We start from the raw sequence: 45046 nt of genomic DNA, 5'->3' as shown, positions 1-45046 counted from the left end.
CGCAGCGAAATGCCAATCACCCTGAAGCCTTTTTCTACCAGGTATTGATACTGGTACTCGTACATGGCATTATTCAAAGGCCATCCGTGAATCAATACAATCGGCTGTCCTTCGCCCAGATCGACAACATGTAGACGAACATTTTTCTCTACTTCAACATACTCTTGTCTTCCGGCTGAGGCTGGTTTTCTTTTCCCCTGGGAAAAAACCGTGTAACTCTGAAGCAGGATCATCAAAAATGCAGTTGTTAAAATTGCTGTTTTCATTTTCTTGTTAGTTAAAAAATAAGGAATGATGTGATATGTGCTCAGTTGAATGAGTGAAGATGAGCCTCCAGCGTGATCTCAAGATTATATACTTTGCTTACCGGACAATTCTCTTTAGACTGGTGAGCAATCCTGAAGAACTGATCCTGCGATATACCTGGTACTTTTGCCTGAAGCTTGAGCGTTGATTTGGAAATAACCCCATCTATGAGGGTGATAACTGCTTCCGTGCTGAGTTCATCAGGAATAAATCCAGCTCTGGTGAGGTCAGCACTGATTTGCATGGTAAAGCATCCAGCATGCGCCGCTGCCATTAGTTCTTCAGGGTTTGTTCCCGTTTGGTTCTCGAACCTCGTCACAAAAGAGTATGGAGCTTTGTTGAGGATTTGACTTTGGGTGGTAATGTTGCCGTTTCCTTTCTTTAAGGTGCCTGTCCATACGGCATTCGCTGAACGTTTCATGTAGTTTTAATTTTGTGTTTGTGATTAATTTGATATCACAAAGTTGCAGTGAATTACAGGGCAGGAAAATGGACAAATAGCGATGAGTCTTGTACATTTTACCCTGGTGCTAAGTCAAATGCTTTTACTTTGCTGGATTGTTATGGACGAGGCCCTGTTACTAATATATTGAGGTAGTTCAGCCCTTTTCAAAAGATTCAATTCGTTGGGTAGGTAGGAGTTTAGATGAGACTTTACCAGATGGGGCTTTATCAGGAAGACTGAAAGCTTTCAGTGTTCCTGAAGACCGAAAGCTTTCAGTAAAATTAAATCAGGCCTTAAACAAGGCGTTTTGGTCTGACAAATGAAACTCATTGTATTAATTCCAGAACTGGATAATCGGTATAACCTTTTTCTCCCCTTGTGTAAATTGTAGCAGCATCCAATTCGTTTAACGGAGCATTTAATTTGAAACGTTCTACAAGATCGGGGTTGCTAATAAAAGGTTTACCAAACGACACTAAATCTGCACTACCTGTTTCGATAGCCTCATTCGCAGAACGGGCTTCAAAACCCCCATTGATGATATAATTACCCTTGTAAAAATTCCTATAGTGTTTTGCGGTATTCAAAATATAGGTTTGCGGGTCAAGCGTATCATAGGAGAAGCCCGAAATGTGCAGATAGGCAAGATCGTATTCGTTTAACTTAGTGCAGATGTATTCATACAATGCCACCGTTTCGTCGTCAGTTGTTATTCCGAATGTGTTGGTAAGTGTTGGGGAAATCCTTACACCTACTTTATTTAAACTTATACTTTCGCCTACCTTTTCTAATATTTCAAACAGAAACCTACTTCTGTTTTCAATCGATCCACCATATTGATCGGTTCGGATATTGGCACATTTTGCAAAAAACTGGTTGATTAAATATCCATTTGCAGCGTGTACTTCAACACCATCAAACCCTGCATCCATTGCATTAACAGCTGCTTGCTGATAGTCTGTGATGGTTTGATGAATATCTTCCAGTGTCATTGCTTTAGGAGTTACGGTATCCTCTTTACCCTGATGTGTATAGGCATAAAATTGAGGATTGATAGCCGAAGGAGCCAAAGGTAGTTCCCCATTAATTAAATCGGGGTGAGAAATACGGCCTACGTGCCAAAGCTGGGCAAAAATCTTCCCTCCTTTTTCGTGTACAGCATCTGTTGTCAGTTTCCACCCATTTATTTGGGGCTTTGAATAAATGCCTGGCACATAGATATATCCTGTTGCCCGTGGGCTTATGGTTGTTCCTTCTGTGATAATTAATCCTGCCGAAGCTCTTTGGCTGTAATAGGTTGCATGAAGTTTAGTTGCTGCCAATGCATCATTATCTGCACGACTTCTGGTCATCGGTGCCATAACAATTCTGTTAGCTAGTTCTAACGTTTTTGACTGATAAGGTTCGAATAATTTCATTTTGCTTTTATTTTAATGATAAAAAATTGTAGGAATGGTTCCGCCGTCAATGGCAAATTCGGTTACTGTCAAATACTCGGCTCTCAACGACACTAAAAAGCCGACCAATTCAGCAATTTCTTCAGGTTGTGCAGGTCTTCTCCTCCCACAGGTATGCCTCCCAGTGCTTCCATGACGCTTTGTGTCGCTTCTTCAGCAGAAATGTTTGAGCTTTCAGATATTCGTTCCATCATGCTTGAGAATGAGTCTGTCATGATCCAGCCGGATGAGACAGATAAAACCGGAACACCTTGAGATGAATCTTCTTTTGATAACTCTTTGCTGTAATTGATGAGTCCGGCTTTTGCCACCGCATGAGGTTATAACGAGTTCATTTTTACGAAAAAGGGCTGATGGGCTTTGTTAGACACTTTCCAATTCTGCTTCGACAGTCACACTTCTGTAGCTTTCGAAATGATCAATAAAATCTTTCTTTGTCTCTCCCTTGATCCCTCTTTCGTCCATTGCTTTATTTATTATTGCCATAAAAGATTCCCATTGAGGAAGCGTAATATTCAATCCCTGGTGAATTTCCTTCAAAGGCTTTCCGAGATAAATGGTAGGGCCTTTCAATGAGCTGGATAATTTATCAATGATGAGTTGTCTTTGACGCATTTTGGTTGCCATGGAGTGCCCAAGAAATAAATGTTGTAAATCAGGATGCGCCGCCACTTGGGGAAATGCATGATCAATATAAGCGGCAATCCCATCATAACCACCCAGCCGCTTGTAGAGTGGTAACCTGAACATACCATTGTCATGAGTCATTGTATCGGGGACTTCCTGAACGATACCCCAATGCTCCATGATCCTGCCATTTTCCAATCGGAACAAATCAAAGAAGGCAGTTGGTTTAACTCCATCATTACCAAATTTTCCTTCGGAAAAGGCAAGCACAAAATTACCCTGGGCGAGTAGGCAATGAAGGTGCTCTATTTGAATCTTTATACCTTGTTCTTGCAACTGAGAAACCCTATCTATCAAGCCATCAACAGTATTGTCAATGAAGGGGTTGTGCTGGATAACTTCTGGATGATAAAACCCTAGAATAAGACTTTTGTCAAAATTTCCCTTCATGAAAACTTCATTCATTAAGGTTTTGATTATCTCCTTATTGGTATCGGTCTTATCCAGGTCCATAATCTCTGTTGCCCCATCAAACATCCTGTTGCCGCTGGCTGTATTTTCTGGATGGTCCATCATGGCGCTCCAATGTTCAGCAGCCAATCCATCTTCGAATCTGAAAATTTCGAACATTGCCTTTCGATTCGGCCAATGTGCTTCATGATGAAGGGCAACAAAATTCCCGTCTTCAATCACTCGCACAGTTTTTAATTTGGGAGCAGGTATCTCGTTGTTTTTGATCTTGGTCAGAAACATTTTAAATCCTTTTCTACCATCAGGTATAACAGGAGTGTGTTGAATGTAATTTTCGGCCACTAGTGCTGCCGCAGTTTCTACATCTGCTGTTTGGACTGCCTGATTAATTGTCAGTGCAATTTCTTTGTTCGTCATTTTTGTTGTCTTTTTGGTGTTAAAGAATTTTGTGCCTTTATCATAAGCTGGAAAATTTTCTATAGCGCCTTACGGTTCTCGAATTGGAGTTGTGGAGGATTTTTTACACAAATGTTCAGCCTTTACCTGTTGCTGGAATTATGAAAAAAAGTAGAATTTTAGTTTCAGCCCCCATAACGCCAAACCGATGTTATCAGCTGAGTAAGGAGTTTTGTTGCGATTTGACTTTGTGATGCAATGTTACCCTTGCCCCTCTTAAGAGTACCGGTTCAAAGGGCATTTGCTGAACGTTTCATGTAGTTTTACTTTTGTGTTTGTGATTAATTTCATATCACAAAGTTGCAGCGGATTACCTAGTAAGAAAATGGACAAATAGCGATGAGTCTTGTACATTTTACCCTTCTCTTCTGCATGGGGCCTGTACGTCTAAGATTTTTTCAATGATGTTAAAAAGGGAGTGCTGCCAATTATTTAAAGCTTCCAGCTACGCAGCAATTCTAAGATTACAGTAAAGTTCTTACTGTCTGGGAAAAAGTGGCAGGTAGTGCATTGACGAGCTACTTCTGCTTTTACCTGGACTGCGTTCTACTAGCGCAGAAATAAAGGAATCCTTTTCACAAGGGTCGTAGTACAGCCGGGCAATGCTGTACGGGCACTGCAGGGAAGAGCCCATGGGCAACTGCATGTCTAAGGTAAGGGGGCTAAGTTCTGGTAGCAGGCAGCTACCCGTTCATTACTAATAGCAAAGAGTTAGAGGATATTCCCATCGCCTGGGTAGGGATTCTTAACCTTTCCAGAGGAATGGTGGATGCCTCCTCCTACTAGAAATAACCTTTGAGTGCCCAACAGTTTGAGTCTCTATATTTTTGATCCTGTTTGATGGAACGTAAAGCAAAAAAAAGGTTGGCTTTTTTGTGAGGCACTTTCACAAAAAAGCCCTTAAAAAATTCCTCCGCTACAATACCCTATTTAACCTTCCCTCATTCCAGGTTATATGTAGTTATAAAATTAAAAATTTGAGCTTAGGTGTTTTCAGAAAGCTGGAAAACTCAAATTACTTAAATTTTCTCCGGTAAAAGAGTAGCATCTTCATAATTCCCGTATACCGTTTCCGAAGGTGCACCCTGAGTAACCGCTTCCACCAGGAGTTTACCTCCTACGAAAGCCCCCTTCCAGGATTCACCCAGGCCTCCGAATACTTCCTCCCGATCGCCGCGGGAGCGAAGATTATTGATACCCACTTTAAAGGCCCGCACTTCCCGTGCCGTACGTTGCGCCCACTTTACATCATCGGAGGCAATAGCTGCAACCAGTGCACCATTGGAAATATTCATTTCTCCTACCAGTTCTTCTACCCGGTCCACAAGCACAATAGAGTCAATAGGTCCGAAAGGCTCTTTAAAATACAATTCACTTTGCCGTGGCAGGTTTACCAGTGCCCGTGGTGCCCTGTAAGCCGAACGGTCCTGATCAGGCAAGAATAAGGAATCCTCCAGTTTGCCATCATACACAGGAGTAGCGCCCGTTTTCAGCGCATTACTATAGAGACGGTCAAGATCCTCTGCCTGGCGGCGGTTAATTACCGGGCCAAAGGCCAGATCCGGCAGTTTATCCTCCGGCCTGTCTACCAAAGTAGGATTCCCAATTTTCAGGCTGCGAATGGAGTTCCAGTAGGTTTCCAGGAACTGCGGAAATAAAGGGCGCTCCACCACAAAGCGCACATAGGCCGTACAGCGCTGTTTGCCGTAGTCATAGCCTTTCTTGAGTTGCTCACCAAGGCTGTTCCAGTCAGAGAAATTCCAGATGCCGTAGGTGTTTACGCCTTCCATTTCAAGCATATAGCGCTTGTGCACAGAGGCCAGGGCATCGGCAATATTACGCCCGTTATAGCGACCGCCTACAAAAGAAAGACAGGCGATTGCCTGATCCTTAACCAGTATGTCACTTAATTCTCCTCCAGAGCCGCTCACCAGGGTAACGGGCAATCCACTGCGGCGGGCAATTGCGAACGCAATGCTTAGCGAGATAAAACCACCATCCGAAGGGGTTTTAGCCACCGCCACATTCCCGCAAAGCACCTGCACTAAAACAGCGTGCATCAGAACCGACATAGGGTAGTTCCAGGAAGCAATGTTCGATACCACTCCAAGGGGTTCGCGGCTGCCAAGTAGTTCCTCAATATGGTCCACATACCACTGCACTCCGTCTATACAGCGGTCAATATCGGTAAAGCCCAGCTTATATGTCTTGCCGATTTCCCACATTAAAAGTTTTCCAATCAGGTCTACATGTGCCCGCAGTTGGTCAAGGCACTCCTGCACACGCCGCTTACGTTCATCCAGGTCTACGCGACTCCATTCCTTTGCTTCGCGATGGGCGCCCTGGATAGCTCGGAGTGCAGTAGCTCTATTCAGCATGGGCAGACTGCCTATGATAGATCCGTCGATCGGAGAAATAAACTCTTTGGGAGAACCAGTTTCCTGCCAACGGCCTTCCAGCAGGTTTAGATAATGACCATGCGGATCAAAAATTTCGGGAGTCACCTGCTTCACTTGTTGAAGTAATCCGGAAAACTCAAGCTGAGGCGAAATGATTTTTGGCATGAATATTCTTTGTTTAGGTGTCTGGATAAAAAAGAGGTAAATCAGGTTATTGAAGTGAAGTTTGAGGTTGATAGTCTAAATGGCAATACCAGGAGGTTGAATAATGAAGTTAGGTGGATAAGCAGCGGCATTTTCTGCTAAGGGTATACACAAGGATAAAAATAGTTGACGTTTCTGCGAGTAATGGTGATTGTACTTTATTGTGTTGAACAACCTGATTTCCCCCATAAAAACTACCGGTACTAAAGTACTAAAATTATCAAACTTCCTGTTAAGGGGGTATCACCACCTGCTTGTGGGCTTCTTTAAGGCATGGGAGAGGGACAGACAAGAGGGGTGTCTCTAAAAAAGGCAGACAGCATCCAGTGAAAATTTCCCCAACTTTAAAAAATCCTTTGGTCCGAAAACCACCTCCCATTCAAAGCTTTTTGCTGCAAAACCATCGTGGTTCCTGACAATTTTCAGCCCGTAATTTTTAGCGATTGAATCAAGCCGTCCCTCAAAACAAAATTATAATTTAGTACCAGGGGACTTCCCTCAAAAGTGCCTGAAATCTCTGCCAGCAACACACAGGTGGTGTCTGTTTGGGTAAATTCAATGGGGTCCATTACGGTTTTAAACCTCTTGTTTGCTTGGTCTATCCACTGTTGAATTTCAGCTTTTCCTTTGTGGGTTTTACCTTCGTCAAAAACCACGGCTGTTTCAGAAAAACAATTGGCAAAAGCAACACTATCGAAGCTGGCTTGTGCCTCCACTAAATCTGCTACCACTTCAGGCAAGTTCATTGTTTTCATGATTAAAATTATTTAGAGTTTATTAAATAGTTGGAATGGTTCCTCCGTCAATAATGTATTCTGTTCCTGTCAGATAATTGGCTCTCGGAGAAACCAAAAAGCCGACAAATTCGGCAATTTCTTCAGGCTTTGCAGGTCTGCCTATGGGTATTCCGCCCAAAGCATCCATCACGCTTTGCGTGGCTTGTTCTACAGTTGTTTTTGAACTTTCCGCAATACGCTCCATCATTCTTATGGATGATTGGGTCATGATCCATCCGGGTGAAACAGTAAGCACCCGAACGCCCTTTGGGGAAACTTCTTTGGATAAAGCTTTACTATAATTAATTAACCCGGCTTTCGCAGCCGCATAGGGTAAAGTGGAATCATGCAAGGGCAACCTGCCCTGAATGGAAGCGATGTGAATAATAACACCCCTATTCTGTTGGATCATTTTGGGCAAAAATTCTCTGTCCAAACGAACAGATGCCAGCAAATTAGTTTGAATAGTTGTTTCCCAGTCTTCATCCGTCAACACAGCAAAGCCACCGCCCCGGGTTTCGGAACCGCCCATATTATTGACCAGGATATCAAGGCTTCCGAATTTAGATAGCACTTCTTCAACTACTTTCTGAGTTCCTTCAGGTTTGCTCAGATCAGCCGAAACAAAATGCTGTCTTTCATGTAGCGATTCGGGTGGGTTTCTTGCCGTTACAACCACCGTTGCACCGGCATTGAGTAAGCGATCGGCAATGGCTTTTCCTGCTCCTTTTGTGCCACCTGTTACTAAGGCAGTTTTGCCCCATAACTCGTTATTGAAATCTACGTTCTCTTTCATGCTCCTCAAATTTGTTTTGTACAAATATGAGGTGTATGTGTAGTTGCTACAAGTACGGAAAAACGAATTGCATAGGGACAAATTTTTCCCATATTGTACCTTTCGGACCATTGGTGTAGTTTTATAGTATGTATGAAAGAAAAATACCACCGAGCCTGAATTGTGGCCTTGACCTGATTGGGGAAGTGCTTTACGGCAAATGGAAAATCCGCTTACTATGGTTTATCAACGAAGGCAACAAACGCCCCAGCGAGCTGCAGCGAAAAATCCCTGATGCTTCACGAAGGGTTTTGAACATACAGTTGAATGAGTTGCAGGAGCACGAATTGATCACAAAAGTCATTTATCCGGTTGTTCCACCCAGGGTGGAGTACAGCCTGACTGAATTTGGAAAATCCTTGATTCCTGTCATAGCTGCCCTTGGACAGTGGGGAGATGAACACCAGGAGCGATTGCGTTCAGTTATTTTAGAGCGTTTGGAACAGGTGACTGGTCAGTAGCAAGCTTTTGTTGGATATGTTGTATCGGAGCTCTCACTTACAGTCAGTATCCTATTTGGGTGCTTAGTAGCAGTACCGTTGCGTGCTCTTTAACAGCCTAAATAATTTATGCTTCGGGGCCACCCTGCAGTGATTTCAGCTTTTTCTTTCTGTTAAAGTAGTAATTTTTTAACATACAAAGGCCGAACTTCAGCTAAGCCTACACTACTACCTATCTTAGTTTTATACTACATCCCAAAGCTAAAGGCGGCTGCCGCTTTTAAAAGGCTGAACTTCGGGAAACGTATACTTCTCAATGGCCTCCCTGGACATTGAATCTCTCAGGGTAGATAAGTAAACATCTACTCTGGCTACTATTTCCTCTACCGAAGCTCCTTCTGATAAAAGCAGCAGCACGCTGGCCAGCTTTATCTTCCTGGAAGAATGCCTGCTTTTCTTTAGTACCCCCTGCAAGTACTGCTTATCTGCTGTTGATAAAGTAACTTACCTGCTCATGCTCCCACAAATTTATCACAAACAACAGCTTACACTATTTTTAGTCCTGTAGTTTAAGTTGTTGCAGTACCTATCCGAACATTATAATTAGTTTTCCCCTATTAATTATATGTTCGTTTGTATAATGGGGGTAGCCAAAGACTATATACTCTGTTGTTGAAATGCATTTACTCTTCAAAATTGATGAACTTTAGTATATCATCATTGATAACTTCAGCATTTATAGTAGGCATGCCATGGGATAGACCCGGATAAATGATAAGTTTTCCATTTTGCAAAAGAGTAACAGCTTTTTTCGCTGTAGTAGCATAAGGAACAATCTGATCATCGTCTCCATGTAGTATCAACACGGGCACTTCAACACTTTTAAGGTTATCCGTGAAATCGGTTTCTGAAAATACTTTAATACAGTCGTACTGGGCTTTTATTCCGCCCATCATTCCCTGCCTCCACCAATTATCCTGAATTCCTTTTTTTACAACGGCATTTTCTCTGTTATAGCCATAGAAAGGAATGGTAAGGTCATGATAAAACTGCTGCCTGTTATGGAGTGTATTGGTACGAATATCATCAAACACTTCCATCGGTACGCCATCAGGGTTGTTTTCGTCTTTTATCATGTAAGGTGTAACAGCACTTATCAATACTACCTTAGCCACACGGCCTTTACCGTATTGTGCTGCATATCGTATGGCTTCGCCTCCGCCAGTTGAGTGACCTACATGAATGACATTTTTAAGGTCTAAAAATTCGATAAGTTCAGCTACATCTGCCGCATAGGTGTCCATATCGTTACCCAGATAAGTTTGAGTTGACCTTCCATGCCCACGTCTGTCGTGCGCAATTACCCTAAAGCCTTTTTCCAGGAAAAACATTATTTGTGCATCCCAATCATCAGATGACAACGGCCATCCATGGTGAAAGAAAATTGGCTGCCCTTTTCCAAAATCTTTAAAGTATAGTTCTGTTCCGTCTTTTACTGTGAACTTGTTCATCTTCTTGTTGTTTATATTGTTATTGTTGATTTGATAATGCAAAATTGGGGAAATCCTAAATTTGCAACCATGGATGCTTTTCGCTTTGAATAGCACTTTTTTCCCTGGCCGTTACTTTGGATGTGACCTTAGGATCCAGGCGGACTTTTCATGTTCTTGCATAAGGCTTGTCATAAAATCAATCGTTCCTTATTCGCCACGGCTATTGGTAAGTAGATCTGTGCTTTTTTTAGCAAAAAAATAGTTATTGTGTCGTGTTCACTGAGTATCTCTTCTATCAATGTCGTACTGTCATACCTCGATACTGTGGTTTCTGACAGTTGTGTGACTTCAAGATCATGCTTCGGCACTGCCTGTAGTTTTTCATTATCTTGATCCAACATCATTCGACTGCCTGGAAAAGCAGCAGAGCTGTAAATGTGTGGTAACAGCCAGTGCTGAGTTTATTTTCCTGATGTGTCCTCTCGGCGATCCCTCTAAACCAGCACTGGTTGTTTTGTATTTCGCAGGATAGTAGATGTTTGGTGACTTTACATGAACAATCTTATAATATTACTATGCTGCACAGCTCTACTTCAGCCGTGAAAGCAGGCCCCTCAACTCATAGACCCTTTTAATTCCGGGCAACAGCACAATCATTAACTGAAAGCTTATTGCTAGCTGCCTCCGGAGATGCGATAATTTCGCTCTGGATGTTACTGCTTGATCTGGTACGTCTGTTGTTCCCATAAGCCATGCAGAATTGATTTTACAACTTGAGAATAATACAAAGCTCCTCTAAACGACTCACTTTAGAAATGGCAGTTTGCACGATTCTATTGTATATTTAACACAGGGGCAGAAAGGCTGCACCTGGCCAATATTCCTGGAAAATTGATATCTAAAACCATTGGAAAGCCTTCCGTTAGTAAGCCAGGCTGGCGCTATACTATCTTGTTGATTAGGTACATTTTACCGGTAGCCAGTCCAGTAGCCCCGCCCTTAGCGTAGCTCTGTAAAGAAGTTTAGCATTAAGCACCAGCCTAATTAGCTCATCCATCGCTATAAGAAATTGAAATCCAGCAACTGATCCATACGCTGGGGCAGAAACAGGAATAAAGATCAATTGATAGTTTCTGGAATATGCCGGAGAACAGGGGCCAATGATAAGACATCTATGAAGGGGGATGGAGGTCCGGTTATTTCGGAGTTTGATGGGGAAGCTCCAAATCTTTCGGAACTAATGAAAGGAACATAAACAATTAACACCTCCCCTGCTATGCAGAATAGGCTTCTTTTGCCCCAGACGCAGCGTTTTAATCTTTTTACATAAGGGGTTTTTCGTGGCATGCCAATTGTTTTACTACAAACAGCTTAAGCAGTTTAACAAAAGGGCTCTCCTAACAAACAGTTACTGAGGTGCTAGGCTTGCAATTAAGGTTTACCAGTCAATGCTTGTTGATCTAAACAGGAGAAATATGACTTTGACCTTCTGTCGATCAACAGCGATAGCCTTCAAAAAAATATCCACCTAAAACTATACGATCATGAAAACCCTAACTGACACTACAGTCCACGAGCACAAATCTACCAGTGATTTTCCTTTTCATATTTATACACTTCAATACTTCACACAAAAGCTGGGAAATCAGCACACAGCGCCCCGGAAAATGGGAGATTTTGAAATAGTCTGGTTTAGCAGCGGGGCCGGGCGCAAATACATAGACCTGAAAGAATACCCTATTGGTAACAATACCTTATTTTGTGTAGCACCTGGCCAGATTCGTCAATTGATTGCCTCGCCGAATTCACGTGGATTTGTTGTCTCGTTCAAAGAATCTTTTTTAACAGAAGGTGATGATGGTTTTGGTAATATAGAAAATAACAGTCTTTTCGAACAGTTTATCCATTGTCCGATCATCCAGCCTGAAAATGATATGTGCGTTGAAATAGAAGACCTATTAAAGAAGATCACCAAGGAGTATAATAATTATGATATGCTAAGGAGTGAAATGTTAAGGCGTTATCTAAAAATCCTACTCATACATATCAAAAGAATATCTTCGCCTACAGAGGCCGGTTCCATTCAAAACAGGCAGATATCCTTGGTTCAGAAATTCACTTCACTGCTGGAGAAGCATTACCGGGAGAAAAAAATGGTTGCCGATTATGCCGAGTTGCTATGCGTTTCACCTAACTATTTAAACGAGCTGGTCAAAAAAACCTATGGTCATTCGGCCGGCCACTACATCAGGCAGCGTATAGTACTTGAAGCCAAGAAACAAGCGAAATATTCAGGCGCTAACATGAAGGAAATTGCTTATGATTTAGGCTTTGAAGATCTGGGTCACTTCAGTAAATTTTTTAAGAATATTTCTGGTATGAACTTTACAGAATACAAAAAAAATATCATCCATCAATTTGCCCCTCATCATGTATAATATATGGTATAGTTTGAAATATTCAATGCACCCCTGGGAATAAAGCCTCCTCCTTATACCTATCAATACAGACTAGATACCTGGCGCTTCGGTATCATCTCCCGGAACTACGCGATACAACAGAATGGCACTAAAGCTGTCACATCCTTGAGCATCAGCGGGGGTATTCATCCAGCAATGAACCCCATGTAGTGAGCTTCTCTGCGTCATAGAGGTTAATTAATTGACTGCAGCAGGGCTTTCAGTCTATCATGCATAAAACTTTTATCACAGGCATTCACACATGTAGCTCTAGCAGATACTTTACGGGAGCTTCTCTTATTTCCTTATCCATGCCAGGAAAGTAAGGAATAAGTGAATAATCAAACCAAGCTGTAACAGCCCTTGCTCACATGCTGCTGTTCGTTAGTGGTGCTGCAGCTTTGGGCACATGAAAGAGGTAACTAGTTGTTAAGCATAAAAAAACTGCCTGCTATCAGATTATCAGATAACAGGCAGTAAAGACAAAAAATGAATTCCCTGAAAACTACGATGTGTACAGCAGTCCTTACAAGCTTATCAATGTTTGAGACAGTGATCCTGATGAGTGACTGCTAAATTTCAAGAAGAACTCCAGTCGCTGTTCAGACTGCCGGGGCGGTAAAGAAAGCAGATAACATCTGCCTGTCTGAAGAGCCTATTGGCGCTAAAATTTTCTAATGAGAATCACGCCTACAACAACGAGTCCAACACCACACAATCTCATGAAAGAAACAGGGTGCTGATGTACCGATTGTAAAAAGCAGTTTCAGCAGGAGTACCTCTACAAGGGTAGTTCTCCCGAGCTTAGAAAGCAGGTGATAAAGATGCTGATCAGGAACTGTTGCCTATGAGATATCCAGTTTATCACTGGTGCTTTACTGTTTGGATTTCCCGAAGTATTTTAATAACAGAGCTGTATCCCAGTAATAAAACCATATCTCTGTTATATGCTCCTCCGGCATCTTCCAGACATGCACAAAGGGCATATGAATCATTTCAGTAACAGAAGAAACTTTGCCGATAAGTTCACCGCTTGCCACTATGATATCACCTGAAGCTATTATACTCTCAGGGATCATCTGGAGGCTAGACCAAGTTTTGTACAGCGACGACATTAGATTTACAAAGCCTTCACGTCCCACATAAAGGTTACCATAGGGTAATGATTCCGGCTTATGGATAATTACTTCACAATCAATTAATGATAGAATTTTAGACAAATTTCCTTGATTGAAGTCTGTATATAAAGTTTGTATAGCCAATAGTGTGTTTGCCATAAGCCCTTAATTGTGTAAGTGTATGTTGCAAGAGGGTTAGAACGTTTGGATGCTATCACAATACAAATGCCACTTGTGAATGCGTTTTTTTTGGTTAGTCAGGTGAGCGGAACAACCTAAAAATCAAGTCATTACACCCTGATAGAGCGATTTGGCAAAACACTTATCATGAATCAGTCATTCCGAAGCCCCGAAAAAGCCCGTATTTATCAGAGATAAACCTAAAGCTATCGGATAGGATCAGTGCTTTTCTGAAGTCAGTTCACACCTGCACTGCAGGCCTGGGAGATACATTCATTCACCTTTTTCAACATACTGAAGGTAACTGAGAAGATGCCCTAAAAATAATCATAAACTTTCCTGTTTATCCGGATGCAACAAATCCGATAAACTCCGATTTTTTCGTATTTTACTACCACAACATCGGAGATATCCGTGAAATAGTAACATTTCATACGTCTGATGTTTAGGTTTAGGTCTGCTAGTTTCTGCAGTAACAGAGCATTATACGATAGTTGCTGAAAGTTATTATCGTGTTTGCTGTTGGCACCTTCCTTGTAATCTCAATTCTGGGTTTATCGTAACCAGGATTGCTAAGAAGCTGTTTTTTACTTAACCAAACCTTTATCAGCCCCTATGAACTTTTCTTTTTTCACTTGCTGGGTTCACAAGCTTGTCTGCCATTGGCATCTTAGGGAAGAACACCAAGAGGTGAAAAACAACATAAAGGCTGGTTTGATCCGGAAGAGAGACCATTGCCGGCAGCAGAGTAACAGCCTCGCTCCAGAAATAGCAGGCATTCTCAAATTCAATATCTATTATCGGGGTAACAACCTCACGACATCTTATGCTAGTCCCCCAAACCTTATTTAAAGCATCTCCCACGATGGCAGACATAGGCCGCAACATACTCCTGGTTGAAGATGAGTTTATTGTGGCTAACGATCTGCAGATCATGCTTGAAAAGGCCGGTTATAAAATCATCGGTATTGCCTCATCGGTAACCGAAGCATTACAGCTTATCCAAGTCCAGCAGCCTGATATGGTTTTGCTTGATATTTTCCTCCAGGGAAAAGAGACCGGGATTGATCTGTCACAAAAGCTCAGCACTGCAGGCATCCCATTTGTGTACCTGTCTGCTAACTCAAACCAGCGCATACTGGAGGAAGTAAAGGCCACACAACCCTATGGATATTTAGTTAAGCCTTTTCGGGAAAAAGATGTTCTGGTTACCCTACAAATGGCCCTTTACCGACATGCACACAGTATAGAGGCGGGCATGCGAAAGCAAAAGTCCCTGCAGATTAGCCTTTCCGACACACTATCCGCCACTGGCGACTGGGAGCAGAAACTGCTACAGTCAGCCAGGCATTTTCAAGCTTTTATTCCCTTCGACTTCCTGCTGACAGGCATACTCAACAAGAAAGAAGCTAACCGCATCTATGGTTTTTTCCGGATCGGTTTTGACGAATACCAGGTTCTCAGCCTACCGGATATTTCCATGATGACCAACCTGACAGTGGACAAAGTTATAGCCATGCTCCATGAGTTTAGCCATAGTGATGCAGGTCTATATAATGGAGAAGATTTCACCACCAATTGCCGCACAATTCCATTCAAACAACTGCTGGCAAAAACCTTTGATCTCAGCTCAAATCTGTCACAGTCATGCCAAATGACTCGGGAAGGTTCTTTTGTGTTGTCTTTCTACAGCAGAAATGATCATGTTTTCCTACAGGAACATCTTTCGCTACTGCAGTCACTTCAGAAACCATTAGCCATTACCCTGGACCGGTTGCTTGCTTTTGATGAAATCGAAAGACTTAGTGAGCAACTGCGGCGGGAAAATCATTATCTGCAGGAAGAAGTAAAAACAGGAGCTAATTTTGATAAGATAATCGGCACCAGCAGTGCCCTTTTACAGGTGTTTGACCAGGTTACCCAGGTAGCCGGAACCGACACTTCCGTGCTCATTCTGGGAGAGAGTGGCACAGGAAAGGAGCTGATAGCACGATCACTACATAACCTTTCCCCCAGAAATTCAAAAATACTGGTAAAGGTAAATTGCGCAGTACTCCCTGCTAATCTAATAGAATCGGAGCTGTTTGGACATGAAAAGGGGGCATTTACCGGTGCTGCTGACAGAAGAATCGGGAAATTTGAATTAGCCCATGGGGGGAGCATCTTTCTGGATGAAATTGGTGAATTACCACTGGAGCTTCAATCGAAACTTTTGAGAGTGTTACAGGAAAAAGAGATTGAACGCCTAGGCGGGAAGGGCCCTATTAAAACTGATGTACGCATTATTGCTGCCACCAACCGTAATTTAGAGCAGGAGGTTTCCGAAGGCAGATTCCGCCTAGATCTGTATTACCGGCTGAGTGTATTTCCAATTCAGCTGCCCGCCCTGCGTGAAAGAACAGAAGACATCCCGCTCCTTGCTCAATTCTTTGCCCAGAATTTCTGCAGGAAAATGGGCAAACCCTACCTGGGTATCAAAGACAAAGTAATGGAGGAGTTGGTGCAGTATGAATGGCCGGGCAATATCCGTGAGCTTCAAAATGTAATAGAGCAGGCAGTGATTATAAACGACAGAAATAGCCCCCTGGAATTAGGGCGGTCTCTCGAAAAAAAGTTTTCTGTGAATGGCGCTCTGCCAATGACTAAAACCATACCTGCTACCCTTAAAACGCTTTCCGATGTAAAGCTTATGCAGCAGGAAACCGAGAGAGAATATATTATCTCGATTCTAAGGAAGGCAAATGGACGCATACGTGGAAAAAACGGTGCAGCTGAGTTACTAAACTTAAAGCCTACAACCTTAGAATCCAGAATGGAAAAACTCGGCATTCATAAATCGAAAATATAATGAATGCGTTATTACTGAATTGGTTGCTCATTTATATGAAGGGCATGTCTGCTGGTTCACAGGACCTTGAACAGTTTTGATTTTAATTAACCTAAGAAAACCACCGCTGTTGCCGAGCTCCAGGGCCTGGCAGTTTTTGAACATCTGCCTGTTGCGCAGCTTAGCTGGTTACTCGAAAAAGGCAGAGTCGTGGAGCTCATGACGGGAGAGTTTCTCTTCCGGAGGGAAGATCCTCTGAAAGATATGTTTGTGATCCTGGATGGTCATGTGGATATTACCCTTGAACAAAATGGGCAGCCAAAGCAACTCTACGTGCTGCGCAAAGGCGACATAACAGGGCTCCTGCCCTTCTCCAGGTTAACCACAGCACCCCTGTCAAGTTCAAGCGCATCATGAACGCCAGGCAGAACACTTGCCCCGCCCCCGCAGGCATGATAATGCTGAATACCGGCCGCTAATAAAGCGAGAAGAATTGATTGCCCCTCCCGAACAGCTATAGGCTGCTCCCCGCAAAAACTGATGGGTATACTCTTTCTTAGCCTTCATACATTTTTATCAGATTCATCCGCATAACTTTCGGAGAGGGAATTTCCCTGGAAGCTGACACAGATGGTCACACCTCCGGCACTTTCAAGGTGCAGACTGCCTCCCAGCTGCCGGCTTAACCCCCGCATCAGGCTCATGCCCAGCGAGCGGCTTTGGCTAAGGTCATAATCGCTGCTGATGCCAATGCCATCATCGGCAATACAGAGCTGGTAGCCAGCCTGCTCCAGCGGCCTCAAGCCAATGCTGATCCGGCCTGTTCCAGGGCCAGGAAAAGCATATTTGATGCTGTTGGTGATTGCTTCGTTGATGATCAGGCCAAGGGGTACGGCAGTGGCCACATCCAGCTCCAGCCGGGCGATGTCCAGCTGGAAACAGATGCGCTCCTGTACATTGAAAGAGTCACTTAGATAGTCACAGACTTCCCGGATGTAGGCGCTCATTTCTATACGCGCCATTCCTTCGCTCTGGTAGAGCTTCTGGTGGATCAGGGCTATGGCATGCACCCGCTGCTGGCTTTCCTGGATCGCTGACAGGGCCTTGCTCTCCTGCAGGTAGGCTGCCTGGGAATTGAGCAGGCTCATGACTATCTGCAGGTTGTTCTTCACGCGGTGGTGAATCTCCCTAAGCAGCCACTCCTTTTCTTTCAGCAGATCATCTTTGTGGCTGATGAGGCCTTCCTTGTCTTTGAGCAGGCTTTCCTTTTCCATGAGCAGCAGCTCCAGGAAATGGTTCTTCTGATTGATCTCCTCCTGCCGGTGCTGCAAAAGCAGGTTGCTCTCCTGCTTAAAATGATAGCGGTTATAAAGCAGCCCAAGAATAATGAGCAGCAGCCCAGCTCCTGCAAAAGTTACATTTCTTATAATTGTGGACTTCTCCAGTTCCAGGCTATTTCTGTTGTTAATAAGGCTGAGCTCCTTGATTTTTGCCTTCGACTTACTAAGTTCATAGGCAGATTTAAGGGAATCAATGCGAATAGCAGTAGACTGATAAAAGAAACTATCGGTTAAAGCTTGTTCCCGCTGCTTCATGCTGAAAGCCTCTTTATATTTCCCTTGTGATGTATAGAATTCTGTGATTGCTTTAAGAAAACGGATTTCCTGCTTATGCGCACCTTTTTCCCTAGCCAGTAATACTGCTTGTTCCAAATAATAAATTGCTTTGGAAGGATCATCTGTACCATAAGTTCTCGCAAGGGCATACAGTGACTGCAGTTCCCTCAGGTAATTATTAATTTGTCTGGAACGCTCCAATGCTTCCTCCTGGAGTGCAATGGCTTTCTTCTTCAATCCTTTTAGTGCGTACACAGAGGCCAGGTTGTTGATAAGGGTAATATTCAACCCCTGGTATTCTGGCTGATTGCTCAATAGTATCCCTTTCTCTAGATAGGGTATTGCTTTCTCATATTCCTGCTTTTGCCTGTAGGCAACGCCAAAGTGATTGTAAATATTTAAGGTTAGGCTTGAGAAAGGAAGACTGTCATTTATTTTTTCAGCTGTTGTTAGATAAGTGAGTGCCAAATCATAATCATGCTTGTCGAGATAGACCCAGGAAATACTGTAATTTGCTTCCATTACGCCAAACCTGTTTCCGCTCTTTTCAGCGATTTTCAAAGCATCAAGAAAATATTTGATCGCTTTATCATACTTACCATTTCTTAGTTGTACAACGCCAATACGTATGGTTGCTGTAGCAACTCCATTGTCTGCTCCTATCTTTTTGAAGAATCGTAGTGCACGCTCATATTTACTTGCTGATTCTTCAAACTTCCCTTGGTTATCGTTGATCAGTCCCTGCTGCACAAGTATAATTGCCATTCCCAAAGTATCCCTGTGGCTTCGGGCAAGGGCCATTGCCTTATCAGCAAAAAATATTGCAGAATCTATCTTATAGTACCTGTAATGCTTAATCAACTTTTCATATTCGAAAACAGTTAATGTATCCTTATACCCAGGCTGTTGCCCAAACAGTACGTTCCCCTGCCCTAGAGCAAAAAGGACTATACAAAAAATTAAAGCTTTCGGTGTAAAGATGCGCATAATTTTCACCAACAATCGTGGCTTTTCCTACTGATCCAAAGATGATGGCAAATTACCAGGCAGAATGCAAAGTTTCATGTGCAGGTGTTTTGTTGAGGATGCCATGATATAAACTTACAAGTAAAAAGACCAGATGTTCTTCCATACCTTAAAAGTTACAACATATACGTGCATTTATACAAATAAAATCTGAAGACCATCCAATGCGCCATCCTACACAAGGAAACAGTTAAGTGGTGTTAAAATCACTAACATTAGTATGTGCCCATGTATATGAAACATTATAGCATAGGGTGCCAAGGCCTGATAAAAGTGCCTTTTCCAGCTATTGTTTTCAGCATCGTCCCAGCCGCTTAAGTTTGCAGGAAATAAGCAGCAACTCTTTACGGAAAAGGGGTATCGGCAGAATCTTTTAGTTTGCAGCTGACGCCATTCCATTGTTAAGGCCGCTGTAAAATCAAAAAACCAGACTTGATTTCGGCTTCTCAATTCCCTCTTCGGACATTAAAGTTCCCAGACAAATGTGTAGCCTGAAGCAGCGGACCGCTCATCAGACGCATTTTCTGTGGGTTGCGCACCAAAATTTTCCCTGTCTTTAGAAATCCAGCATGAGTTTGTTGCCACAGGCAAGTTTATCGAAGGCTTTAGAGATAATTCCGGCGCTGAATGTCCGTCATGAAATGATCACTGCCGTTGCACTGCGCAAATTAACTAACTGGATATGCTCAAGTACCAATCTCCTGCTTAATTCTTTCGATTATTTCAACCTCCTCAATGCCTTTAATTACTGTCCCACCTATAAAGCCAAGCACATTCTGCTAAGATAATAAAGAGTCCCGCTGCTGCTATACATTGGTCCGATTTATTACGGAGAGATCAGCAGGAGTGGACTGATTGATGGGTTTCAATCAACTAGATCATTAAAAAAAAATCCCTACTTTATTACTTCTTTGATGAAGTTTTTACCTACTTCTAGGTTTGCTACTTAAATGTTCATTTTAAATTGTGATGTTGGCTTTTATCAACAAAGTCTTAAAATACGTGAAGTTGGTCTCCAAGCTAAGCATAAAACTTGACCATTCCTTTTCAGGATAATGGAATGCTTCTGACATACGACCTCGCTAAAAACGGAACTAACTTGTTAAATCTTCGACAACAGATACGCTTTTCTGCTCCCTGAAAGCAAATGGCGATACCCCTGTGATCTTTTTAAAAACTCGGCTGAAATAAAATTCATCCTTAAAGTTTAAGGAATATCCAATCTCTTTAATGCTCTGGTTGGTCATGAGCAATAAGGTTTTGGCTTCCTGGATCAGCCGTTCCTGAATAAGCTGGGATGGTGTTTTACCAAAGTATTTGCGGCTACGTTTTGTGAAGGTGTTTGAAGGTGTATTCAGTAACATTGCATAGTCGGATGGTTTGTGCAGTTTAAGGTAGTTTTCGTTTAGAAGTTGCCTGAATCGCTCCATCAACTCGTCTGCATGTTTATGCACCTTCGCCATAGAATGAGTTTTAATGCTGCCTGCCTTAGCCAATAACAGTAGCAGATATGCCTTCAGCACGAGCTGTGAAACAGATGTCTTCTCCAGTTCTTCTTTGATATTGTTAAATATCTGGATGAATTCCTTTCTTTCCGCAGCATTTATTACCACTGAGGGGTCAATATTAACATTGTTGAAAAGTATGCCATTGCAGGCTACTTCAGTCTGGTGAAAATCTATACAGTAAAAGTCATTGTGAAACAGCAGTCTTATAAACCGAATTGCTTTTTTTGTTTCAAATTTTATCTGTTGCATAGGCGTGGAAAATAGAAGAACTGGTCCTTCGAAAGGAAAAGCACCAACATCAGCATGATATATTCCCCGTCCTTGCGGGACAAAATACACAGTATACCCCACATATTGTTCCAGGCTATCTGAGGACGTAGACAAGCTATTTTTTAAGCTAAATAGAAGTTCTCCCGATTCTGAAAATATCTGTCTCATGGATATTTGAATGATGGATATGAAATGGAGAAGGGACTTCTGCCTTGTAAATCAGGAAGAGAGTCTTTAACTGATTGACATAGAAAGCTTCACATGACGCTTTCTATATGTTCGCAAGCAATCACTGAAATTCCAACGCAGCAGATTTTTAACCAGCTGCTACAGGCTTTAACAGTGAACTAATTATCTGGCAACTTTAGAGTATCATGTGAATTTGCTACTGCAAAGGTTGCTTCTCTATTGAACCGTGATATAATATTCTTCTAAAAAATCTTCTTGCCGTTTCTATAAGGAGCATATCCGTTTAGTCCTGGTGTTTTGGTATGCCAAATAGGGGGAAGATAGCTGATTGCAAAGAATCAAAAATCAAGAAAATTAATTCAATGTTTAGCCATTTATCAGCAATTCAAAATTGGCAGGTAAGGTGCATTGAATTTATGTGGGATTTATTCAATTGTTAAGATAGATTTGTCGGGTACCAGTAGCGGCCGACACTTCAATTGCTTTAATCATTCGATGCCTGACTACTGCATCATCGAATGAGGCCACATGCTTAGTATTCTCTTTCAAATCTTTAGCCAGTATGGCATAATTATGCGCCACATTAAAAGCTGGCCCCGATGCAGGAGCCATAGAAACAAGCTGATACTTCTGTGGAACTTTCAGCACTTCCGGTTCCTGACTTTCTCCACGACTACCTTGAATGCTAAGCTCAAAAAAAGCAGGGTTACCATGATGAGAAGTAATGTGTAGACTACCTTCTGTACCAATAATTTCCCAAAGGAAGTTAGTATTCTTCGCTACGCCTCCACTGTAGAGTACCGAAGCCAGCGCACCATTTTCCAAAACACCCGAGATCGCTATCTGATCGTAAGATGTTAGAGAAATGCTAGTCTTGGTGTGTAAGCAATCTTCTGGCTTCAGGCTTTCTATTGCTGTTGCATTCAACTCTCTAAATTCCCCCATACAATAGCATAACACATCAACAGCATGCACAAACGGAAAGCACATAAAGCGAAATCTGAAGTTTTCACTGTTTATGTAATCCAGATTCTGCGCTAACTCATTCTCGTCAGTATAACACGCCCCCACCATAGATGTAGATTTCAGTTTACCGACATATCCTTCACTAATCAGATCTTTGATGTAATTTACAGTTGGTGCCGCACGTGACTGAAGTCCGATAGCATTATGTACATCCATTGCCTTAGCAAACCTCGCCAACTCTATTGTTTCTGCAAAGCCATATCCTAATGGCCAGTCGCAATAAAGAATTTTGTCAGCAATGATGGCTTCCGTAACCAGTTTACGAAATCCGGGGACTTTCTCACCTAGTACCACCATATCAATTTCAGGGCTCTGAATCAGTTCAAGATTATCATTGAAAGCCATGGGTATGTTAAATTCTTTTTGAGCAGCAGCAACCTTTTCCTCGTTCTCATTACTTATTGCTCTTATCTCATATTCAGGTAGTGATATCAGCGCTGGAATATGTGCGATAGAAGACCAGCCTTTAGAGGGATTCTCACTAATGATTCCAACACGAATCTTATTCTCAATTGATTTTTGCTTGAGCATGTTACAGCATCCTTCTCGTTTGTAGTATTGTTAGTTTTATAAGGCCTCACAGTCATCCCCTGAATTAATAAATCTTTGATGCTAAATCATTTATTTTCAGCTATTCCCTTTCAAGATTTCTGAAGTTAAAGAAGAATTCAGTTGATAGGCACAGAGGTATTGACAAGCTGCCCTGCTTTTTCAATATCTAAAAAAAAGATCTTGAGCTGAAACTAAATCGATTTAGCGTTTTTTACTCAGCAGTTACTGCTGTTTGATATTTATGTTACAAACCTGATCATTGGGTAAGCTCCCATCATTTTTTTTACAAAACTAGCATCTAAAACTGCCGAAACACATAGACGAAAAAGGATAAAGCTTGGACAAATCTGCCACAAAATACCTCATCATAATATTACAAGGCTGGCAGGCTTCTCAAGCAGTAGCCTTCTGCTACTGCATTACTGTAATATTTTAGCATACTACAGGAACAGGAACTTATTCCGTAAAACGTGTAATTCCCCTATAAGTCTTACTTTGATAAAGATTGTCCCCAGGACATACAAGGTGTGAACGCAGAAGCTAGCATTTTTTCGGCGTCTATCCTTGTGAGGAGTTCAACTAATCTATTACTGTCTTAGAATTAGGGTCCACTAAATGCCAATAAAAGCTAGTTATGTTTAATTTATTTAAAACAAAGTTTTCATTTTCTGAAGATTAGATTTATTAGATGCCATGGATTGGTCATCGATGGATTAGTCTGCAAATAAGCTGTATAGCAAGTTTGCAGCTAGTTGAGAGCATACTTATTGTGTTTCGACAGTTGGAATATTATACTCGTTTTTATGGCATTCATAACCACACGGCCTGATTGGGACAGGTGATGGACATCGTTGTTTTGTACATAACTCTCTCCAAACCTAACCCTACTACTTTTTCATTCACCTCTCAAACATTCCAGGCGAATATCTACATAAGCAGCCTGTCAGCAAAAGCATCTTTATTGATCAGGTTAATTTTATTTCAGCATAGCCCAGCCCCTGCTAATCCCCAGCTCCAGCCCTCTTAGTTCGGCAAGGCCGCGGAGGCGGCCGATGGCGGAGTAGCCGGGGTTCACCTTTTTCTTCAGGTCGTCGAGCATCTGGTGGCCATGATCGGGGCGCATGGGCAGGCGCCTGTCAGCACGGCCCTGTGCTTTGCGCTTCTGCTGCTCTTCCAGCAGGGCTTTTATTACGCTGTACATGTCTACATCGCCTGTCAGGTGGTCGGCCTCGTAAAAATTACCTTCTGCATCGCGGGTGGTGCTGCGCAGGTGCACAAAGTTGATGCGGTGCCCCAACCGTTTTACCATGCCTGGCAGGTCGTTGTCTGGGCGCACACCAAAAGAGCCGGTGCAAAAGCAGAGGCCATTATTGGGACTGTCTGCTACGGCAAGCAGCTCCTCCAAATCTTTTTCGGTAGATACTACGCGGGGCAGGCCCAGGATTGGGTAAGGCGGATCATCAGGGTGAATGGCCATACGCACACCGGCCTCTACGGCTACCGGTATGATCTGCTGCAGGAAGTTGAACAAATTTGCTTTCAGAGCTGCTGCATCTATTTCTCTATATGTATTCAGCACCTGCTGAAACTGCTGCAGGGTATAGCCTTCTTCTGCTCCGGGTAAACCTGCAATAATATTTGTGATGAGTTGATTTGCATCTTCTTCTGCCAGTTGCTCCAGATAACGCAGTGCCCTTTGCTGCTGGTGTTCTGTGTAGTCCATACCTGCTCCAGGTCTTTTCAGCAGGTAGAGATCAAAGGCAGCAAAGGCAGTAGCATCGAAGCGCAGCGCTCTGGACCCGTCGGGCAGCTTGTAGGCCAGATCGGTGCGGGTCCAGTCGAGCACGGGCATAAAGTTGTAGCAGACCGTATCGATGCCGCACTGGCCCAGGTTACGAATGCTTTGCTGATAGTTTTTGATGTACTGCTGGTAATTCCCGGAGCGGGTCTTAATATTTTCATGCACCGGAACACTCTCTACCACAGACCAGCTAAGACCGGCTGCTTCCAGTGCTTTTTTTCTTTTCATGATTTCTGCTACCTCCCACACCTGTCCGTTGGGTACATGGTGCAGGGCTGTTACTACGCCTGTAGCCCCGGCCTGTTTGATATTACTAAGACTTACAGGATCACTTGGGCCGTACCAGCGCCAGGTTTGTTCCATACTCATCTGTATTGAATTTAATTATATGATTATTCACAGGTCGTTACGGCTGTTAAATCCTGTTACACTTAGGGTCATTACACGCCGCTGTAGGCGCTGAAACCACCATCAATGGGAATCACTACACCTGTAACAAAGGCGCTATCACTGCCACAAAGCCAAAGCAGAGCGCCATCCAGGTCAGCAGCCGTACCAAAACGCTGCATGGGTGTATGCGCAATGATTGTATTACCTCTGGCTGTAAGTCCTCCATCCTCAGAAGTCAGTAGGCTACGATTCTGGTCGGTCAGGAAAAAACCAGGGGCCAATGCATTTACCCGGATGCCCACCTTTGCAAAATATACTGCCAACCATTGGGTAAAGTTGCTCACGGCAGATTTGGCTCCACTATAAGCTGGTATCCTGGTGAGCGGCCGCAAGGAGCTCATCGAAGAAACGTTCAGCACCACCCCCTGTTCCTTTTCTACCATATCAAGGGCGAACTCCCGTGTTGGCAGAAAGGTCCCGAGAAAGTTGAGATCAAAAACAAACTGAATCCCCACCGGATCAAGATCGAAGAATGTAGTGACTGCCTCCTCCTTCAGATGCTCCTTAAGCAGGTACTCCTGGGAGGTGGTTCCTTTCGGGTGGTTGCCGCCTGCTCCGTTAATCAGGATATCACAGGGGCCAAAGGCGATACTTATGGCTTCATGCGCTCGCTTTAGGCTATCAGCATCCAGTACGTTGGCTTCTACACCTAAGGCCTCGCCACCCGCTGCCAGGATTTCCTGGGCTACTGCCCTTGCGGCTTCTCCGTTCAGGTCCAGTATGGCTACCCGGGCACCACGTTCAGCCAGGGTCCTGGCAAATGACTGGCACAGGATGCCACCGCCACCGGTTATCACAACTGTTTTCCCCCTAAATTCATCTGTTTTTTTCATGGATCTGCTTCTCCAGGTTGTAGTGCTGAGCACGGCTATTTTGTTTTATGATAAAGATCAAATTCGATGCAGCGTATTCGTTGTGCTTTCACGCTCCAGCTACTTGCTGTAATAATCAATACAGTTTTCTTAGCTGTAAGCCGTTCAAAATAGCCTCCCCCTGCCGTGGCTGAAAGCGTATCTCTATCCCCTCCTCTCCTTCTACCGTAATCATCACTTTGGTTGAGTAGGCACGCTCCGGGATTAATTCTTGCTGATTGGAAAGAGGCTGCAAAACATATTCTCCATTGATCAGTACATCAAATACCCGCTGGTGAAGGGTTTCTTTGGCTGTAGCACTATTCAGATTATAGGCAAGTACCTGCTGTTCTTTGTCGGAGAGCAATTCTGCAAAATGCAGGGTTAGTTCATACTGGCCGGGAGGCACATCAAGCTTGTATTGCCGGATACCCGTGATTTGGGTCTGGTATATGGGGTCATAGTTGGTTCCCTTTATGTTTTTATCTGTACCATACCCCTGCCGGTACTGGTGTTGCAGGGTAAAAGGACGACCTCCTACCCAGCCATAGCTACCGGCTTCATAGGGCTGATCCGGCAACCACACCTGCTGCAGCTTTTCATCGGTAAAATATCTTTTATCGCCTGCACTGATGTTGATTTCCCGAAAGGCAATCGTAGTCCTGAAGTTCCGGGGCAGCAGTTTAAAAGTTATTTTGGTCCTATCCTTATACAGCACACCATCTTTCATCGAGGCCACTTCCACTTGGTTCACTCCATCTGCGAAGGGTACATTGAAAACAGCTAATCTGTTAACTGCTTTTTTTCCGCCGATCTTCCTGCCATTGACAGAAAGACTCACGCTGTCGAGGTTGGTATATACTTCAAGTGGCTGTGAAGAAACCTGAAGATCAGGGGCATCTGCAAGCCCGCTGCGCAATGTCCATTGCGAAGAGCCAATTTTAAGGAAGGGACTGCCCAGCAGATGGGCCTGGTAGTAGAAGTAGGTATCTTTCGGCTTTCTGTCGATGCCCAATATCCCTTTGTTGTTGATGTGAGGCACTGCATCAATCCGCTCTTCTGAGTTGAAATCTGCAAGATTCCAGAACATAGCGGCCGCCACAAAAGGTCTTTTCATCATTTCCTCCAGGTAATAGGCATGGTAGATAGTGGCATACTCCACCGTCATGTCGAACCTTTCTGGCGCAAAAGAACGCAGGCGGGGGTCAGCGTCTGCACCATACTCTGTAACCAGCAGTGGTTTATGTGGCAGCTCCTTCCGGTGCCTGTCAAGAAAAGCGGCAAATCCCTCCAGGTTTGCTCCATACCAGCCCTGATAGAGGTTCCACCCCACCAGCATGGGTATTTCCGTGAGGCCTACTTCATTATACCGGTTAAAATCACCGTGGTTGGGGATCATGGTATAGCGGTACGGATCTTCCTTTCTGGTAAGTGCTTCCAGCTCCCGGGCAAGGGCTGCCACTTCCTTAAAATAAGCAGCCTGACGTTCCGGCTGATCCTTATACTTTGGCCGCAGCAACACCTCATTCATATAGGCCCATATGATCACACTGGGGTGGTTGTAATTCTGCCGTATCATCTCCAGCATCATCCATTTACTGTTCTCGGCAAAGGCTCTGGATTCCGAGATCTGGTTGACCACAGGGATCTCCACCGATGCCAGCAGGCCCAGCCTGTCGCAGGCTTCCAGTACTGCGGGGTCCTGGGGGTAATGTGCAACCCGCAGAAAATTAGCACCCATCTCCTTCAGCATGGTTACATCCTGCACGTGCATGGCATCCGGCAGGGCGTTGCCCATCTGATCATAGTCCTGATGGCGGCTGGCCCCGATTAGCTTATAGGGTACACCATTCAGAAAAAAGCCTTTTCCAGGATCAAATGAAAACCAGCGAAAGCCCAGTGGATGCACTACGCTGTCCAGCGGATCAGTCTCTGCCCCTTCCCGTATCGTAGTTTCAATGGTATAGAGATATGGATCTTCGGGTGACCAGAGTTGGGGGGAACTGATGTCTTTAAATGTAAGGGTGAAGGTTGCTTTCTGCTGCGGCTTTGCATGCAGTTTTTGCTTTGCCCTTGCTATAAGCCTGCCCTTTTTATCCCTGATGGTACTTTCTACCGTTAATGCTTTAGCAAGAAGAGCACTGTTTACAACGGTTGCTTTTACCTGCACGCTTGCTTTTTCCTTTGTGACGGCCGGCGTTGTCACAAAAATACCGGTAGCGGCATGATCGCTAAGATCAAAAAACACCTTGTTTTTGGTGATCAGGTACACATCCCGGTATAAGCCACCAAAAAAGGTAAAATCAGCCGATAGTGGGGGAATATCTTCATTGTGGCTGTTGTCTACTTTTAGAAGGATTTCGTTGGCGACTCCCTCTTCATAGGTCAGCAGATGATCTACCGGGAAACAAAAACGGGTATACCCTCCTGCATGTGTTCCTGCTAATTTGCCGTTCACATATACTGTTGCCTCCTGGTTTACCCCTTCGAAGAAGAGAAACGCTTTTTTATCTTTATCTGTCGGGCTCACGAACAGCTCTTTCCGGTACCAGCCCACGCCTCTGTAGTAGCCAGCTTCATCATCCAGTACATCTGCAGTATTCCAGCTGTGCGGAAGTGAAACCTGTTCCCATTCTCCTTCCTCAAGGCTGCCCGATGGCACTCCCTCAAGGTTTCCTTTGTGGAATATCCAGTTAGTGTTGATTGACTTTTTTATGGTTGACTGCCCACTAGCCGCCATGCTGGCAAACAACACTGTACTAAGGGTAAAAGCCCAAAAGATCCTGATCATGTTCTTGTTTAAATGCTTTATTTCAGGCAGGTTAACTACCCATTTAATTTTAAAACAGCTTGTGTCTGTTCATTAATTTTTGCTTTCTAAGCAGGGCCTCCAGGTAGTAGTAATCGGCATAGCTAAGCGGTACATCTACTTCGCTGTTATGAGGTTTTGATCCTGTGCTGTGCAATAGAATAAATCCTTTAGCCCCTCCTGCTGGCGCAGTGTAGCTTTCCGATAAATGCCTGATCACTTTATCCGCTTCGGCGCGGTATACACTGCCCCTTTGGCTGTAGGTGCTTAATTCATAAAGTGCGGAAGCCATAACAGCAGCAGCAGAGACATCACGGGGCTCATCCGGAATCCGGGGAGCGTTGTAATCCCAGTAAGGGACCAGGTCTGCTGGCATATTAGGGTGCTCCAGCATATAGGCTGCAATTTTTTCTGCCTGCCACAGGTAAGCCTTATTCCCTGTTTCGCGGTAGCACATGGTATACCCATACAACCCCCAGGCCTGTCCGCGTGCCCAGGCTGAGGCATGGCTGTATCCCTGGTGAGTGTTTTTCTTAAGCACCTGCCCGTTGGCAGGATCGTAGCCAATGACGTGGTAAGTGCTGTTATCTTCCCGGAAGTGGTTCTTTAAAGTTTTATTGGCGTGGCTCACAGCTATCTGATAGTAAGCAGAGTCGCCTGTCAGGCGGGTGGCGGCAAACAACAGCTCCAGGTTCATCATATTGTCTATAATTACTGGAAAATCCCATTTGTCTGCATTGTGGTCCCAGGAGCGTATAGCCCCTACGTTAGGATTGAAGCGGGTAGCCAGGGTCTCTGCCGCCTCAATGAGTACACTGCGGTAGTGAGGATCCTTAGTTAAGCGATAGCCATTGCCATAACTGCAGTAGATTTTAAACCCCATGTCGTGGGTACGCCCATTTACCTTTTCCTGCTCAAGGGGTGCGGTAAAAGCCCTGGCTTTCTCCAGCCAAAACGGATCCTGGCTTTGTTCATATAAATACCAGAGTGATCCCGGGAAAAAGCCACTGGTCCAGTCTTTTGTCGCCACCAATTCAAGTTCGCCCGATGCTGATAGTGTCCGGGGGGAAACAACAGCACCTGCTTCTTGGTGTTTGGCCTTTTCGATTTCCCGGAGCATCAGCCGGGTTTGTTGCTGTGCCTGTGCGAAACGTTTATCAGTTGATTTAGACTGCCCAATGCAGGCCGTGTGGCAGGCCAGCAAAAGCAGCATTATTAACAGGGTGTACCGGCTATTTCTATGGTTCATTTCAGAAGTTTATAGTTAAATCATTCAGCTAGTTCAGCCATATGAGTGGATAGCGGATAGGTAAGTTACGGATGACCTCATCTTCTTCAGGGGCATGCTCCAGGCCTTTCCAGGTCTCGAACCAGGCATCCTGCTTGTATGCCTGCGCGCCAAACAGGAGAAAAGGATGGGCTACCGGCCACTGGTCCCAATACATAACGTCCTCCTGATAAGGCCAGGAGCCCTTGTTCTTGACATAGGGATACAGAAACTCAATTCCTTTTCTGATTGATTTACCATCAGGGGTCTGATAATTCCATAAATTGTGGTTTTGATCTGATAAGAGAAATACCACCATGGTCATGGCATCCAGGTTAAAGAGGGAATATCCATAGGGTTTTGTCCTGGCCAACTCAAGCGGGAAACTGCCATCCGGCGCCATCTGCTTAGGGAGCAGCACCTCCTTAAACCTTTTCCTGCAAAATTCCAGGATCTCCTGGTTACCAGTAAGGCGTGCAAATGCTGCCACCTGCATTACCCAGCAGGTAGCGTGGTTGTTTTTCCAATTCATTTCCGCCTGGCCATAGGGATGGGTTGTAAGCCAGCCAAGGTATTGAGCAAACCAGTCTTTGATGGCCGCCACCTCTTCCCGGGGCATGCCTGGCGCTGCTTCCAGCACCCGTACCCCCTGGGCTACTTCTACCAGGTGAATAGTATCGATGATGCCGATGCCCCGCCCTGTTACCCTCCCTTTAATGGCCTGTGCATACAGAAGGGAGGGATTCATCCTGTTATCTGCCTCGATAAACCATGCCCGCAGGTGCTTCCTGGCATGGTTTACATACTGTTGCTCGCCTGTTAGTGTATAGGCTGATACCAGGGCTCCTACAATGCGGCTGAATCGAATCATTGCCAGACGGTGGGCAACAAAGTTATCAGGATTGGTCATCCCGTCACGCTGAATGTAGGGGCCCTCCGGATTATCCGGGTCTGGCCACCAGTAGTCCCCTTCTGAATAAAAGTCATGCTTCCCCCCGGCACTTCTCGCCGCTATGCTTGCCGTTACCGTGACTGGTTCCTGTGAAAGTGCCCAGGCAGCATCTGTTAAAACCTGCTCCCTCAGTACTTCTACGACAGCGCGCTTATCCCAATTCTGCCGATTACCAGCACCACTGCCAGCACCCAAAACCAATACAATTGCTAACAGCATACCTGTTTTTAAGCCTCCTATGCTCCTGAGCAAAGGCTTTGGTGTATCTTCAAATTTTGTCGGGCCTGAAGCAAGCCTGGTATTACTCTGCTGTGGCATTAATAACATCTCCTAGTTTCGTTGCTTCTTCTTTTCCAAGGTAGAGCATGGCTGTTGGCAGCCCGTCTGCCTGTGCACTGATGACATTTCTTCCCCCGTTTGTTTTGACCCTGATCAGTGCTCTGCCATTATACAGCTGCACCTTACTGGAACCGGTAGAGGTACCCTGGTTCTCGATCAGCCTGCCATCGCCTGCCAGGGAAAACCTTACAAATTGTGCGGCATCCAGGCATGCAACGCCCTTCTCGTCCAGCACCCTTAGCTGAACAAGTACCGTATCCTGCTGGGCACTGAGCTTTTCAAGTACCAGCTGCGCTGGCTCCTCCCATTTTTCTGTCTGATAATTGAAGGTTATCTTGTCAGTCATCGTTACTTTACCTTTCCAGGCCACCACCATTACTTCATTGTTCCCATCGTTCAGGGCTACCATCCAGCGTAGGCCTGCAGCCGGGAAGTCCTGGCTGTTGCGCTTTTTAATTCCCCTGCTTTTGCCATTTACAAACAGCTCTGCTTCATCGCAGTTAGAATAAACCTTTATCATCTTTTCCTCCCCCTTTTCTCCCCAGCGCACCGGCCAGCTATGCCCATAAATGTGTACCATGGGTTTCCGGGCCCAGTACGATTGAAAAACATAGTAGGATTCTTTGGGGGTAAAGTCTCTTTCGATGATACCTTTCTGGTTGACATAAGGCACCGGATTTTCCGGCCGAACCGGCGTGGAAAAATCCTTGAAAGGCCAATAGGCCGTACCCGTTAACCAGGGCATGGTTTCCTGTTCCTTCAGGTGCCAGTCTATCAGATTACAGATATAGCTTTCGCTCCAGTCGCCGTCCTTTGATACCCGGGCTGCCCCGCCATAAAGGGAGGCATCGCCCATTCTTTCATCGGCGCCCTTACCAGTTCTGATCTGAGCCAGCACCTTATCCGGGTTTTCAGCATGCCTGCGGGCATGGCTATCGCCCCCCCACTCTACATGCAGAAAATGGTTTACCCTGCCAAACTCTTCTTCAGAAACTTCCTTATACTCTGTATAGGCACCCCGGTACCAGCCAGCCCAGATGGAGGGTGAGTACACATCCACGATGTCTTTGCAAAAATCACAGCGACGGATGGCTGTTTTGCGGCTTGGGTCCAGCTGATGCGCCAGGTCATTCAGCTCTGCCATAAAGGTTCTGATCTTTTGCTGGTCAAATTCAGCGAAATCACCAGGCCAGTCATTTTCATTGCCTAAGCCCCAGATGATCACGGATGGGTGGTTGTAATGCTGCTCAATCATGTTGGTAAGCATCCGGCGGGCCTGTTCCTTGTAGACTTCCCCTCCCAGGCCCCCACGGCACCAGGGAATTTCCTCCCAGACCAGGATACCCAGGCTGTCACACAGATCCAGTATCACACGAGACTGCTGGTAGTGCCCCAACCGAATAAAATTAACACCTACCTCCTTCATCAGGAGCATCTCTTCCTGCATTTGCGCGGCAGTCATGGCATTGGCCACCCCGGCATGATCTTCGTGGCGGTGCGTACCCCGCAGCAGCAGCCTTTTTCCGTTTAAGTGGAATGGCCCTTTCTCCAGGAACTCGAAATGACGAAAACCAATATTCTGGTGTTGGGTATGGGTACCAGAGGGTGTGCGAATGCTTACTTCGAGGGCATAGCGTACAGGGCTGTCGGGTGACCAGAGGTGCGGCTTTTTAATGCTTGTGCGCCAGATTTCCTGCTCTGCAACCTCCAGCGGATTTATGCTTTTGCTGTACTTGCTGATCACTTTTCCTTTGGGATCAAACAGGCGAATGCTTAGTTCGGCTTTATCAAGGCAATCCGGGTTATAGATACGGGTACGAATTTTCAGGCTTCCCTCCGCTCCGGCCTTGTCAACGGCTGCAGTGGCAAATACTTTATCCAGCGAGAGTGCCGGCACATACACCAGGTTCAGGTAACGGTACAGCCCCCCGTAAATGTTGAAGTCAGAAAGGTCTGATGGAATCATTTCCAAATCCCTGGAATTATCACAGCGGATGGAAATAGGGACTTTGCCTTTAAACTGATCGTGGAATTCCGGGCGTTTCTTAAATGCTTCAACTGCCTCGGTGATGTCTACCGTCCACTCATCATAACCACCAATATGCGAACCTACTTTGGTTGTATATACCCATACTTCCGTTTTCTGTCCTGCTCCTTCAAAATGCAGTAATGTTCTGCCACCCTGGTAGGGGTTTTCTGCCGGGATGGCAGTTCGGTACCAGCCAGGGCCCTGGTAATAATTTACATCGGGATCTACCGCATCTGTTGCGTTGAAGCTATGAGGCAGGCGTACCGACTCCCAGAAGGGCACACTTTCTGGGGCTCCTTTTTTTACTGGCCTCACCGCTTCCCATATCCCTCCCAGATCGCTCTTCAGAAATTCCCAGCCCTCGGTCAACCTGATCTTTGTGGGCACTCCGGTTTGTGCGGACAGGCTGAAGGTATAAAAGATGCAGAGGAGCAAAAAAATATAGTTTCGGACCATCTAAATGTAAATTATAGAGAACAATTGTTTTTTTGGCAGCCTGGGGGTTGGTTAAGCCTTAGCGATGCCGTATGGCACTGTACTATAGCTATAAAAGGCAGCTTTGTATGGAATTTGATTCCTGCTGAATTGAACAGGAGTACTATCCGGGAACACAGCATAGCCTGGGCAATTTAATCCTGGCAGGGGATTCAATTTTCCGGTTTTAGTAGCAAATTCGTACAGAAGATGCTGCACAGCCTGCAAATGGCAGGTTCCGCTGGCAACTTCTTATCATCTGCCCTTTTTAGCAAAGCCCTATTAAGCTATCGTACGGGCAGAACAGGTGCGGGTGAAGCAGCATGCCGGCCACTTCTCCCGTCTTCTGTTGCGCTATCCTTAATAGCCAGTGTTCTGATCCAGATTAGGGTTGAGGTTCAGATCACTTTGTGGCTTTGGAAACAAATAGTCCCGGGCGGCATTAAAGTTAGGCTGGTACTCCAGCCCCTCCGGACTGAATACCCTGTTGCCTAAGTCCCGCCTTACAATATCATACCAGCGCTTAAATTCAAAAGCCAGCTCCAGCCTCCGTTCTTCCAGCACCAGCCATCTGAAATCTTCCTTAGATAAACCTGTGGGAACATCTACCGGAAAGCTCCTGTCGTTGGCAGGATCAGCATCCAATTCTCTTCTGGCACGGCTCCTGACCTCATTCACATAAGACATTGCTTCATCTGTGGGACCGCTGAGCTCATTAAGGGCTTCGGCAGCTATTAGCAGAATTTCTGCGTAGCGTTGCGCATGAGCGTTGATATCAGAATCACGGCCGTTTAAGCCTGCCTGACCAAAGGCCCGGTAGTACTTGGCAATATGTGGTCTGGCCACACCCCTGGAAGCACGGTCCCAGTACACATAGCGGGTAAGTGTATCCCCCATCATGGCTACGGTATCAAAGCTTACCGCTTTACGATAATCCTTCGGATCCCAGCTTTCATACACCTTCATGGTGGGAACGGCAATACTCCAGCCTTCACCAACCGCAAAACGTTCATCGCCCCTGGGTCCGGTTACGGATGCCAGGTAATCCCGGGTATAGTTACCATAACCCGAAATATTGCTTTCATCCTTTCCCCTGAAATCCACGGTAAACAATATTTCCTTTGCATTTTCAGGATTATCTATCACACTGGCATCAAACAGATTCTGAAACTCGGCGGCCAGGCCAATCCCAAAACCCTCCCGGTTATCAATCACATACCTGGCTTCGTCGTAGGCGCCCTGCCAGTTCTCGCGGGTAAGATGCACCGAGGCCAGCAGACCTGCTGCAGTTGCTTTGCTTGGTCTTGAGCGTACGCCCTGGTCATTGGGCAGCCATTGCTTAGCAAACTCCAAATCCGCTATAATGCCGGCATACACCTCTGCTACAGGCGTTTCATCCAGGGTGTAGGCAAGGTTTGGGTCTATCAGCGAGGAACCCATATAGGGAATATCGCCAAAGAGCTGTACCAGGTGAAAGTGGAGGAAAGCCCTTAGGAAGCGCCCCTCTGCAATCAGGGGGTTGATGGAATCCTCCTCTTCGTTAAGCTTTTGGGCTCCTTCAATGGCGCTGTTGATCGTGGCCAAGCCTTCGTAAGCCCTGGGCCAAAAAGCTGCGACCATGCCGTTGGAGGGGTCCATCTGAAAACCGTTCACCTGTATGCGGGGTGTTGTGGTGGTAAGGTCGCCTATATCAGCCATATCGCCCCGCAACAGTAAGGACAGTGTTAACTTACGCCCCCAGAATTCCTCGGAGCCAATGGCAGAATATGCGCCGTTCAGGCCGGTTAACACATCTGCCGGTGATTTGTAAAAACCTTCCGGGGCCAGGAGAGCCACCGGCTCTTCTGTAAGATCCTCGCAGGAGGAAAATAAACTTGCACTAAGGGCAAATAAAGCGGTAAGTGCTATGTATCGTTTCATAGGTATGCTCATTCGTAATTGCTTAAAGGCTGATGTTAACACCAAGGGTATAGCTTTTTACATTTGGGTAGCTGCCATAGTCAAGACCCTTATACAGGTTGCCTGCCGCATTGCCATTGGCATTGCCATAGCCAACTTCAGGATCCAGCCCCGGGTAATCGGTAATGGTAAAGAGGTTTTGTGCACTGACTGAGATACGTACATTGGAAAGCTTTATGGACTCTACCAAGGATCTGGGCAGCACGTATCCCAGCGCAATGTTCTTAAGCCTGATGTAGCTGCCATCGTAGATATAGCGGGTTGATATTTTACGAGCGCGGCTGCGGGAGGCCTTTGGAATATCTGTATTGGTGTTATCGGCACTCCAGCGGTTCAATGCTTCTGCAGTGGCATTGTTTGAGCCGGAAAGGTTGTTAAGCTCCAGCAGGGTATAGCTAAGCATGTCGTTGCCCTCAGAGGCCTGCACAAAAACATTCAGGTCAAACCCTTTGTAGTTAAAGCTGTTGTTCAGCGACCAGATAAAATCCGGATTAGGATTACCAATGATCTGGCGGTCACCATCAAAGGTAAGCTTGCCATCACCGTTCAGGTCCACGAATCGCTCTCCACCAGCCTCAGATTCAAAACCCGATCCTTCCAGGATTTCCTCCCCGCTTTGGTACACACCATCGTACACAAAGCCATAGAATACGCCCAGGGGCTCCCCTACCCGTATTACCTGGTTGTCGGAACCAAGGCCCAGGTGGCCGGGGGCATTGGCATAGAAGATATCGGCGCCATTATCGGGCAGCTCCAGCACCGTATTTCGGTTAAAGGAGATGTTAAAATCTGTCGTCCATTTCAGTTGGTTTACCAGGTTTCGGGAGCTTATGGCGAACTCGAAACCTTTGTTGCCCACAGCTCCGATATTCTGGTACTGGAAGCGTACGCCTGTGTAAGCCGGCAACTCACGCGCAAACAACAGATCTGTTGTTTCCATATCGTAGTAGTCTGCCGTCAGGTTAATTCTGCCTTTAAACAGGCCAATATCGGCACCCACATTAAACTGGCGGGTGGTTTCCCAGCTTAGGTTATCATTGGCAAGGTTATCTACCTTAATGGCATTGACAAGCTGTCCGTTGCGGGAACCGTAAATAGAGCTAAACCTTGCCAGTGACTGGTAGGGCCCGATCGCCTGGTTCCCCACCACACCATAGCTTACGCGCCATTTCCAGCGGCTTAAAAAATTCACATCCTGCAGAAAGGGCTCTGCGGTCATATCCCAGGCCAGGGCACCAGAGGGAAAGAATGCCCACTTGTTATTTTTGCTAAAATTAGAAGCACCATCGTAACGGCCGGTAAATGTAAGGATGTATTTGCTCTGGTAGGAATAGTTAAGCCTGCCGTAGTAAGATTTGATAGAGGATTCTGACAAACCTGACTCGGGTGTGGTGGGCACAGCGCCTTGCTGTAATGCCCAGAAGGAACTAGAGTTGGTGATAAACCCGGAACCGCCTGCTGCCCATGATTCATTCCTGTACTGCTGGAAAGAATAGCCAGCCACCAGCGAGGTCTGGTGATCACTGAAGCTTTTATTGATGGTAATGTAGTTTTCATTCAGCAGAGAAGACTGCTTCATGGCTTCCAGCTCTGCCACACCGCCTCTGCCTGCACCTCCTAAAAGAGTGGTGGGCCTGAACTCGCCATCCCGCCAGTTGTTAAAGGTCATGCCCAGCGTAGTCTTGAAGCTTAGCCAGTCTGTAAACGTAAGCTCACCATAGGTGTTTGCCTGAAACCTGTCTGTAACCCGCTCCCGAACATACTCTGTTCCCAGTGCATAGGGGTTATCAATATCGTCTCCAACTTCAGAAATTGTAAGGTCACCGTTTTCATTGTAGATGCCAATATCTGGGTTAAAGCGAAAAGCCGAAGAAATAATCCCTGCACTACCGGAGCCACCGCTACTCTCCTGCGTATTGATACCATTGTTGGTGCTTCTTCTGGCATACAGGTTTAAACCGAGGTTCAGGAACTGCTTTGGTTTGATATCCAGGTTACTGCTAAGGGTAAACCTGTTATACTCAGAACCCAGCACAATACCTTTCTGATCAAAGTAGGTACCAGACACATAATAGCGCAGTTGGTCAGACCCGCCACTTACAGAAAGCTGGTTATTGCTGATGTAGCCCTGACGGAAGATAACGTCCTGCCAGTCTGTGTTGGCCCCGAAATTCTCGTAGCCGGGGTTGATCTCCTGGATGTACTCAGTAAACTCATTTGCATCCAGCAGGTCCAGCCGGTTAAGTACTTCCTGAACTGCATAGGAAGAGTTTAACTCAATGCGCATCTCTCCCGCCTTACCTCTTTTCGTGGTAACCAAAATTACACCGTTTGCACCACGAGAACCATAAATAGCAGTGGCAGAGGCATCCTTCAAGATTTCGATTGAGGCAATATCTTCAGGAGGAGGCATCTCTCCGCCCACAAAACCATCAACCACCTGCAGGGGCCTGCTACTGGCATTGATGGAAGTACCACCGCGGATTTGAATGCTGTAGTCAGCACCCGGCTGACCTCCGTTGTTAGACTGTATTTGCACCCCAGCAGCCCTGCCCTGTAAGGTTTGCACGGCAGAAAGAGCCGGGAAAGCCGTCAATTTTTCGGCTTCTACAGACGATACAGAACCGGATACATCGCTCTTTTTGGTGGTACCGTAGCCTACTACCACCACCTCTTCCAGCGATTCAATGTCTTCCTGCAGGGCAATATCTATTTGTGTGCTGTTCCCTACCTTAACACTGCTCTTTTCGTAGCCGATAAAGGAAAAGATCAGGACATCATCCGGTGCTGCTTCAATAGAGTACTGCCCGTTGATATCAGTAACCGTGCCAAGGGAGGAATTTTGTATTGTTACAGACACCCCTGGTAAACTGCCCCCATTCACTTTGTCCGTAACCACACCCGTTACTTTCTTTGCCTGGGCTTGGGCAAAAACAGCCATGAACATCAAGATCAGAAAGAGGTATATCTCTTTACATTTGTGTAAAATTTTACTTTTCATAGGTCATCTAAAAATTGAGTTGCGTTGGTTATACTATAAAAGCCTTCATTAAGAAGCTTTGAGCAACATGGGTGGTACTCCTACTCAATGTTGCCCGAAGGAGCACTAGGGTGGTGCTGTGGGATGCAATATGCCAGCACCCTTGCCAGCTGCACTTATGTCTCGCAAACGTTTGCTACCGTTTAGAAAAAAAATGCCCGTTCCTGATGAGCTCCTGGAGCACAAACCAAAGGGGGAAGTATTAGAGGTAATGCCCAAAATAAACATATGCCTTTGCATGTAATTTAGTAGAAGAGGATAAGCCAAAGTAGCAAGTTCCGGAGGCTTTCAAGTACGGAAAGAGGGGTACATTCGTACAGAATTGCAGGTAGCAAGGGCCGTACAAATATATTTTTCAACCGTTTGCAGCTTTTTACCCTTACACCTGGAGTTTCTTTGGCTTACTTAGTTTCAGGATTAAATCAGGTAAATGATCAACAGGATCATGAATACGATCAAGGCGCTTAATGCGATGGCTGAACCATTGCTCTTCATTTTCATATGGACTCTTTTCATATGCCCTAAAGTAGGCTGTCTGTAGCGCTCCAGAGTTCGGAAGTAGGGATACAGAAGTCCATAAATGGTCTGTAAAGAAAAAAAGGACCAAGTAATATATCAGGCAAAGCCTTAAAGTGATATAACTATATGATATCTGATGGGAAAGAAAAAGGCAGTTTTAAAAAAAGGAGTCTCTTGCCAGTATATGTTAAGGAACTTCCAGAACTGAGGCATCAATCCTTTTTATGATTTGCAAGGATTTAAGGTTCCTGTTCCATTACTTCATCGGGAGATGAAAACCTTCTGGCATAAGACGTGGGTGTTTCAGAGAAATGCCGCTGAAAGCACTTACTAAAATATTTGGGATTTTTGAAGCCAACCTGAAAGCCTACCTGCGCTACATTCAGCTTATTTTGCTCTAGCAGCTGAGCTGCACGCTTCATCCGCATCACAAGCAGGAAGTCATTTGGCGTTAGGTTTGTCCAGGCCTTTACTTTTGTAAAAAGCATGGTCCGGCTAACACCCAGTTCCTCACTAAAGGCAGAAATGTTAAAGTGTTCATTTGATATATTCTCCTCCACGATCTTAAGCGCCCGCTCCAGTAATTTTTCATCCAGGGAAGATACGGTAATATCACCGGGTTTGATTACTGCATCACTGGTGAACCTATCCTTTAACTTTTTACGGGCACTGATCAGGTTCCGAACTTTTAGCCTGAGCTCCTTTACATTAAAGGGTTTGTTGATGTAGTCATCGGCACCCATTTCCAAACCTTCGTATTTGAAAATGAGTGACGTACGGGCAGTCAGTAAAATAACCGGGATGTGGCTTGTTTTTATATTTGATTTTAGCTGCTGGCAAAATGCAATGCCATCCATCACAGGCATCATCACATCGCTGATGATGATATCAGGCTCATGCTGTACAGCCTCTGCCATTCCTTCCCTTCCATTACCTGCCTCAATAACATTGTACTCCTGCCTGAAAAGTTGCACCAGAAAGTTTCTTATCTCTGCATTGTCTTCTACCACTAATACTGTCGGGGCATCTTTGGGGAGTTCTGGAATCTGTAAAGATGCTGCTGCAAATGACGCTGGCAAGGCGGCTATTGGCTGGTAATTAGCCAGATCATCACTCCCTCTGAAGTCACTGATGATCTGATCTTCCCGCAGGTGGTCCTTCCCTTGCGGAAGACTCACAGTAAACGTACTCCCTGCATGCAGCCTGCTCTCTACCCTGATCTTGCCGGCATGTAAATCCACGATACCCTTTGCCAGTGCAAGGCCGATGCCTGTACCTTTCCGATACTTTGATTTATGAAAATTATCAGTCTCTTCAATCTCATAAAAGCGTTCAAAAATCTTATCCAGGTGTTCAGGTGCCATACCAATGCCATTGTCCACTACTGCGATCTCAACACTACCTTCTACCTGCTTTACCTCAATCTGTATATGGCCATTATCGGCCGTGTACTTAAAAGCATTTGAGATAAGATTAAAGATTACCCGCTCCAGTTTATCACGATCGTACCAGAGGCGCATCTCCGAAGCTTCGCTCTTAAACTCGTAAACAACTCCATGAAGGTCTGCATATTGTTTAAATGAAAGATAAACCTCCTGTACAAAAGCTACGATATTACCTTCGGCTGCTTTCAATTGCAGATGATTATTTTCAAACTTCCTGAAATCCATCAATTGATCAATCAGCAGCCGCATCCGCTCTGCGTTTTGTTCAATGGCCTGCAGCTGTTTGTACAGGGCATTACTTCCCCTGAAGTTGGACATAATTTGTTCCAGTGGCCCAAGAATAAGTGTAAGGGGTGTTCTGAACTCGTGGGAAATGTTGGTAAAGAACTGGAGCTTCATCTGATTCAGCGCCTCCTGGCGTTCTTTACTTATATGTTCCAGTTCCAGCTCATGCCGTAGCCGGGACCTGGACCAGATGATGTTTATCAGCAGGTAAAGAGATACCAGGATCACCAGTGCATAGCCAGTAAAGGCCCACCAGGTTTTCCAGGGGGCAGGGTTAACAGTCACCGTCAGGGTGGTTGGTCTTGCATGCCACACATCATCATTGTTTGCTCCTTTTACTTCAAAGGTATAGGTGCCAGGCTGTTGAATGGTATAGGTGGCAGTATTTGCACTTGTGTAGTTCCAGGCTTCTTCCAGCCCTTTTAGCCGGTAGGCATAGTGGTTTTTGTCTGGGTTAATAAAGTTTGGAATGGAGAATTCAATAGTAAAAATAGCCTCATCATAATCCAGGGAGAGGCTTTGGGTGTGGGAGATTACTTTCTGCAGCACTGAATTATCATCGCCCGGCTGCACAGATTTTCCGAAAAGCCTGAAATCAGTCAGCACCACCGGGGGGGCATACTGGTTTATCCTGATGCTGTCTGGATGAAAAAGTGTCAAGCCCTGCAGGCTGCCAAAGTACATATGCCCGGTGCTGGTTTCAAGACATGAATTATTGTTGAACTCATTGGATACAAGTCCATCGGATTCTAAAAAGCGCCTGACTTGATTTGATTCCGGATCATATGACAAGATTCCCTGATTTGTGCTAATCCACAAGCTGCCTCCCTTGTCTTCTAGGATTCCATGTACCACATTACTGCTGTTTCCCGTAGGCTCCTGGAGTTTGATGTTAACAAAAGAATCCGTAGCGGCATCATAGCGGTTAAGCCCTGAGTTATACGTACCTACCCAGATTCTGGAATGACTATCTTCGTATATGGCATGAATGTCTTCTGCCTGTAATTTTTTTTGGTCTGAAAAGTATGTTTTGAACTTCAGGTTCTGCATTCGGAGATTTTCGGCAGATAAGAAATTTAAGCCGGCCTGAGTACCTGCCCAAAGGTTTCCCCCTGAATCTATGTAGAGTGTTCTGACAAAGTTACTGCTCAAGCCATTCTCAGTTCCCTCCTTGATATGGGTAAACTGCCGGCTTTCACGGTTGTACAGGCTTAGACCTCCCCCATGGGTACCCAACCAGAAAAGGCTGTCGTTTTGCTGCACAATTGCATATATGTTGTTATCGTTGACAGTATTCAGATTTCCTGCTTCTTTACTGAAATACTCAATTTCTCCACTCTGCAAATCAAGTATGTTTAGGCCTGCATTGAAGGTGCCGATCCACAGTTTCTGCTTATCATCCAGGTAGAGTGATTTGATGTTTTTGCTACTGATCTCCCCGTTTTCATACTGGCTGCCAATAAGACTGAAGCTTCCATTCCTGGGGTTAAAAAGGCTGATGCCGCCTCCCTCGGTACCAACATAAACGTTTCCTTGTTTATCTTCTACCATTGCGCTGACCACATCAAACCTCAACCCATGGGTGCTCTGAACATAATTCCGAAAGTTGTGGTACTGGCTGTCAAGCATGTTAATGCCTCCGTAGTAGGTCCCTACCCATACGGTGTTCTTCCTGTCAAGAAAAATTGATTTGATGGCATTTTTGCTCAGGGAAGCAGGATTGTTCTTATCGTTCAATATGCGTATAATCCGCCCGCTTCGGGGTTCCAGCAAATTTAACCCGTGATAGGTTCCAACCCACAATAGCCCTTTTTCATCAAAGGCCAGAGACCTGACATCATTATGACTAATCGAGTTGCTATGAAGGGGATCATGCACAAAAGCCTCGAAGGTAGCTGTGTGTGTATCAAATTTTAGCAGCCCTCCGTACTTGGTGCCTAACCAGAGATTACCTTCCCTGTCTTCGACAATCGTTTGCGTGAAGTTATCGTAAAAAAAGCCGCCTTCGGACTGATGATAAAAGCGTTCAAAATTTACCGCTCCCTTTGCATCCACAGTCGCTTTGTTAAGCCCTCTGGCAGTTGCAAGCCAGATATTCCCAGCCCTGTCTTCTAAAATATCCAGTACAAGATTATCAGAAATACTGTTTTCGTCTGCCGGATCATGATAAAACCGCTCAAAACATTTTCTTTTCTGATCATAGCGATTAAGTCCACTGGCAGTTCCTACCCACACAGTACCACTTTTTGTTGAGCAGACTGACCACACGGCATTATCAGAAAGAGAGGTGCTGTCCTTAGCATCGTTTAAAAAGCTGATGAATTTATTTCGCGAATAGTCATAGCGGTTCAGGCCACGGAAGGTCCCTATCCACAAATCTCCACCCGCACCGGCTACAATCTCAATGATATCATTGCTGCTAATGCTGTTGCTATCTGCATTATCATGCTTATATACGCTGAAGTTGTGACCATCATACCTGTTTAGACCATCCCGGGTACCAAACCACACGAAGCCCATCTGATCCTGAGCAATCGTAATAACAGAACTCTGGGATAAACCATCAGAAACTGATAGATGCCTGAAAACAAAGTTATTCTTTTGCCCTGATGCCGATAATGAGAAAACAAAGCAAAGCACACAAAGAAAAAGTAAGCCTTCCCTCAGCAACAATGAATTTCTTGATATACTTGATATATAAGTAGCAGACATACCAGTTGATTGTAGTGCACCAGTAGATTCAATTCCAAAATACTAATAAGCTGCTGAATTCTTCAGCAAGACAGTCTTTACTTTCTGCGGTTAAGCAGCAGTTTTATCACGATGAGCAATGGCTGTTGCAGCTAATTATAAATTTTTAGCAGCAACCATTTCCTAATTGGCGCAGCAATTGTTGTAACACAGCCACTGCATATGCACAGGCTGCCAGAGAAACCCATGACAGGTAGTTTGCCGGGCACGCCCTCACTGTCTACCCTGCCACTACCTGTCAGGCTTTACAATTAAACCAATCACTGTATAAATACTAAACTACCGTTACATGGAACCCCATAGCTTCACCCAATAAAATGTATACATTCTGAAAAGGTCTAAAAAAGTTTTTATATCTATAAAATGAAGAAGAGGGATTTAGCCCTGTTAAACAAGCAGAACGAATAGTTTGTACGATTTTAGCCTTTAACTGTACCTATTTACCCCCCTTATGTACAAGACAAAACTGCAACCTGGTTGTATCTTTGTGGAAATACAATACTCCCCTTTTGATAAAAGCAAGGTAATCGAGCACTAAGATTACTGCTACGCTCCAATTTTACCCTATGTGAACAAGTAGATGGCAAGGTGAATAAAAAAGCGGCTAGGAGGCGGAACCATGGCAGACAAATTTCATAGGTACGTAATTGGATTTACTTGAACATTGATCAGCCGTATAAACATGGCGAACAGCAACCAATACCGGCAATTGCAACAGGGTGAGCAGGTAACCGTTGTTGGTGCTAGCACACAGATAGGAGATTTGATCAGCATCAGAGTGTTGGAAATAAAAAACCCTTAGCCCCTCTCTTATGAAATTCATGTTTATCGCTTCAGCTATGCTTTGTAGTTTTTTCAGTTGTTCCACTACTAATGAAGAAACCTACAGCCAGGCTAATACTGCCAGGGACAGTATCGATCCTGCCCCGGGTGAATACCAGCCTTAGAGTTAGAAACAGAAGACTTGTCAGAAGAATTACATGCTTCTCTAAAAACAAAAGTACCACCAGCTGCAAATGAAGCTAATCCTATACAATAGAAACTCTCATATATTTTAGTCCTGAGTCGAAATTTGCTTATTTTTTTATGCAGTTACAGCATTATTGTCAGCCTTTATTCAGTAACATAAATATTACTATTACTTTATTAAATCCTACTTAAAACCCATGTTTAAGACATATTTCATTACTGCTCTTGTTTTAGTTTTATCTTTAAACATTTGCGCTCAGGAACAAACTCAGCACTTGAGCATCAACCCAGCTGAACGCGTGTCAGAGGCTCCGGAAAACGTTATACAGGTGTTCAAGGAGGCTGGCATGAATCCGTTGGATCATGAATTAACAGCAATCGAAAAAAGCAAGGTAGAAAAAGCCTTCGCTGCTTTACCTCCCCTAC

The 45046-nt window shown here is 44.9% G+C and carries 28 protein-coding genes and 1 pseudogene; 5 read left to right on the top strand and 24 right to left on the bottom strand.

Features of this window, described 5'->3' with window-relative positions; genetic code table 11:
• The 8 genes from KWJ01_RS02780 to KWJ01_RS02745 form a co-directional block, all read right to left on the bottom strand.
• The coding region (locus tag KWJ01_RS02780) for an alpha/beta fold hydrolase (protein WP_224994818.1) at window positions 1-266 on the bottom strand (266 nt) is incomplete at its 3' end.
• Between the two features lie 41 nt (window positions 267-307).
• Window positions 308-727 carry an OsmC family protein gene (locus KWJ01_RS02775; RefSeq protein WP_224994817.1) on the bottom strand — a complete coding sequence of 140 codons (420 nt, stop codon included), beginning with the start codon at window positions 725-727 and terminating at the stop codon, window positions 308-310.
• 350 nt (window positions 728-1077) lie between these two features.
• Window positions 1078-2169 (bottom strand): alkene reductase, encoded by a 1092-nt coding sequence (locus KWJ01_RS02770; protein WP_224994816.1) that lies wholly within the window; start codon window positions 2167-2169, stop codon window positions 1078-1080.
• Between the two features lie 92 nt (window positions 2170-2261).
• Window positions 2262-2519 carry a hypothetical protein gene (locus KWJ01_RS02765; protein WP_370634641.1) on the bottom strand — a complete coding sequence of 86 codons (258 nt, stop codon included), beginning with the start codon at window positions 2517-2519 and terminating at the stop codon, window positions 2262-2264.
• A gap of 52 nt (window positions 2520-2571) precedes the next feature.
• A complete protein-coding gene (locus KWJ01_RS02760) occupies window positions 2572-3723 on the bottom strand; it encodes a nuclear transport factor 2 family protein (protein WP_224994815.1) in 1152 nt (383 codons plus the stop codon).
• Window positions 3724-4781: 1058 nt separating this feature from the next.
• The gene (locus KWJ01_RS02755; RefSeq protein ID WP_224994814.1) at window positions 4782-6326 is read right to left on the bottom strand and encodes an aldehyde dehydrogenase family protein; all 1545 of its coding nucleotides are present in this window, start codon (window positions 6324-6326) and stop codon (window positions 4782-4784) included.
• 461 nt (window positions 6327-6787) lie between these two features.
• Complete coding sequence (locus KWJ01_RS02750; protein WP_224994813.1) at window positions 6788-7120, bottom strand: nuclear transport factor 2 family protein; 333 nt, start codon at window positions 7118-7120, stop codon at window positions 6788-6790.
• A 22-nt stretch (window positions 7121-7142) separates the two neighbouring features.
• Window positions 7143-7937: an SDR family oxidoreductase gene (locus KWJ01_RS02745; RefSeq protein WP_224994812.1), complete on the bottom strand. Its 795-nt coding sequence runs from the start codon at window positions 7935-7937 to the stop codon at window positions 7143-7145.
• Window positions 7938-8065: 128 nt separating this feature from the next.
• Between KWJ01_RS02745 and KWJ01_RS02740 the strand changes: the two genes are divergently transcribed.
• A complete protein-coding gene (locus KWJ01_RS02740; protein WP_224994811.1) occupies window positions 8066-8437 on the top strand; it encodes a helix-turn-helix domain-containing protein in 372 nt (123 codons plus the stop codon).
• Window positions 8438-8677: 240 nt separating this feature from the next.
• Here the strand turns inward: KWJ01_RS02740 and KWJ01_RS02735 are convergent, their stop codons facing one another.
• On the bottom strand, window positions 8678-8890 hold the full coding sequence (locus KWJ01_RS02735; protein ID WP_224994810.1) for a hypothetical protein: 213 nt from the start codon (window positions 8888-8890) through the stop codon (window positions 8678-8680).
• Between the two features lie 209 nt (window positions 8891-9099).
• The gene (locus KWJ01_RS02730) at window positions 9100-9927 is read right to left on the bottom strand and encodes an alpha/beta fold hydrolase (RefSeq protein ID WP_224994809.1); all 828 of its coding nucleotides are present in this window, start codon (window positions 9925-9927) and stop codon (window positions 9100-9102) included.
• Window positions 9928-11453: 1526 nt separating this feature from the next.
• On the opposite strand from KWJ01_RS02730, the gene KWJ01_RS02725 reads away from it, so the two are divergent.
• Window positions 11454-12347, top strand: coding sequence for a helix-turn-helix domain-containing protein (locus KWJ01_RS02725; protein ID WP_224994808.1), 894 nt, complete (start codon window positions 11454-11456; stop codon window positions 12345-12347).
• Window positions 12348-13243: 896 nt separating this feature from the next.
• Here the strand turns inward: KWJ01_RS02725 and KWJ01_RS02720 are convergent.
• Entirely contained in the window at window positions 13244-13645 is a 402-nt protein-coding gene (locus KWJ01_RS02720; protein WP_224994806.1) for a nuclear transport factor 2 family protein, read from the bottom strand.
• Between the two features lie 627 nt (window positions 13646-14272).
• Entirely contained in the window at window positions 14273-14542 is a 270-nt protein-coding gene (locus tag KWJ01_RS02715) for a hypothetical protein (RefSeq protein WP_224994804.1), read from the bottom strand.
• Between KWJ01_RS02715 and KWJ01_RS02710 the strand changes: the two genes are divergently transcribed.
• Entirely contained in the window at window positions 14532-16514 is a 1983-nt protein-coding gene (locus KWJ01_RS02710) for a sigma 54-interacting transcriptional regulator (RefSeq protein ID WP_224994803.1), read from the top strand. The two genes, KWJ01_RS02715 and KWJ01_RS02710, sit on opposite strands and share 11 nt — an antisense overlap.
• Before the next feature lie 198 nt (window positions 16515-16712).
• Complete coding sequence (locus KWJ01_RS02705; protein ID WP_224994820.1) at window positions 16713-16910, top strand: cyclic nucleotide-binding domain-containing protein; 198 nt, start codon at window positions 16713-16715, stop codon at window positions 16908-16910.
• Between the two features lie 146 nt (window positions 16911-17056).
• Here KWJ01_RS02705 and KWJ01_RS02700 read toward each other — a convergent pair whose 3' ends face one another.
• From KWJ01_RS02700 to KWJ01_RS02645, 12 genes are all read right to left on the bottom strand, one after another.
• Window positions 17057-18910, bottom strand: a complete 1854-nt coding sequence (locus KWJ01_RS02700) for a tetratricopeptide repeat protein (protein ID WP_224994802.1) — start codon at window positions 18908-18910, stop codon at window positions 17057-17059.
• A 1319-nt stretch (window positions 18911-20229) separates the two neighbouring features.
• Window positions 20230-21081, bottom strand: coding sequence for an AraC family transcriptional regulator (locus KWJ01_RS02695; RefSeq protein WP_224994800.1), 852 nt, complete (start codon window positions 21079-21081; stop codon window positions 20230-20232).
• A 450-nt stretch (window positions 21082-21531) separates the two neighbouring features.
• Window positions 21532-22659: a Gfo/Idh/MocA family protein gene (locus KWJ01_RS02690; RefSeq protein ID WP_224994799.1), complete on the bottom strand. Its 1128-nt coding sequence runs from the start codon at window positions 22657-22659 to the stop codon at window positions 21532-21534.
• A gap of 997 nt (window positions 22660-23656) precedes the next feature.
• Window positions 23657-24850, bottom strand: a complete 1194-nt coding sequence (gene uxuA / locus KWJ01_RS02685; RefSeq protein WP_224994798.1) for a mannonate dehydratase — start codon at window positions 24848-24850, stop codon at window positions 23657-23659.
• 71 nt (window positions 24851-24921) lie between these two features.
• The gene (locus KWJ01_RS02680) at window positions 24922-25764 is read right to left on the bottom strand and encodes an SDR family oxidoreductase (protein ID WP_224994797.1); all 843 of its coding nucleotides are present in this window, start codon (window positions 25762-25764) and stop codon (window positions 24922-24924) included.
• Between the two features lie 115 nt (window positions 25765-25879).
• Window positions 25880-28573: a glycoside hydrolase family 2 TIM barrel-domain containing protein gene (locus tag KWJ01_RS02675; RefSeq protein ID WP_224994796.1), complete on the bottom strand. Its 2694-nt coding sequence runs from the start codon at window positions 28571-28573 to the stop codon at window positions 25880-25882.
• Between the two features lie 49 nt (window positions 28574-28622).
• Entirely contained in the window at window positions 28623-29840 is a 1218-nt protein-coding gene (locus KWJ01_RS02670) for a glycoside hydrolase family 88 protein (protein WP_224994794.1), read from the bottom strand.
• A gap of 28 nt (window positions 29841-29868) precedes the next feature.
• The gene (locus tag KWJ01_RS02665) at window positions 29869-31029 is read right to left on the bottom strand and encodes an alginate lyase family protein (protein ID WP_224994792.1); all 1161 of its coding nucleotides are present in this window, start codon (window positions 31027-31029) and stop codon (window positions 29869-29871) included.
• An 82-nt stretch (window positions 31030-31111) separates the two neighbouring features.
• Window positions 31112-33634, bottom strand: coding sequence for a glycoside hydrolase family 2 TIM barrel-domain containing protein (locus tag KWJ01_RS02660; protein ID WP_224994789.1), 2523 nt, complete (start codon window positions 33632-33634; stop codon window positions 31112-31114).
• Window positions 33635-34012: 378 nt separating this feature from the next.
• Window positions 34013-35572 (bottom strand): RagB/SusD family nutrient uptake outer membrane protein, encoded by a 1560-nt coding sequence (locus KWJ01_RS02655; RefSeq protein ID WP_224994788.1) that lies wholly within the window; start codon window positions 35570-35572, stop codon window positions 34013-34015.
• Between the two features lie 22 nt (window positions 35573-35594).
• Complete coding sequence (locus KWJ01_RS02650; protein WP_224994786.1) at window positions 35595-38612, bottom strand: TonB-dependent receptor; 3018 nt, start codon at window positions 38610-38612, stop codon at window positions 35595-35597.
• Window positions 38613-39409: 797 nt separating this feature from the next.
• On the bottom strand, window positions 39410-43420 hold the full coding sequence (locus KWJ01_RS02645; RefSeq protein WP_224994779.1) for a hybrid sensor histidine kinase/response regulator transcription factor: 4011 nt from the start codon (window positions 43418-43420) through the stop codon (window positions 39410-39412).
• Between the two features lie 1397 nt (window positions 43421-44817).
• Between KWJ01_RS02645 and KWJ01_RS02640 the strand changes: the two are divergent.
• A pseudogene (locus tag KWJ01_RS02640) lies at window positions 44818-45046 on the top strand (hypothetical protein); the annotation flags it as partial.

This window comes from Cesiribacter sp. SM1 (assembly GCF_020178975.1).
Lineage (GTDB): Bacteria > Bacteroidota > Bacteroidia > Cytophagales > Cyclobacteriaceae > Cesiribacter.
The sequence above is the reverse complement of the archived record's forward strand: the minus strand, read 5'-3'. Positions and strand labels throughout refer to the sequence as shown.

What these genes read in the sequence shown, in the direction of transcription:
- KWJ01_RS02695 (WP_224994800.1), bottom strand. Translation starts at nt 21,081, where the DNA reads ATGAGACAGATATTTTCAGAATCGGGAGAACTTCTATTTAGCTTAAAA.
- KWJ01_RS02680 (WP_224994797.1), bottom strand. Translation starts at nt 25,764, where the DNA reads ATGAAAAAAACAGATGAATTTAGGGGGAAAACAGTTGTGATAACCGGT.
- KWJ01_RS02730 (WP_224994809.1), bottom strand. Translation starts at nt 9,927, where the DNA reads ATGAACAAGTTCACAGTAAAAGACGGAACAGAACTATACTTTAAAGAT.
- KWJ01_RS02690 (WP_224994799.1), bottom strand. Translation starts at nt 22,659, where the DNA reads ATGCTCAAGCAAAAATCAATTGAGAATAAGATTCGTGTTGGAATCATT.
- KWJ01_RS02745 (WP_224994812.1), bottom strand. Translation starts at nt 7,937, where the DNA reads ATGAAAGAGAACGTAGATTTCAATAACGAGTTATGGGGCAAAACTGCC.
- KWJ01_RS02740 (WP_224994811.1), top strand. Translation starts at nt 8,066, where the DNA reads ATGTATGAAAGAAAAATACCACCGAGCCTGAATTGTGGCCTTGACCTG.
- KWJ01_RS02715 (WP_224994804.1), bottom strand. Translation starts at nt 14,542, where the DNA reads ATGTCTGCCATCGTGGGAGATGCTTTAAATAAGGTTTGGGGGACTAGC.
- KWJ01_RS02770 (WP_224994816.1), bottom strand. Translation starts at nt 2,169, where the DNA reads ATGAAATTATTCGAACCTTATCAGTCAAAAACGTTAGAACTAGCTAAC.
- KWJ01_RS02755 (WP_224994814.1), bottom strand. Translation starts at nt 6,326, where the DNA reads ATGCCAAAAATCATTTCGCCTCAGCTTGAGTTTTCCGGATTACTTCAA.
- KWJ01_RS02675 (WP_224994796.1), bottom strand. Translation starts at nt 28,573, where the DNA reads ATGATCAGGATCTTTTGGGCTTTTACCCTTAGTACAGTGTTGTTTGCC.
- KWJ01_RS02700 (WP_224994802.1), bottom strand. Translation starts at nt 18,910, where the DNA reads ATGGCCCTTGCCCGAAGCCACAGGGATACTTTGGGAATGGCAATTATA.
- KWJ01_RS02645 (WP_224994779.1), bottom strand. Translation starts at nt 43,420, where the DNA reads ATGGGCTTCGTGTGGTTTGGTACCCGGGATGGTCTAAACAGGTATGAT.
- KWJ01_RS02720 (WP_224994806.1), bottom strand. Translation starts at nt 13,645, where the DNA reads ATGGCAAACACACTATTGGCTATACAAACTTTATATACAGACTTCAAT.
- KWJ01_RS02775 (WP_224994817.1), bottom strand. Translation starts at nt 727, where the DNA reads ATGAAACGTTCAGCGAATGCCGTATGGACAGGCACCTTAAAGAAAGGA.
- KWJ01_RS02710 (WP_224994803.1), top strand. Translation starts at nt 14,532, where the DNA reads ATGGCAGACATAGGCCGCAACATACTCCTGGTTGAAGATGAGTTTATT.
- KWJ01_RS02655 (WP_224994788.1), bottom strand. Translation starts at nt 35,572, where the DNA reads ATGAAACGATACATAGCACTTACCGCTTTATTTGCCCTTAGTGCAAGT.
- KWJ01_RS02660 (WP_224994789.1), bottom strand. Translation starts at nt 33,634, where the DNA reads ATGGTCCGAAACTATATTTTTTTGCTCCTCTGCATCTTTTATACCTTC.
- KWJ01_RS02705 (WP_224994820.1), top strand. Translation starts at nt 16,713, where the DNA reads ATGACGGGAGAGTTTCTCTTCCGGAGGGAAGATCCTCTGAAAGATATG.
- uxuA (WP_224994798.1), bottom strand. Translation starts at nt 24,850, where the DNA reads ATGAGTATGGAACAAACCTGGCGCTGGTACGGCCCAAGTGATCCTGTA.
- KWJ01_RS02670 (WP_224994794.1), bottom strand. Translation starts at nt 29,840, where the DNA reads ATGAACCATAGAAATAGCCGGTACACCCTGTTAATAATGCTGCTTTTG.
- KWJ01_RS02750 (WP_224994813.1), bottom strand. Translation starts at nt 7,120, where the DNA reads ATGAAAACAATGAACTTGCCTGAAGTGGTAGCAGATTTAGTGGAGGCA.
- KWJ01_RS02650 (WP_224994786.1), bottom strand. Translation starts at nt 38,612, where the DNA reads ATGAAAAGTAAAATTTTACACAAATGTAAAGAGATATACCTCTTTCTG.
- KWJ01_RS02725 (WP_224994808.1), top strand. Translation starts at nt 11,454, where the DNA reads ATGAAAACCCTAACTGACACTACAGTCCACGAGCACAAATCTACCAGT.
- KWJ01_RS02665 (WP_224994792.1), bottom strand. Translation starts at nt 31,029, where the DNA reads ATGCTGTTAGCAATTGTATTGGTTTTGGGTGCTGGCAGTGGTGCTGGT.
- KWJ01_RS02760 (WP_224994815.1), bottom strand. Translation starts at nt 3,723, where the DNA reads ATGACGAACAAAGAAATTGCACTGACAATTAATCAGGCAGTCCAAACA.